Genomic DNA, 50,337 nt, shown 5'->3' on the forward strand with positions numbered 1-50,337 from the left:
CCGAAGGGAAAGCTCTATCTCTAGAGTGGTCAAAGGATGTCAAGACCTGGTAAGGTTCTTCGCGTTGCTTCGAATTAAACCACATGCTCCACCGCTTGTGCGGGCCCCCGTCAATTCCTTTGAGTTTCAACCTTGCGGTCGTACTCCCCAGGCGGAGTGCTTAATGCGTTTGCTGCAGCACTGAAGGGCGGAAACCCTCCAACACTTAGCACTCATCGTTTACGGCGTGGACTACCAGGGTATCTAATCCTGTTTGCTCCCCACGCTTTCGAGCCTCAGCGTCAGTTACAGACCAGAGAGCCGCCTTCGCCACTGGTGTTCCTCCATATATCTACGCATTTCACCGCTACACATGGAATTCCACTCTCCTCTTCTGCACTCAAGTCTCCCAGTTTCCAATGACCCTCCCCGGTTGAGCCGGGGGCTTTCACATCAGACTTAAGAAACCGCCTGCGCTCGCTTTACGCCCAATAAATCCGGACAACGCTTGCCACCTACGTATTACCGCGGCTGCTGGCACGTAGTTAGCCGTGGCTTTCTGGTTAGATACCGTCAGGGGACGTTCAGTTACTAACGTCCTTGTTCTTCTCTAACAACAGAGTTTTACGATCCGAAAACCTTCTTCACTCACGCGGCGTTGCTCGGTCAGACTTTCGTCCATTGCCGAAGATTCCCTACTGCTGCCTCCCGTAGGAGTCTGGGCCGTGTCTCAGTCCCAGTGTGGCCGATCACCCTCTCAGGTCGGCTATGCATCGTGGCCTTGGTGAGCCGTTACCTCACCAACTAGCTAATGCACCGCGGGTCCATCCATCAGCGACACCCGAAAGCGCCTTTCACTCTTATGCCATGCGGCATAAACTGTTATGCGGTATTAGCACCTGTTTCCAAGTGTTATCCCCCTCTGATGGGTAGGTTACCCACGTGTTACTCACCCGTCCGCCACTCCTCTTTCCAATTGAGTGCAAGCACTCGGGAGGAAAGAAGCGTTCGACTTGCATGTATTAGGCACGCCGCCAGCGTTCGTCCTGAGCCAGGATCAAACTCTCATAATAAAAGTTAGAACAATCTTGCGATTGTTAAGCTCAATTTGTTTGCTAGCATATTGCTTGCTTGTTAAAAATGTTTGTTGTCTTGAATTGAATCAAGACGCCCTACACATTTGGTTCGTCTATTCTTTGTTCAGTTTTCAAAGGTCTACGTTACCTCGCAGCAACTTTTATATCATAACAAACTTTCGTTTGAATGTCAAGAACTTTTTTAAAAAAGTTTTTTAAGTTGTTTTGCTCGGTCGTTGTTGTCTGTTGTGACAACTTCTATATCTTATCATCTCGTTTGTTATTTGTCAACAACTTTTTTGTTGTTTTTTCAAACTTTTTTCGAGAGATTTGAAATCAAGAATTGTTATTTAATTATTGATTTCTGAATCGCTCAGCTGTGTGACTCGCCTTGCGACATGTAATAATATACCAAGATTTCAAGCATTGGTCAATCATTATTTTCACTTTTTTTAAACTTTTTTTCAATACCGATTATTATGATTGGTCTAGGTATTTTCGTTCGTTTTTTACCCCCTTTCATCCTTTTTTGGCTATAGTTTATTAACTTTTAGCAAAATCTTCTAAATTTATCGTAATATATCAAGGATTTTGTCCTTTTTAGCAATTATTTGTTAAAATATGGAAAAGAGATTTTTTTATATATGGAGGAAATGAACGCTTATGAAAATTTTAGTTGCAGATGATGATAAAGAAATTGTAGAACTATTGAGTATTTATATTCATAATGAAGGATACGAAGTCGTGAAAGCTTATGATGGAAAAGAAGCATTATCCAAATTGCACACAACACCAGATATCGATTTATTAATCTTGGACATTATGATGCCAATCATGGATGGAATGGAAGTAGTGAAAGAACTTCGAAAAGAATCGCAAATTCCAATTATTATGTTAACAGCAAAAACAACCGATATGGATAAAATCAAAGGCTTAGTTGCTGGTGCAGACGATTATGTCACCAAGCCTTTTAATCCTTTAGAAGTAATGGCTCGGGTGAAGTCTATTTTACGTAGAAGCCAAATGCAATTAACCAAAGAGGAACCCGATGAATTAGAAGTCGGCCCATTAATGATTAATAAGGACTCTCACGAAGTCAAAACAATAGAAGGAAAAGAAATTCAATTAACCGCTCTTGAGTTTGGTATCCTCTATCTATTAGCTAGTCATCCAAATCGTGTGTTTAGTGCGGATGAAATTTTTGAGCGTGTGTGGCAACAAGAAAGTATTGTTTCTGCTAAAACCGTGATGGTTCACGTCAGTCATTTAAGAGATAAGATTGAAGAAGCAACTGGTGGAGAAAAAGTCATTCAAACAGTGTGGGGAGTTGGATATAAGATCGATGCTCGTTAAACCTAAAAAGATTGAAAAACAAAAACGAATTACCTTAACTTCTAAAGAAATCAGCGAGTTATTAGCAGAAGCAATTGTGACAATTGTTTTATTACTACTATTAAATGTCTCAATTATGTTCCTTTTAGGACAACTACTTAGTGAAAACTCGCCCTTAGCTGGTGTCATCTGGGCCACTAAGGATGCGGTCGCTAAAGAATTAAATACTGATTTGTTTTGGAGCTGGAATAAATTTGTCTTACCCATTTTCTTTTTAGTAGATGCAGCTGTTCTCTATTGGCGCTTAATTCGTCGCTACCATCAAATGCAATTGCGTCATATTATCAGTGAGTTACATTACATCGCTGATGGTAATTACAATCACCGCATTCCGTTTGAATTAAGTGGTGATTTAGCAAAAGTCGTGACGAGTATTAACGGTCTGGTGGATAGTACTGTCGCAGCCATTGAAGATGAACGGCGAATTGAAAAATCAAAAGATGAATTAATTACGAATGTCAGTCATGATATTCGGACACCGTTAACTTCTATTATTGGTTATCTGGGATTGATTGAAGATCGTCAATTTCATAGCCAAGAAGATTTACTGAAATATACGCATACCGCTTACGTCAAAGCGAAACAAATGAAATTATTAGTTGATGATCTTTTTGAATATACAAAAGTCCGTCAACCAAGTGTACCGATTCATACGACGACTTTTGATATGGCACAATTAATTGAACAGCTTGCTGCCGATTTTGAATTGGAAGCGAAAAAGATTAATATGCAAATCCAAGTAAAAGCCAATCCAGCTTCTTTAATGATGGAAGGCGATACGGAAAAACTAGTCCGAGTCTTTAACAACCTTCTTTCAAACGCTTTGAAATATGGCAAAGGTGGCCATCATATTGTGATGGAAGTAGACAAAGTCGGCACCGAAGCAATTATCGCTGTTCGCAATGATGGACCAGCTATTCCTAAACATTCTTTAGATCAGTTATTTGATCGCTTCTATCGTGTCGAAGAATCCCGATCACAAGAAACGGGTGGAACTGGTTTAGGTCTGGCTATTGCACAAAGTATTGTCGCTTTACATGGTGGATATATTTATGCGAAGTCTGATCAAAAGTGGACCTCCTTTATTATTCATCTACCCTTACAGCGTACCAACAAGAAATCAGAGAGTTAATTGACATCCCTGAACTTTTTCGGTATTCTATAGAAAAGAGAAAACTAAGAGAAAAAGTATTTATGGCACTGAATTCCAGAGAGTTTGCGGGGGTGCGAGCAAACATTCATCTATAAAGAAGTCCGTCTCTTCCAGGTGTCCAGCGAAATAAGTTGGAACGGTCTGCAGCCGTTATCTGCAAATCAAGGGCAGTAACATTACTGAACTTGGGTGGTACCGCGAGATTTCCAGTCATTTCGTCCCAAGAATATTTATTTTTGGGGTGAGATGGCTTTTTTGTTGTTTTCTACAACAGTTATTATTGATTATGTACTAATTTTAAGGAGGAAAAAATATGTTAGATGTAAAAATGATGCGTCAAAATTTTGACGAAGTAAAAGCAAAGCTACAAACCCGTGGCGTGAAAGAAGAAATCTTAGTGGAATTTCTGCGTTTAGATGAAAGTCGCCGTGATTTATTAGTCAAAGTCGAAGAAATGAAAAAATACCGGAATGATGTGTCTGCTGAAATTGCTCAATTAAAACGGAACAAAGAAGATGCAACGGCCAAAATCGCGGAAATGAAAGAAGTCGGCGGCAATATTAAAGCGTTAGATGCAGAAATTAACGCTATTGACGAAGAGCTACGTGGGATCACAACTACTTTACCGAACTTACCAGATGATTCTGTGCCTGTCGGTGCTGGTGAAGAAGAAAATGTAGAAGTACGTCGTTGGAGTGAACCAAGAACTTTTGCTTTTGAACCAAAACCACACTGGGAAGTCGCTGAAAACTTAGGCATTCTAGATTTTGAACGTGGTGCCAAAGTAGCTGGTAGCCGTTTTGTTTATTACAAAGGCTTAGGTGCTCGCTTAGAACGTGCGTTATACAACTTCATGTTAGATTTACATGTTTATGAACATGGCTATACAGAAATGATTACGCCTTATATCGTTAATGACACCGCCATGTTCGGAACTGGCCAATTTCCTAAGTTTAAAGAAGATGTCTTCCAATTACAAGATACGGATTTAACGTTAATCCCAACGGCAGAAGTCCCGTTAACTAATTACTACAACAATGAAATTTTAGATGGCAAGGATTTACCGATTTACTTTACGGCCTTGAGCCCTTCTTTCCGTTCTGAAGCTGGTAGCGCTGGTCGTGACACACGTGGGTTAATTCGTTTACACCAATTTAATAAAGTCGAAATGGTTAAATTTAGTGATGCAGAGCATTCTTATGAGGAATTAGAAAAAATGACGAATAATGCCGAAGAAATTCTGCAAAAACTGGGATTACCTTACCGTGTCATGGCTCTTTCAACAGGTGACATGGGCTTCTCAGCTGCGAAAACTTATGACTTGGAAGTTTGGATTCCTGCTCAAGAGACGTACCGTGAAATCAGTTCATGCTCAAACTGTGAAGATTTCCAAGCGCGCCGTGCGATGATTCGTTACCGTGATGAAAACAATAAAGTCCAATATGCGCATACCCTCAATGGTTCTGGTTTAGCCGTGGGACGGACAGTCGCTGCTATTTTAGAAAACTACCAAAACGAAGATGGCTCTGTGACTGTACCAGAAGTCCTAGTTCCTTACATGGGTAACCTAACAGTTATTAAATAAAGGGAGAATAAAAGTCGTTGTCTGATATCAGATAACGGCTTTTATTCTACAGAAAAAGGAGCCTGATAAACGGTGGAAACAGAAGCAACTCCTTCATTCTACAGAAAAAGAGGCAGACGTCGAAATGACGTCTGCCTCTTTTAAATTTTAAAAAAATCAGCTTTTATTTTATTGAACAGAATAGTTTGGTGCTTCTTTTGTGATTTGAACGTCATGTGGATGTGATTCTTTCAATCCGTTACCACTCATTTGAACAAATTGTGCTTCTTCACGCAACGCTTTCAGGTCTGCTGCACCGACGTAACCCATCCCTGATTTCAAGCCACCGATTAATTGGAAGACAATATCAGAAACACTTCCTTTGTAGGCAACACGTCCTTCAATTCCTTCTGGTACTAATTTGTTTGCTTCATTGACACTTCCTTGGAAGTAGCGATCACTTGATCCTTTTTCCATTGCGCCCAATGAGCCCATGCCACGGTAAGTTTTGAAACGACGGCCTTGATAAATTTCAAATTCGCCTGGAGATTCATCAGTACCAGCTAACATACTTCCTAGCATTACAGCGTGTCCACCAGCAGCTAAGGCTTTCACGATATCACCAGAATATTTAATACCGCCATCAGCGATAATTGCTTTACCATATTCTCTAGCCACAGAAGCAGCATCATAAATCGCTGTTAATTGAGGAACACCAACACCTGCAACGACACGTGTTGTACAAATTGAACCAGGTCCAATACCAACTTTAACAACATCAACGCCGACATCATACAATGCTTTGGTTGCTTCAGCAGTGGCAACATTACCAGCAATTAATGTTGCTTCAGGGAACGTTTCACGAATTTCTTTAATTTTGCGAATAACGCCGGCACTATGGCCATGTGCAGTATCGATAACAATCGCATCCGCACCTGCTTCTAATAATGCTTCCGCACGTTCGAACGTATCACTAGTGACACCGACTGCTGCCGCCACAAGTAAACGACCATGTTCGTCTTTGGCAGCATTTGGGAATTCAATCACTTTTTCAATGTCTTTAATTGTAATTAAGCCACTTAAGCGACCTGCTTCATCAACGATTGGTAATTTTTCGATTTTATGTTTTTGTAAGATTTTTTCTGCATCTTTTAAAGATGTGCCAACTGGCGCAGTGACTAAATGATCTTTTGTCATGACTTCTTCGATTTTGATTTGGTAGTCCGTTACAAAACGCATATCACGGTTTGTAATAATTCCGACTAATTTACGGTTTTCCATTGTTTCTACAATTGGCACACCGCTAATACGGTAACGACTCATTAATTCTTCTGCATCCGCTACTAAGTTTGTTGGTGTTAGAAAGAATGGATCAATGATAACGCCGCTTTCAGAACGTTTGACTTTACGTACTTCGTCTGCTTGTTGGGCGACAGTCATATTTTTATGTACGACACCTAGTCCACCTTGACGAGCCATCGCAATTGCCATATTACTATCTGTAACAGTATCCATACTGGCACTCATCAATGGAATATTTAACTTGATATTTTTAGCTAATTGTACACTCATGTCTACATCATTTGGTAAGACATGGCTTTCTGCAGGGATTAATAGCACATCATCAAATGTAAGACCTTTTTTCGCAAATTTTGTTTCCCAATTTGACATTTTTTTGTCCACTCCTCGACTTAATTTTATATATGAAAATAACAGATAATACTAAGGAAGTCAACTAGATTTGTTTAAATAATCAATGAGGAATAAAGGACAAAACGCCAAAATCGGTTTGTCCTTTATTCAACTCTTCCTAATTAAGGTCCTACTTTCATCGTTGTTCTTTTATCTTGTGTTTCTTTTTTTGTTGTAAAAATCGGCTAAATCCAAAACCGCCGACAGAAAGCAAGGTAATCATTGTCCCTATTTTTTGCACTTTTGTTCTTTGGTAACGGATGTCGACATGTCCTGTACCAGATAAAGAAAGAGCGGCTAAGCCTCCTTGATTGGTTAGGCTCATTTTTTTAGCGCCCGTTTGGTTTTTCATTTGAATCGTGGCTTGATAGCCTAAGTAATAAATAAAAGGAACGGTCACCTTCGCTGATTGCTTCACCACTTGGTAGTCAAATGAAATTTTCCCATAAGGCATTCTAACGTTTGTAATGGTTACTTGTTCTGCCGAATAATCAAGTGGTCGTTTTTTCTGTTTCAATAATTCCTGATAATTGATTTCATCTGGTAAATATTCATGGCCCGCACCGATATAAAAAGGGGCTGGCTGCTCATACTCAGCTTTTGTTAACAGGCGGCCTTGTTGTGACTGAATACTTTGATATTGATAAATGCCTAAATTGCTGATGGCAAGGAAAACCAACAAAGCCACGGTCCAAGATTTACGGAAAACGCCCCATTCGTCTTGTGCAATGAAAAAAGCGAGCATTACAGAAAGAATCCCTAAAAACCGCCAAGGAAACTGAATTGTATTTAAAGGCGTGTGGTTCAGCAAGTGCCAAGGAAAAAGCGTGGTAACCATCAATAAGAGTACCAGCGTCAAACCAATAAACCGTTTGTTCTGAATTTTTTTGCTGGCAAGCGAAACCACTGCTACAACAAGCCCCACAAACAAAAGGGTTCCTAGATTCGCTGTTTTCGCGTGAAAAACACTGCTCTTTAAACTATTAATGAAAAGAGAAACAATAGGATAACTTCTTTCGGAAATATAAGTGAGTGGATTGGACGTAACTTTAAACACTTGATTTTTCATTTGTTCAGCAACTGGTAAAAGATAAAAGGCCAGCCAAAGCAGTGTCAGACCTGCAGCCTTCGCTAATGCCCACAGGACCTCCTTTTTAAAAAACTGCTGCCAATAAAACAGAATGTATAACCCAATCCAAATAGAAACCATTTCAATAGAAATAAAGTGAGCCAACCCAATCCCAGTCATCGCCAGCGTTAACAACGGCCAACATTTCGTGGTTCCCTTTCGTAATAAAAACAGGCTCGCTAAGACCAACGGAAAAAAACTTAGCGCCAAAAATTCTCCTAACGCTTGGCGATTAAACAAGTCTTGCATGCGGTAAATAGATAAGCCATACAAAATGGCAAAGAGATAGCTTCTTTTTTTAGAGAGCGCCATTAATCGGCCTGCATAATAAGTAAGACTAAATGTTGCCAAGTTTACCGCAAACACAAAAATCGCCATACTAGCGACAAAGGAAAGCCCCAGAACACGCAAAAGCGCAGGCAAATAAAGATACGCATCTGGATAAAACAAACTAGAGGCATAGCCATAGCCTCCCAAGAAAAAATAATTGATTTTAGGAAACCAGTCGTTGTTTTTAATTGCTAATGCGAGACCTTCCACCCGATTTTGATGAAAGCGGAAATCACTTGCTCGTAAAAAATTCTCTTGAAAATAGACAAAATAAAGAGAAAGTCCACTTAATAAGAGAAAACTAATAAAAATGAGTAGCCGCTCGTGTTGACGGCACCAAGACTTCACTTGTTGTCCCATAAGAGGCTCCTTTCTTTAGCAAACTTCTGAAAACAGAAGCCTGGGACACTAGTTTTTTCGACTAATCCCCCAGGCTTTAACTGTTAAAACGCTCTATTGAGAGAGCGACTTTGCTTGTTGCAGTTTCTGCGTCAGCCGAGCGCCTTCACAATTGAGCGCGCGCCGTTTATTGACGTGTCATGAAACTACCTTGAATATTGTATTTTTTCTTGAAGAAATAGCGTGCTACAAAGGCTAACGCACCGATTACTAAAGCAATCATCGGATCTAAGATGGGATTGATCACTGGTGGCAGCATCGCTGAACCGGCGAAAACTGCAATCCACAAGAACATCCCACCAAATAGAATGGCGGTCGTTTTTAACCAACCAGGACGTTTGCTTTTGTCGCCACCTTGACGATCAAAACGGTAAACATATTTGTGCATTAGATAGAAAACATAACCCCCAGCCATCGCACCTAAGATATATGTGGTTAATCCGAGAGGCTGTGCGGTTCCTTTTGAAAATAGAGACATCGCCGCTAACATGATTGTTAATAAACCAAGCAATAGTAAGGTATTGTCGAGCCAAATCATCCAGCCCGCTGGTTCTTTGACTTCTGCTGGTTTATTTAAAATTGCTTCCGTCCGTTCTGAAACAGTGCCAAATAACTGACGGGCTGTTTTGCCTGTTTTTTGACCGGCTACTAATTCTGGCAAAATACCGTGTAGAGCCAATGCTAGCTCTTCTTCAGATAAATTAGCCGCTTTTAATGATTTTTTTAAGTCAAAAATGTATTGTTCATTTCTTTTAGTCAAATTCTGTTCTAATTGACGATTCTCAGCCACGATTGCTCGTAATGCTTCTGCTTCCATAGTTGTATCCTCCTCACCCTCATGTAGAGGGAACCTCTTTCTAAACGGCTGAATGGCCTTAAATATGTGGGCTTAGCCCAAAACAAATTGCTTGTTGGGCATGGGTCTTTTCTTAAACGTTAAAACGGAACAACATAACATCGCCATCTTGAACGACGTAGTCTTTTCCTTCTAAACGAACACGGCCCGCTTCTTTGGCAGCTTGCATATTGCCATATTTATCTAGGTCTTCATAAGAAACAGTTTCCGCACGAATGAAGCCTCGTTCAAAATCACTGTGGATAATCCCAGCTGCTTGAGGTGCCTTGATTCCCTTACGGAACGTCCACGCACGAACTTCTTGTTCACCAGCTGTAAAGTAGGTAGCTAAGCCTAACAAATCGTAAGCCGCACGAATCAATTGATCTAAGCCAGATTGTTCAATACCCATTGCTTCTAAAAATTCAGCCTTGTCTTCTTCAGAATCCAATTCAGCAATTTCTTCTTCTGCTCGCGCACTAACCACGATTACTTCCGCATTTTCACTGGTTGCAAAATTACGAACTTGTTGTACATACTCATTGTTGTCTGGATCCGCCACTTCATCTTCTGAAACATTTGCTACATAAAGGACCGGCTTTGTGGTTAATAAGAAAAGAGATTTAACAATTTTCTCTTCTTCTGGCGTAAATTCAATCGTACGAGCAGATAAACCTTCTTCTAAAACTGGTTTAATTTTGTCTAAAACAGCTAATTCTTCCACCGCTTCTTTATCTTTTGCTTTCGCCATTTTAGCCACGCGAGTATAGCGCTTATTGATTGAATCTAAATCTGCTAAAATTAGCTCTAAATTAATTGTATCAATGTCTGCTAAAGGATCAACGAAATCCGCATCCCGATTTTGTTCACGCATGATATTTTCGTCATCAAAACAACGAACCACGTGACAGATTGCATCTACTTGACGAATGTGACTTAAAAACTGATTTCCCAGCCCTTCTCCTTTGCTGGCACCTTTAACAATTCCGGCGATGTCTGTAAATTCAAACGTTGTGGGAACTGTTTTTTTCGGTTTTACTAGTTCTGTCAAGCGTTGTAAACGGGCATCTGGTACTTCAACCATGCCGACGTTCGGATCAATCGTTGCAAAGGGATAATTTGCAGCTTCTGCTCCTGCTTTTGTAATTGCGTTAAATAGGGTCGATTTACCAACGTTTGGTAAGCCGACAATTCCAGCTGTTAGTGCCATTTGTTTTCCACTCTTTCTCTCAGTCTATTCTCTTTTCTATTAGAGGCATCAAAGCATTAGTCTGCTTTTTTCTCGATTACTTTTTTTAATTTTTTAGTAAAATCACGACGCGGCATCATGACAATATGCCCGCAATTCGTGCACTTGATTTTGATATCAGCGCCCATGCGAATGATTTGCCAACGATTTGCTTGGCAAGCATGCGGCTTTTTCATTTCGACAATATCGCCTAAATCATACATGTTCCAAGCCTTCTTTCTTCTCTTACTTATATAAAAATACCATGATTACAATACCATTTTTTAACGAAACTAGCAAAAGGATTTGTGACTTTCTATCTTACTTTCTCACCTTGCTTCTTATTCCTCGTCAAAATGAATATCTAAAATATCTAAAATTCTAGCCAAATCCGAAGAGGACAAGTACTCAATTTCAATTTTTCCTTTGCCTTCTTTTTCTTGAATTGCTACGGTTGTCCCAAATTTATCCATTAAACGGTCTTCACTTTCACGAATATAAATGGGTTTTTCTTTGATGGCTTTTTTCGCTTTTTTGCCCTTTTTGCCTTGTGTTTCGTTTAATTCAGCGACAAGTTGTTCTAATTGTCGAACCGTTAAATTGTCTTTAATACAACGATTAGCTAATGGTAATAGCTGTTCTTTGTTCTTCAAGCCTAATAACGTCCGTGCTTGACCCATTGACATGCTTTGTTTTTGAACCATTGCTTTGACCGCATCAGGTAAGGTTAGCAACCGTAAATAATTGGCAATATACGGACGACTTTTGCCCAAACGTTCTGCGACTTCCGCTTGTGTTAATTTCAAATTTTTCATTAGCATTTCATAGGCTTCTGCTTCTTCTAGCGGATTTAAATCTTCCCTTTGTAAGTTTTCCAAAACAGCAACTTGCATCATGGATTCTTCATCAAATTCGCGAATAATTGCAGGAATTTTTTCTTTGCCGGCTAATTTAGAAGCCCTGAACCGACGCTCACCTGCAATAATTTCATAGCCTTTAACTGCCGATTTACGGACAATAATCGGTTGAAACACACCGGAATGTAGAATCGAGTTTGCAAGTTCTTGTAAAGAGGTTTCATCAAATGTTTTCCGCGGTTGGTAAGGATTGGGACGAAGTTCGTTTAATAGAATTTCTGTCACTTGTTCGTTCTTAACGTCGACATCTTCTAGCTTTGCGATATCTTGAAACAAGGCATCGATGCCTCTGCCTAAACCTTTGCCTTTATTCATTCTCCAACACTTCCTTTGCTAGTGCTTGATACACTTCGGCACCTTTTGAGCGAATATCATAGTCAATGATTGGTAAACCATGACTTGGTGCTTCGGATAAACGGACATTTCTTGGAATAATCGTGTCATAGACTTTTTCACGGAAATATTTACGGACTTCTTCCACGACTTCGGCACCTAAATTGGTCCGAGCATCGTACATGGTTAACAAGACCCCTTCAATTTTCAATTCAGGGTTAAAATGTTTTTGAACCAAGCGAATCGTATTTAGCAATTGACTCAAGCCTTCTAATGCGTAATATTCACATTGAACAGGAATTAGAATCGAATCACTTGCTGTAAAAGCATTGATTGTTAAATGCCCTAGAGAAGGCGGGCAATCAATTAAAACGAAATCATACATGTCTCTTACTTCATCAATTGCTAATTTCAAGCGCGATTCTCGAGCCATCATTGAAGTTAACTCAATTTCGGCGCCTGCTAATTGAATAGTAGCAGGGACAATATCTAAATTTTCACGGCTGGTATGTTGAACCACGCTAGTGATTGGTTCTTCATTTACAAGGACATCATACACATCGTGTGCGACATCTGGTTTAGGGACACCCATGCCACTGGTAGCATTTCCTTGTGCATCAATGTCGATCAGTAAGACTTTTTTGCCTAAGTTTGCTAAACATGCGCCTAAATTTACAGTGGTCGTTGTTTTACCAACGCCGCCTTTTTGGTTCGCTACAGAAATAATTCGTGTCATGTGTGTGCCTCCATCTTATTTAATCGGTTGTTTATTTGGTAATCCAGGTTTTCTGGGATATTTTTTAGGGGTTTCTTTTTTCTTTTGAATCACGACAATGTGGCGTTCGTCTGCCGTAATCGGCAAAGTAAAATCAACTTCTTTTTGAAATTGACCGCCTAATGTAGCGATTGCAGGTTTTGCTTCATTAATTTCTTCTTCACTTTTCGATGCTTTTAAGGCTAAAAAATAGCCTTCTTTTTTAACTAAGGGTAAACACAGTTCACTTAAAACATTCAACCGTGCAACTGCTCGCGCTGTAACGTAATCAAACGCGCCACGAAATTCTGCTTTTTGACCAAATGTTTCTGCACGATCATGATACAAAGAAACATTAGCCAAACCTAGTTGATTCACCAACTCTGTTAGGAAAGTAATTCGTTTATTTAAAGAGTCAACAATTGTGACATTTAATGAAGGAAAAACAATTTTCAAAGGAATACTTGGAAATCCTGCGCCTGCGCCAACATCACAAATGGCTTTGTCACTGGCAAAATCTTCAAAGAATGCCAACGAAACAGAATCATAGAAATGTTTCAAATAAACTTCTTTTTCTTCTGTAATGGCTGTTAAATTCATTTTTTCATTCCATTCTACTAATAAATGGAAATATTGGTCAAATTGTGTCATCTGTTGGTCTGTCAATTCAATGCCTTTTGCGGCTAATAGTTGTCTAAATTCTTCGGGTAGCATAAAGACTCCTTCCTTTTTTGTGAAACAGAAAAATGTTTCACAATCATCTTTTCCTACTTTAACGCAAATAGCAATTTCTTGCAATGCTTTTCGGAAGATTTTTGCCTGAATGATAAAAGAAAAAACCGCCTTTTTATGTGGTAAAAAGTCTCTAGCCATGGGCCAAAATGTTCAATTGGCGGCAACGAAAACCGCCTTTCTCTAAGATTAAAACAAGCCAATGTTTCATGTGAAACATTGGCTTGTTTTACTTACTATAATCATCGCACTTTATTTGTCGTTCTCTGCGGTAGTCGTATTCTTGGATACGGGGACTTAACCAACCTTTTTTGGCTATTTTTCGTAATTGATGATCAAATCTCCCTGGTGGTGAACTATCTAGTAATTCATGGGTACGATTATTCCGATTTGCATAATTAAACGATTCACCATTCAAGACTTTTTCCTGGTATTCACTGTTTTTGGCCGCTTGATAATAGGCTGGATTACTAATTAATCTGCCTCGCCAGTCCTCAACTAACACATCCCACTGGGTTACAAAGGTCCCTTCTTCATTCAAAATAAACTCACTGTGAAAATTAGGCGTCAATCGTTTCTTATTAATTAAAGAACAAGATGCCCCCTCAGGGTATTTGTTATGCAAACGAGCAGAGCTTTTTTTCAGTTTCCGCCCGCCCATTCCTTGCGGCTTGGCCGCAAAAACATAACGTTTTAATGCCTGTTCATCGGTGTCCCCTTCTTGTTTAAAAAAATCGCGGATATACGTGATATTTTGACGATCAATATACATTCTCAATTGATGTATCTTTTTCGCTTTCTCTTGATTAAAGCTCCCAAGAAGACCTAACGGATAGGCTTTTTGAACTGTTTTTGCCAGTAAGTGCCAAAACGTCGCATGCGGTGCAATCGTCTTCGAGAAACGATAAGGTCCTACTAATTGCAACATGCCATGTTGATCCAACACTGCACCTAATTGCCATAAAAGTAACGAGAGCTTTTCTTGCGGACGATAAGCCGAAAAGCGAAATAATCGCTCATACGCTGAAGAGCCCACTTCTTCCACTTCAGAAAACAGTTCCGCGACTGCTGTTTTCGCTTGCTTAAGTGGCAAGAAACGCGTGTCTTTTATGGCGCTTTCCACTAATCCATAAACAGCTTGGCGGTCCCAGCCAGCGTCCCATCTTCTCGCCGCCTTTTTCTATATACTTCTTCTATAATGATAATCCTTTCCCCGCAAAATGCCAACTGCTTTAACGCAAAAAAAACAACCCGCCCTTTGGGGAAGGGCGGGCGGAGGAGTTAAAAAATGAAAAAGTGTTTTGTTAGGGTTTTGTTTATCGGGTATGTTTAAATAATAGCCGTTAAATGTGAAGAAACTATGGTAAAAATGCGCCTTCTTTTCAACAAAATTTTGAAAAAGTCTCTTCAGAAATTAAGATTTTTTTGCGAAGTTGTATACTTTCTACCTCCATTCGATATATTATATATTTAATATCCATAAAATCATAAAATAAATATACATAATAATGAATATTTATTCAACAATTGATAATCTAACAAAAAAAGCGAGTGATTTACACTCGCTTTTTCAACTAAATTAAATGATTTTCTCTTAAAATATCACCGATATACGTATCCTCAAATTTCTTCACAAAGTGTTCAACCATTTTGCGTTCCACGAACGGCATATCCATTTCTGTTAATTTTTTCTTGTCAGATAAATAATAAACAGAGTTTGCTAAGACGCGCAAGTCGTATGCAGAAGCAAACACTTCTGGTACTCCGCGTTCAACCTCTAGCAATTGATAAACAGCTTCCATCGCTGTCCGTACAGAATACTCTGTTGTAAACACCGTATCTCGTTCAGTATCTGCGAAGTTCCCAATGAAAGCAAGATTTTTAGAGCCGTTTGGTACAACTAATGGTCGATCGCCTGGTTCTCTTAACATAAAGTAAGAAGTGATAAACGGCATATACACCGGAATAGTGGTAGCCGATTCTTCTGAAATACGTTCAATTTCCCCTTCTGGGACCCCTAAATGATAAAGTAACTCTTGCGTAATTTCTTGGCCTGTACATTGTTCGATTGGTTTTTTGATATAATTTCCTGGTTTATTAGAAAGCAATCCATATACCCAAGTTATAGATTGTTGATCATTTTGTTCTTTGAAATGCGGTTGTCTATGCATAGCAAAACTCATCATCCAATTAGAGTCTTTGATAGTAATAATACCACCTGTGACAATTTTTCCTGTGCGTAATTTACGATGTGTTAACCGAGAAAGATACGGTTCAATATCGAAATTTTCCCACGTAATCGTTGCTGAGACAAACCAACTTTCATCTGGTAAATTTTCACAGAAAACTTCTGGGTGCCCAAATTCTGGGGATTGTTTTGCTAAGTTTTTCCAGAGATTCCAACTTCCCCCTAGTTCATGAGTAATTGGTGCTGGTGTATGATGATCTCCTTGCGTCGAACTTTCAGTAATTGAGCCATTCGTTACGAAGACTAAATCATTTTCAGTTAAAGGAATTTCTTTGGTTTTGCCCGCTTGTGTCAGCAATAATCGCCGAGCAACTTTAGTAGCTCCTTTGATGTCGACTTGGATATCATTGATCGTTGTTTCATATTGAAAGTCTACCCCTTGATTGGTTAAAAAGCTTAATAATGGTTTCACTAACGATTCGTATTGATTGTATTTGGTAAACTTCAAGGCTGTAAAGTCAGGCAAACCTTTGATGTGGTGGATAAAGCGCATGATGTAGCGGCGCATTTCAATGGCAGAGTGCCATTTTTCAAAAGCAAACATTGAACACCAATAGATCCAAAAGTTGGATTCAAAAAATTCTTCGCCGAAAACATCTTCAATTTTTTTGCCAATTAATTGATCTTCAGAAGTCATAAATAAATCAACGATTTCTTTTTGTGCTTTTTTGGATAAAGTAAATTGTCCATCATCTGGGACACGTTCGCCACGGTTATGAATAATGCGGCAATTTGAAGAATTCGGATCATCTAAATCTAACCGGTAAAACTCATCTAGGACAGAGGCATCTTCTACTTCTAATGATGGTACCGAACGAAATAGATCCCACAAACACTCGAAATGGTTTTCCATTTCGCGTCCGCCGCGAGTGACAAAGCCATCATGGGGAATAAATTTACCATCTAAAGAACCGCCAGACAGCGTGAGTTCTTCAAAAATGTGAATATTTTCGCCCTTCATTTGACCGTCACGAATTAAGAAAACAGCCGTTGCTAAACCTGCTAGGCCACCACCAACGATGTAGGCACTCTTGTCATCTACACCTTTTGGTTTTCTTGGTCGAGCAAATGCTTCATAATTTCCATTTGTGTATCTCATTCTCGTTTCCTCCTATCATTTGATACCCTCATCATACTGCTACCAAAAAAAATACCCAAAAGATAACCCTTTTTTTTAAGAAATTCTTTGACAAATAAAGGAAATTGTCTAATTTTTAAGCAAGTGAATAATCGTAGATGTTTCATGTGAAACAAAAAAAGAACGAGAAGAAAAATGACAGCTTTTTCTTCTCGTTCTTTTTATGCTAATTCGTTTACCGTTTCTACTCCAAAAACAGCAACCCAATCTTCCTGAAAATCAGTTACTGCTTTTTGAATGGCGGGCATTGCCAGGCCTTGTGTCACGAGTTCTGGTGCGATAGTGACCGCTTGCGCCCCCATTTGACAGGCTTGATTAACTTGTGCCACGTTTTTAAAACTAGCAGCTAAGATCTTACTCTTTGCGTTCGTCCGTTTAATTTCTGCAGCTAAATGCTCAATAACCTTTTGAGAATCAATTGTTAAATTCTCCATCCTATTATAATAAGGCGCTAAATAATCTGCACCTGCCGCAATCGCTAGATAACCTTGAAATTCTGTATAAATAGCGGTTGCTGTTATCCGATAATTTGCCTGCTTTAGTTGTTTGATGGCTGCCAAGCCTGCTTCATTGACTGGGATTTTAATGAATGTTTCTTGGCCTAATTGTTGTACAATGGTTTGGGCATCTTCTAGCATCTCTTCTGTCGTTTGACCGACCACTTGGACGTGCAAACTCGCTTGTCCAATCGTTTTTTTTATTTCTTTCATCTGCGCAAAGAAGTCAATTTTTCCTGCTTGCTTAACAATACTAGGATTAGACGTTACGCCTGCCAGTGGTAAAATTTTCTGATACTTTCGAATAGCCTCAAGATTAATTGTATCTAGCATAAATTCCATCTTTTACGTTCCTCCCTTAAACGATAATTATAGAATAGTGATTGTTGTACCAACAGTTATTTCAGGAATAGCTTTTTCTTCAACATATAATGTACCTGGTAATTCAGGTGTTGTTGCGCCATCAAATTTAATAGTAATGTGACCCAATGTGTCTAAATTAGTTAATACTACCTCGCCTACAGCGGTAATCTGGTAAGTTTGTTCATCAATCACTAACGTTTGCTTGTCCGTAATCGCTTCTGTGACTGGCTGAACCTCAATGTTATAACAATAATCTGCTAAAGCATCTGGTGCATCTTTTCCAAATAAGATGACCATTTTTTCTTCTTTAAATAATTCGGCTTCTGGTCCAATAGACTGAACCTTTGTTGTAAATACTGACATTTCCCATCCTCCAAAAAAATTTTTTAACTATACAATCCAAAACTTGCTAACCAAGCAACTAGTACTCGAGGGGCACCATTTAAGAAACGAGAATATAAAACAGAAGGGACCCCGACTTCAACGGTTTCGGCTTCAGCTTCTTCCAAGCCTAAGCCCACGGGAATAAAGTCGCACGCGTTTTGTGTATTAATAGCAAACAATGCTGGTAGAGCTAGTTGTGGCGGAATGTTGCCTTTTCCAATTTCCACACCAATTAACGTACCAATTACTTGGCTGATTACTGCTCCAGGACCTAATAAAGGAGAAAGAAACGGCAGAGAACAAATAAAACCAATAATTGTTAACCCCACAATGTTTCCTGCCAATGGCGCCATGATATTGGCAAAAAATTCACCAATTCCTGAACCTTGAATCACACCAATTAATAAAGAAACAAATGCCATAAACGGAATCACTGTGTTGATCATCGTTTGTACGCCTTCACGGGCTGATTGGTTGAATGTCGCTACAACTTTTCCTGCACCCATACCAATTTTCGCAACAAAACTTTGTTGTTCCGCTTTTTGTTCAGTAATTTTTTTACTTGTATCATATTTAAATTCTGTTTTTTTCGAGGTGGGCTTTTCTGTATCAGCAGCAGCTTCTTCTGATGTCAATGCAATCTGTTTCGGGCCTACAGCGGAAACATAAATTGTCTCATTAATGTATTGTGCTAAGGGACCACTTTTGCCAGTTGGAACAACGTTAATAGTAGGAATTCCTTTTTTAGGATAAATTCCGCAACGAAGAGTGCCTCCACAATCAATAATGGCTAATGCGATTTCATCATCTGGAATCGATGTCTTAAAACCATTGACCGCTTCCATTCCTGTCAATTCTACGATTTTATCAACGATTGCGGGTTTCTCGCCGCCACCTGTAATATAAATAAATTTATGTTTTTCTTCTGTCGGTGTAATCACTAAGGGCCCACCATAACCGCCATTTCCTTTAACTACCTTAATACTATTGTACGTCATCTCACCTTGCTCCTTTCTAATCTACAGCAATCTCTACTGTTTTACTAAGGGTAATTCCTTGTTGTTTGCAAACATAGGCGGTAGTGAAATCGGTAACCCAACCGCCAATAAAATTCATTAATATCCCTACAAACATATAGCGAATCGCTAGGTCCATCGAATTTAGTCCTAACGTATCAATCCCTTGCGCAATCCCTAACCAAACGAACAATTCACCAGGATTAATATGAGGGAAAACTCCATTACTGGTATGACAAAATTGCGCTTGTGCAGCATAATAGCTAGGTTTATAGTATTCTGGTAAAAATCGTGCCATCGTAAAGGACATTGGATTGCCTAACATAAAAGCGGATAAAAAAGGCAACACTAAATATCGCGTAACAGGATTTTTGGCAGAAAGTTTGGCTACTTTGGTTACTCTTTCTTCTCCTAGAAAAGCAATTAAAGTATTCATAGCTACCATTAACATCAAAACAACAGGTACGATGCCTGTCATCCAAGAAATAAATGTTTCTGCTCCTGTTTGGAAAAGGTGCATAAATCCTTCCGCAAATTTTGTAATATAAGACATTACTCGACACTTCCTTTCAATTTTGTTTGTACTTTATTTTTCCATAATTGCCATTGAATTTTGGCTCCATTAAGCGGCGTTAATGGTTGTGTTTCTTGATAATTGCCAAGCTCAACACGTAAGTAAATTTCTCGTGCATTTTCCATCGCTTGTTGGGTTAATTTATTTTCCTTTTGTACGAGTGGATGGTAATGATCCATATAATGAATATCCTCGTTCACGTACTGAGGTAAGGGATGAAATTTAGCTAGAACGGTGACACCTTGCATCTTTCTAGCGGCTAAGATTTTCCCTTGCGAATCCACAGCAAACAAGATAATCGTGCCAGCTTTTAACTTCCCTGCACGTCGACCAATCGCGACTTTTCCTAATTGTCGCAATTCTTGGTAGTTTTGATTAAAGTGTTTAATCTGTTTCATTCCCATAGCTATCTGAACGAAGTAAGCTGTTAAAAAAAGCGCCCCGAATACGTAGATAAAACTCATATGATAATCCCCTTCCTTTGCATCCACTCTTTAACCGCTAAAACATCTCGTTGCTTCCGTAATTCATTACGTAAACGTTCGTCTCCTGCGATTGTAAACAAGCGGTCATATAGTTGTAGTAACTCTGCTTCAACAGTGGCCGTCAGCTCTTCTGGAATACCCAACAGTAAAATAACATCAACTTTACCTTCTGGTGTAACCAGTGATTCTTCAAAAACCCCAATCGATAAAATAATCGTTGATAAGGCTTGGTTAATTGTATGGGGAAAGGCAATCCCCGATTCAAAAATAGTTGTTTGTTGATCTTCTCTAGTAAAAATTCGTTCGATAAATTGGGGATCTACTAATTTTTCTGCTTCTAAATCAGCAATCATTTTCTGGATATTCGCTCGGTAACCTTGAGTATTCTCTAATAATTGATAGGTCATATGAATATTTTGAGATTCCACGGAACGAATTTCTTTTGCTCTCTGCCACTCATTTCTGAGCCAAGTATCGTTAAATAAATTAGTTAAATGGATCATCGGTGTTTGTGGTCGAATATTTTTTAAGGGAATGGTTGTAAAAATAGCAAAATATTGATTCAATTCTCTTCTCTCTGCCTCTTCTTCAGAGAAATGGGCAATCTGGACGTCTGGACCCAAAACTTTTTCCAATTGCCGCTGAATGATCAAGGCCGTTCCATGACCTGTACTGCAGATTACAGCGATTTCTTTTTTTGCTCCCGCTTCATAGTTCCCTCTCAATGCTAGTTCAAAATACAAAGCGAGATACCCAAATTCAACCGTCGGCACACAACGATTCAACAAACGGCCCAATTCTTGCAAGCCAATCTTGGCTAATTCATAGGCCAAAGGATATTGTCGTTCAATTTCTCCATAAAATAAATCGTGACATTCCACATGAAAAACGAGTCGATTCATCACGTTTCTTAAATGATCTTTCATTTCTGAAAACAAGAAGTCCTCATCAAATTCAACAACAACTGAATGATGAATTTTTTTCATCATTTTTTGAAAATAGTCAGCTAAGAGTCCTTCATCAGTCAATAAAGAGTTACGAATATGGTTTGTGTTGATGTTAAAAGGAAAGCTGATAAAGGAACGTTCCCATTGGCTTAACGTTACATTATAGGTTATTTCCAAGTGATACATCAGTTCTTCAATCTGCTCGTTATGACGAACATAATCAACATATTCTGGTGGTAGTTCCGTAATGAGTTTTCCAGCTAAAACACGCTGCAAAACAATTGAAACCACTCTTCGTAAAAGAAAACTATCTTGTTTCGCTAGTCTTGTTTCTTTGATTATTTTTTGTATCATTTGTTTGGTAGTTTCATGAAGAAACTGTTCTTCAAAATATTCTTGGACGTAATTCACATGAAGTAAGCGTAAATCAAACTCTTTTCCTTCTAAATGAATGCCACGGTTTGGCGTGCCTACAACCGCAACCTGCCAAGGAGCAATCAGCTCTTTCATGCGCTTAATGTCTTTATTAACTGTGCCGCGACTAACGGCGAGTTCTTCGGATAAATCATAAGTTGAAATAAATTGATCTTCTTCTATTAATCGTTTGATAATGTAGGAAACACGCTTGCTTGAAGAATTAAAATCAGATTCCCTTTTTAGCCGTCCAGACAAAACCTCTTCAAAACCTTCAAAGTTATTGATTTCTAACTGAAAGAGATTTTCCTTCTGAATAATTTGGGCGATACCGATTAATTCATCATTCAATGTATCAATGTTTTTACGAACTGTTTGAGGACTTGCGGCTAATTTCTCTTGCAATTCCTGTAAGCTCATTCCTTTGTGATCAACTAGTAATTTTATTACTTGGTACCATCTATTTACTAGCGTCATTTAGTTTTCCCACCTCTATCCTCTTGTTTTACCTCCAGCTACGTTTGTGGTGATGCCTGTAATATAGCTTGAACGGTCTGATAAATAATAGCATACTAAGTCAGCGACTTCATGGAGTTTTCCGCTACGACCTAATGGAATCGTACTTGTTTTTGAATAACCTGCTCGCAATTGCTCCACAGAAATGTTTCGTGTATAAGCCAATGCTTCTTCGTATGCTAAAGTGCGCAAGCCAGTTTCTTCCATAATGCCTGGCGCAATCCCCACGACACGGACGTTTGATTTTCCTAACTCTTTAGCCCATGAACGTGTATAACTGCTGACCGCTGCTTTCGTTGCAGCGTAAGCACTTTGCCCTTCGGAGCCTTCTAATCCAGCTTCTGAAGACATATTAATAATGACACCTGCTTGTTTTTGTACAAGAATCCGGCCCACTGCTTGGCTCATTAGGTAGAGCCCTTTTTGATTGATGGCTACAATTTTGTCGAATACCTCATCCGATAATTCATAAGGCCCATGAGGATGATTTTTATCCACCAATAGACGAGGAATATTGATGCCGGCATTGTTTACTAGGCCATCTACGGTTCCAAATTTTTCAACCACTTGAGCGACACCTGCTTCTACTTCTGCTCGAGAAGTTACATCGACTTTCACAAAGAGTAAATGCTCATGTTGCGTTTCTGATGCTGAAATATCAAAATTAGCGACATAGACCTCTTGTGCTAACAAGCTTTCAACAATGCTGCGACCAATACCAGATGAGCCTCCTGTAACAATCACTACTTTTCCTTTAATTCCTAACCAATCTGTCATTTGTTCCACTCCTATCATTTGTTTGCGCTTTCAGTATAGGTCAGTTTGTGAAATTATTTAAGACAGTCTTTTTTTGTAGTTTAGAAAAAAGAGTAGACTAATTCAAAACAAAAAAGCAGTTGCTTCTTCACAATCAATCATCCGTGAAGAAGCAACTGCTTCAAATTTTTATTATCCTTGCACTTTCGCGATTTTTCCTTGTTCGATGTAGACCATCAAAATGCTAATGTCAGCGGGGTTCACACCGCTGATACGGCTTGCTTGGGCAATCGTTTCTGGTTGGATTTTTTGTAGTTTTTGTTTTGCTTCTGTAGCCAAGCCGTTAATCGCTTGGTAATCAATGTTTTCTGGAATGCGTTTTGCTTCCATGCGTTTTAGTTTCTCAACTTTTTCCATGGCTTTTTTAATGTAGCCTTCGTACTTGATTTGAATTTCTACTTGTTCAATCACTTTTGGATCAAGCGCCTCTTCAGGTGCGGGAATAAATTGAGCGACTTCTTGATAACTGATTTCTGGGCGTTTCAGAAAATCTCTAGCTAAAATACCGTCTTTTAAGCCAGCAGCGCCTTTGGTTTCCAAAAATGCTTGCACTTCTTTGGTTGGTTTAATCCGATGTTTGCCTAAGCGGGCAATTTCCGCTTCAACAGCCGCTTTTTTGACTAGATAGGCGGCATATTGTTCTTCTTTGACTAAGCCAATTTCATGACCCATTTCTGTTAAACGTAAGTCCGCATTGTCATGTCGTAAAATCAAACGATACTCCGCACGTGACGTTAATAAGCGATAAGGTTCGTTGGTACCTTTTGTAACTAAATCGTCAATCATGACGCCAATATAGCCATCACTACGTTTTAAAACAAGAGGCTCTTTGCCTTGAATTTTCAATGCAGCATTAATTCCTGCCATCAAGCCTTGACCAGCAGCTTCTTCGTAGCCACTAGTTCCGTTCGTTTGACCTGCTGTATAAAGATTTTCAATGACCTTTGTTTCTAATGTTGGGCGTAATTGGTGAGGGACTACCACATCGTATTCAATGGCGTAACCTGTACGCATCATTTCTACTTTTTCTAATCCTTCAATAGAATGAAGCATTTCTGTTTGGACATCTTCTGGTAAAGAAGTAGATAAGCCTTGGACGTAAACTTCTTCGGTATTCAACCCTTCTGGTTCCAAGAACAATTGGTGTCTTGGTTTGTCTGCAAAACGAACAATTTTGTCCTCGATGGATGGGCAATACCGAGCGCCCACACCTTCCACAATCCCAGTAAACATTGGGGCGCGGTGTAGATTTTTTTGAATAATTTCATGGGTTGTTTCATTCGTATAAGTTAACCAACAAGGTTCTTGGTTTTGATTGTAGGCACTATCTGGCGTGCTGTAACTAAAATGGTTGGGTTCTTTATCGCCTGGTTGTTCCTCTGTCACAGAATAATCAATCGTACTTGATTTTACTCGCGGCGGCGTTCCTGTTTTAAAGCGATCGATTTCTAAACCTAATTCTTTTAAATGATTGGCTAAACCAACGGAAGGTTGTGAATTGTTTGGTCCTGATGAATATTTTAATTCACCAATAATAATTTCGCCACGCAAGGCAGTACCGGCAGTAATCACCACTGCTTGACTACGGTATGCGGCACCTGTTGAAGTTACAACACCACGACAAACGCCATCTTCCACGATTAATTCTTCAACAATCCCTTGACGAAGGGTTAAATTTTCTTCTTTTTCAATGGTATGTTTCATTTCTGTCGCATAGGCATGTTTGTCGGCTTGCGCGCGCAACGCACGCACTGCTGGACCTTTACCAGTATTTAGCATCCGCATTTGGATGTAGGTTTTATCAATGTTTTTACCCATTTCGCCGCCTAATGCATCGATTTCTCGGACAACGACTCCTTTGGCAGGTCCACCAACAGAAGGGTTACATGGCATAAAAGCAACCATATCTAAATTAATCGTTAAAAGTAACGTTTTAACGCCCATTCGTGCGGCTGCTAAGGCTGCTTCAGAGCCAGCATGTCCAGCACCGACGACAATAACATCATATGATTCTGCTTGATATTGATTCATAAAAAATTCCTCTCTTGTCTTATTTTCCTAAACAAAATTGACTAAATAACTGTGTAATTAATTCATCTTGGACACTATCGCCGACGATTTCCCCTAAATAATCCCAACAACGGGTCATATCAATTTGAACTAAATCGACTGGCATACCTGCTTCGATGCCGTTAATCACTTCTTGTAACGAAAGCGCTGCTTGATCCAGCAAAGCAATATGACGTGTATTAGAAATATAGGTAGCATCTTTTTCGCCTGTTTGGCCGCCAAAGAAAAGATCAGCAATTTTCGCTTCTAACTGGTCTAAGCCTGTGTTTGACAACACCGAAACGGATAAAATTTCTTCTGCAGGGACTAATTCTTGTAATTCGTTAGGATCCAGTTTTGTCGGTAAGTCCATTTTATTTAAAAGAATAACGCGTTTTAAGCCTTTCGTTGCTTCCAACAGTTGACGATCTTCCTCTGTCAATTTTTCGCTTTGATTTAAGACTAACAAAATTAAATCCGAATCTGCTAACGCTTTGCGGCTACGTTCGACACCAATTCGTTCCACAATGTCTTCTGTTTCGCGAATCCCCGCTGTATCAATTAATTTTAAAGGAACGCCGCGAACGTTAACGTATTCTTCAATGACATCACGTGTCGTTCCAGCAATATCTGTAACGATAGCTTTTTCTTCTCGTAACAGATGGTTTAACAAACTGGATTTCCCGACATTTGGTCGGCCAATAATTGCTGTACTTAGACCTTCTCGCAAAATTTTTCCTTGTTTAGCGGTCGTTAATAATTGTTGAATCTGTGCTTTCACAAATTCGGCTTTTTCTAAAAGTAATTTCGTGGTTAATTCTTCGACATCATCATACTCTGGATAATCGATATTAACTTCTACTTGTGCTAAAGTATTTAAAATTTCTTGTCTTAATGAACGAATTAACGCCGACAAGTTACCATCCAATTGGTTCAATGCAACATTCATCGCTTTATCCGTTTTAGCACGGATTAAGTCCATCACTGCTTCTGCTTGTGAAAGATCCATTCGGCCATTTAGAAAAGCACGTTTTGTAAATTCCCCAGGTTCAGCCATTCGTGCGCCTTCACGTAACAGTAATTGCAGTAATTGGTTCACCACGACAATGCCGCCATGACAGTTAATTTCTACCACGTCTTCTCGTGTAAATGTTTTCGGTGCCCGCATCACAGAAAGCATGACTTCATCAATCAATTGATCGTTTTGTGGATCAACAATATGACCATAATGAATCGTGTGCGTAGGGACTTTAGCTAAATCTTTAGTGCCTGACCGATAAACTTTGTTTGCAATAGCAACTGCTTGCTCGCCACTTAAACGAACAATACTAATCGCACCTTCACCTGGCGGCGTAGAAATCGCCGCAATTGTATCAAATTCCATTGTAGCTGATTGCATAATTAGCTTCCTTTCTTCATAACAACAAAAAAAGCGCCCACTCCTCCTGCATTAAAAAATTCAGGTTGGATTTAGCACTTTCACTGCTTGTTCCTTCGATTTTCTGAAAATAGAATAGCACATTTTATTCTATTTGGCAATTTTTCTTCATTAAATGGAACGAGAAAACGTATCATTGAGTGGGGAATTCTCAACAATACGTTTTCTCATCTATAGGAATTAAAGGAGAGAGCTAGTTTTTACGTTTGCGTTTGATGATTCCCATGCTCGCAAGGAGTGCGACAAAGGCGCCAAACAAACTTGTTGTCACGGCTGAGGACTCTTTTTCACCTGTACTAGGTAAGTAGCCTGTTTTCCCGTGATTTCCAGTGCCATAACTGATGGTACTTAGTTTCGGATTGTAGCCACTACCATTTGTACCGAGGCCATTGCCTAGTGAACCTAAGCCAGAACCTGTTGTGCCTAAACCAGAACCTCCATTTGGATTTGAACCTGTGTTTGAACCATTCCCATTATTCCCACCAGTTGCGCCATTGTTTCCTGTGTTGCCGCCTGTATTGCCGTTATTTCCGCCAGTGTTACCATTGCCTCCTCCAGGATTCGTTGGGTCGGCTGGTGTCATGAAGGTTATAGCCGTACTGTAATGTCCTGCGCCATCTGTAGCTGTCGCAAGTAAACTTTGTTGAGCAGTCGCTTGTCCCGCTGTTAATTGGATAGCGAAGTTGCCCTCAGCATCGGTGGCACCTACAGCAATCACACTTCTTAATAGTCGGTTACTAATTTGAATGATTCGGTTTGGTTCAGCTGTTCCTTTGATGAGGTAGCCGGCTTTAGACGTTCCTAAAACTGAAGAAACAGTTGGTGCCGCAATTTTAATTTCTGGTTCTCCCGTAATATCGGTTGGCGTCATAAATGTGGTTTTAGGACTCACATTTCCTTGTGTATCTGTGGTTAGTGCGGTTAACGTTTCTTTTTCTGTTGCTAACCCTGCTGCAATATGAACGGAGAAGGTGCCTCCAGTAGTTGTATTGCCACTTGCCAATAATTTTTCACTGCTATTGTAAAATTGAACCGTGACATTTGGATCAGCAGTTCCAGTGACTGTATAGCCATTGGCTTTGTTTCCTTCAACCTTCGTAATAGTTGGCGCCGCTAAAACAACATCCGCTGGAATAACGGCTGTAGCTGGTTGACTTTCATTACCAGCGCTATCTTTGCTAATAATCGTAATCGTTTCTCCTGGTGTCACTATGCCAGCTGGTAGAGTCACCGTATATTGGCCGGTTTCGTTAGCAGTTGTAGCAGCAATGATGGTTCCGTCTGCGTCACGGACATCAATAGTAGTTTTGGGCTCCGCCGTTCCAGTGATTTCGTAACCTTTACTAGAATTTCCGGTAATAGAATCAATGGTTGGTGTGGCTAAGTCGGCTGGTGTAGTTGCTGTAGCTGGCTGACTTTCTTTTCCTGTTGCATTTTTCGCTACGACAGTTATTGTTTCGTTAGCTGAGGCCTTCCCTGGCTCTAAAGTCACTGTGTATTTGCCATCAGTTCCAGTAGTTGCCATGCCAAGGACTGTGCCATCGGCGTCACGCACCTCAACTGTTGTACCAACTTCTGCTGCTCCTACTACTTGATAGCCTTTTGTCGTGCTACCAGTGATTTTGTCAACAGTAGGTGTCGCGACTGGTGCATCTGGATCAGCAGGTGTTTTGAAAGCAGTCGGATTACTTTCTTTCCCAGCAGCATCTTTCGCAATGGCAGTTAAGGCTTCGTTAGCTGTTGCTGTGCCCGTCGGAAGAGTGATTGTAAAGGCGCCAGCACCATCAGTTGTTCCCGTAGCAATAACTAAACCTGCTTCATTGTGAATCTCAATGGTGACATTTGGCTCTGCCGTGCCGGTTACTTGATACCCAGTGGCGGTTGTTCCTGTAACAGTCGTCACAGTTGGTGCTGCTACGGTTGCATCTTCAGGGACCGTCACTTCCGTTGGTTGACTTTCATTGCCGTCACCGTCTTTTCCAACAACTGTTAATGTATCACCAGGATTAGCGGCTCCCGCTGGAAGGTCCACAGTAAAGTTTCCTTGATCATCCGTTGTCGTTGTACCAATAATTGTTCCATCTGGGTTCCGTACTTCAATGGTGGTATTAGGGTCCGCCGTCCCAGTGATTTCATAACCAGTTGTTGAATCTCCAGTAATGTCACCAATTGTTGGTGTGGTAACATCAGCGGGTGTCATAGCTGTAGTTGGTTGACTCTCAAGTCCAGTATCATTTTTAGCAACTACATTCACTGTTTGTTTCGCTGTTGCTTTTCCTGAAGCTAACGTCACAGTATATTGGCCAGTCGGTCCAGTTGTTGCGGTACCTAAAACTGTTCCGTCTGTTGCACGAACTTCAATGGTGGTGCCAAGTTCAGCAGTACCTGTCACTTGATATCCTTGTGTTGTATTCCCAGTAATTTTGTCGACACTTGGCGGTGCCACTACTTCATCTGCTGGTGTTTGGAAGGTTGTCGGTGTACTTGGATTGCCAGCAGGATCTTTGGCTAACGCTGTCAATGTTTCATTCGCATTTGCCGTCCCAGCTGGAAGGTTCACGGCAAAGGAACCAGTCCCATCGGCAGTCCCTGTTGCAATCACATTCCCATCTACATCACGAATTTCGATGGTAGCATTCGGATCAGCGGTACCTGTCACCTGATAGCCAGCAACTGAATTACCTGTGACTCCTGTTACAGTTGGTGCTGTAACCGTAGCATCAGCAGGAACAAGGACTTCAGTCGGTTGACTTTCATTTCCCGCGTTATCCTTTCCAATCACTGTTAACGTATCCCCAGGATTGGTCGTTCCCGTTGGTAGCGTTACAGTAAAATCACCATTCGCATCAGAGGTACCTGTACCAATGACTGCCCCAGCTGGATCACGAACTTCGATTGTTGTGTTAGGGTCTGCTGTTCCTGTAATTTCATAACCCGAACCAGAGTTACCTGTGATGTTATCAACTGTTGGTGCAGTGACATCAGCTGGTGTTGTCGCCGTTGCTGGTTGACTTTCCGTGCCACTAGCGTTTTTCGCTACAACGCTCAGCGTTTGATTTGCTGTTGCTTTTCCTGGAGCTAAAGTCACTGTATATTTTCCATCAGTTCCAGTTGTTGCAGTACCAAGGACCGTGCCAGCTGCATCGCGAACCTCAATGGTGGTGCCAACTTCAGCAGTCCCTTTGACTTCATAGCCTTTTGTTGTACTACCTGTTACAGTCTCAACAATTGGCGTTGCCACGGGCGTATTAGGATCCGCTGGCGTTTGGAACGTTGTTGGTGTACTTTCTGTGCCGCTGGCGTTTTTCGCTACGGCGGTTAATGTTTCATTGGCGCCTGCTTCACCTGCGGGAATGGTAACTGTAAACGCTCCTGTCCCATCAGCGGTACCTGTGCCTATCACGGCACCTCCTGCATTTCGGATCTCAACCGTGGCATTGGCATCAGCAGTTCCTTTAACCTCGTAACCTGCCGTTGAATTACCTGTCACTCCTGTAATTGTTGGTGCGGTTACGGTTGTCTCATCCGCTGGCGTTTGGAACGTTGTTGGCGTACTTTCTGTCCCGCTGGCGTTTTTCGCTACGGCGGTTAATGTTTCATTGGCGCCTGCTTCACCTGCGGGAATGGTAACTGTAAACGCTCCTGTCCCATCGGCGCTCCCTGTGCCTATCACGGCACCTCCTGCATTTCGGATTTCAACCGTGGCATTGGCATCGGCAGTTCCTTTAACTTCGTAACCTGCCGTTGAATTACCTGTCACTCCTGTGATTGTTGGTGCGGTTACGGTTGTCTCATCCGCTGGCGTTTGGAACGTTGTTGGCGTACTTTCTGTCCCGCTGGCGTTTTTCGCTACGGCGGTTAATGTTTCATTGGCGCCTGCTTCACCTGCGGGAATGGTAACTGTAAACGCTCCTGTCCCATCAGCGGTACCTGTGCCTATTACGGTGCCTCCTGCATTTCGGATTTCAACCGTGGCATTGGCATCGGCAGTTCCTTTAACTTCGTAACCTGCTGTTGAATTACCTGTTACTCCTGTGATTGTTGGTGCGGTTACTTCACTAGTAGTGCCTGCAGCAAAATAAATGTTGGATACACCGTCTGCTGTTGCTAATAAATTAACGTCTAAAAGATCTGTTTGAACGACTGTTCCTACAAAACGAGCATCTAAATTATTGGATAAATTTTGAGGTGTTGAAACGGTAGTTGGTAAAGTAACCGTGGTTGTGCCTAGTAAAGAAGCATCCACTAACTCATTTACGCCTGAACCACCAACCGCTAATAAAGGCAAAGCACCTGAAACAGCCACGTTTACCGTGCCTTTGACAGGAAGCAAGGCTGCATTTATAGCTGCGGCGACAAGATTACTTGGGATACTGGTTCCTTTTGCCTCCAAAGCTTGAACTGCCGCATTCAAATCTTGTAAGATGTTTGAAACATTTTGGGCTAAAACTAACCCTAAACCATCACTAATCGGTGCACTAATGTATGATCCGTCAGCTGCTAACGTTTCCGGAGCTGTAAATGAAGCAGCACCTAAGTTTTCAATGTTATTAACTAATTCCAATTGACGATTCACTTCCGTCAAATCAATATCAACACCAGTTAAATTCCCTAACGCCCCACTGGTAATTTGAGTAATGACATTGGTTAAATCATTGGCTGCATTCAAAACGGCAGTCAAAAAAGTAACTTTTGAAAGATCAATCGTGACATTGGTATTGATTGCTGCGCTGCCTGCTGCAGCTACATTTCCTCTTAACTCAGGAGGAACCACTAACACCGCTTGTTTTTGTCCACTAAACACAGCGGAAGCATCTGCTAAAGCGCCACCAGAAACCGTGAAATTAACTGGTTGATTTTGGTTTGCGGCTGTCCAACGATTACTCGTTGAAGTACCACTGTCATTATTTGACGTAACATTTGATAATAGTTCGATATCCAAGACCGCTGCTGATGCACTGATTGTGCCAGAGGTAACAGCTATACTTACAGGAATTGCTAATGACGTAAATAATAAACCACTTGATATTGCTAAATTAAGCATCTTGCGTTTTGTCCATTTTTTATGCTGACTTTTCCGATTAAAATCCTCAACAATTTTCTTTTTCATCTGATCGTCCCTCTTTTCTTTAAAATAAACGATAAATACCAAGATCATTAGCTTCCCCTAGTTGTTCATCTCCCCCTTTAGCGATTTAAATGGATTTAACACCTGCAGTTTAGTACATTTCTTCAGCTTTTCAAAATATAATGCTGTGAATTTTTATATAAAAATTCATTTGATAACAAGCGTCCTAGATATGTTAAAAAACTCACTAATTCATTAGTGAGTTATTATACAATGAGAGGAAAATGAGGAAGTTTATACGTTTCTCCCCAATCATTAAAGATAAATAAATTATTTTATTATAACTTATCGTTTGATAAATCGATAATTAAATAACGGAAAATTTTTTTATTTTTTTGAGAAATTCCACTATTATTTTTTCTGCTTCTTTGACTGTTTTTATCAATTTTATGGCTGTAGGTCATAAAAACTTTACATCAAAAAAATGACTCTAATCTATAACAATTTTTTCTGTTTTTAAGATTTTTTTTATGAATTTTTTTATATTAAAAAAATTTCATAAAAAAAGGCGACAGCCGTTTTTGAACGGATGCCGCCTTTTAGACAAACAAAAACCTGATTCTAAAAGAATCAGGTTTAGGAAAAGCAAATCAAGATTCGCTTCAACTGTTTATCATCGTATTTGTATACTCTGATAAGAATGATTTCGTAATAAAATATACTGTGTTTCGTGGTATTTGTCAATCGCTTTCTTGAATTCTCTTGAGACCTTTCCATAAGCATATAAGGTCAAAATAACTGACCAAATCAGCGTTGTAACTATCTTTTTAATTAAGGCGTCAGCCAATTTAATTTCATTAGTTTATCTAAAAACACCACCAAAATTAAAGCATCTGCACTGCCACCAATACTCCAATTTTTTTCTTTGAATAAGTGATTCAATCTTTCTAAGCAAAGGGTTCCCCGTAACGTTTGTGTCCCCCCTAAAGCAAAATATTCCTGGATTAACGGTTGATATACTTCAAAAATTCGGACATTCTGACTTCGTTTAATCAAATTCGTATCCTCAACATAGAGCGATAAATAAAGGAGCGTATCAATGAGTTTTTGTTGTTGTGTGCCTTGATGTTTTTGATAATAAGGCACTCCCTGTTTAAAGACAGCGGGATACCCTTGTTGCGCCTCTCCACGGATTCCAGTCAAGCCATACTGAACAAATAATCGTTCACCCCAAGTTAGTTTTTCTAGCTCATTCGTAGCGAGGTTTTCAAAGTCGGCCAGTAAGTCTTGCGTCATTGTTTGAAGCGTTTGTTGAAACAATTGTAAGGTGCAAGGGGTCTCCCAAATCATTAGACGACCACAGATAGCTAAAAAAATACCTAGAGAAAAAATCGCTCCTTTATGTGTGTTGATCCCTTCTGTTGCCTCAAACATCGCTCGTTCTGCTTCTAAACCAACTTGTCGAATCGCGCGAAATGTTGCCTCAATCGGCAAATGACGTAGCTCTGTCCCAGCTTGAACGAAGGTTTCAAAATAAGGAGTCAAAACCACACTACTTTCTAAAAAAGTGAAAACATCCATATCTTGATGGGCGCCTGCATCGACTGGATCCACCAAGCCTGGTTTATTTAAACAGGTCACTTCATAGAGTAGTGCCAATTGTGCTTGCTGCGCTAATTTACTCCTTGCTTGCTTTGTCATTGCCTTTTACGTCCCTTCTTCTGCCATGGTCTTTTCTTGTTTTATATAGTCTAGTACAGCATTAAAAACCGTGTCAACTACGCCGCCATCAAATACATTAGGTATGAATTTTTCTGCTGTGGGTTCTGAAATCATAGCGGCCAAGCTTCGTGCTACTGTCATTTGCAAACCGACATCAACTTTTCTGCCTTTCGCTGCCAATAACCCTTTAAAAAGACCTGGAAAAGCTAAAATGTTGTTCACCTGATTCGGATATTTGGAAGAACCAGTTGCTAATAAACGGACGCCATTAGCTTGGGCGAGGGCTGGTTCAATTTCTGGTTTAGGATTTGCTAAAGCAAAGATAATTGGGTCTTGGTTCATTGATTTAATCAGAGCTGGCGTTAGCACATCCGCTTCTGATAAGCCTAAAAAAACATCCTGATTGACGACAGCGGTGGCTAAATCTTTGTTTTCTACTGATGGTTTTATTACCTGTCGAAGCAAAGCACGTTGGTAAGGATTCAATGTCGGGTCTTCTTCTCTTAAAACACCTTGGCGATCTACTAAGGTGAGATGCGTAATCCCCGCTTGAATACATAACTTAGCGGTCGCTACACCAGAAGCACCAACTCCGTTAATCACCACACGTAATTCATTTAAAGGTTTTCCTTTAATTTTAGCTGCGTTGATTAGTCCAGCTAAAACGACAATGGCTGTGCCTTCTTGGTCATCATGATACACAGGAATGTTCAAACGTTGTTGAAGTTTTTCTTCAATTTCAAAACATTTTGGTGCAGAAATATCTTCTAGATGGATTCCTGCAAAACTATTTTGTAAATTTTCAATTGTTTGAACCATCTCGTCCACTGATTTTTGTTCCAGTGCTAAAGGAATAGCATCGACCCCCGCCAAATTTTTATAAAGTAAAGCTTTGCCTTCAACAATTGGCAAGCCCGCTTGCGTGCCCATATTGCCGAGACCCAGAACAGCTGACCCATCTGTAATAACTGCAATTAACTTACCACTAATGGTCCACTCGCGCGCTAATTCATGATTTTGGGCAATCATTAAACTCAATTCTGCGACACCAGGTGTATACATTTTGGCTAAATCATGATGGTTTAATACCGCTTCTGTTGCTTCAAGACTTAGCACACCAATATTTTTTTGATGAATTGCTAGAACTTCTTCTAACACATTGTCACTTCCTTTCACGGGCTGCCTTTTTTCTATTTGATGAAGCAAGGGTTTGAACAACCGTTATCGTCGCTCAAACCCTTGCTTCTTTATACATTTGCGGAGCACTTGCTCGTTCTATTCTGGCAAGTCAAGTTTGACTGTCACTTTCTGTAACGGTACATCGTAAAAAGGATCTTCACGACGGCCTAAAAAGTCTTTTCCTTGTTGTGGGAACATCGCATATAATAGGACATCCTCTTCAGATTTTGCGTATTGTTGGATTTCCTTTTCTAAACTATGCAACTCTGGTTTCAATAAATCCGCCGGTCGACAAGTGATTACCTCTTCATCCCCGATGATTTTTTGTTTAATCTCTTCTGCGATAGGTGCTGGTGATTTGCCGTATTCTCCGCGCACATAATCTTTGATTTCATTCGGTATTAAGGAATATCTTTCCCCAGAAATCACATTCATTAAGGCTTGTGTTCCAACCATTTGTGAAAGCGGCGTAACTAGTGGTGGATACCCTAAATCTGCTCTTACTTTAGGTACTTCAGCTAAAACTTCTTCATATTTGTCTTGTAAGCCTTGCTCCGTTAATTGACTTAATAAGTTTGATAACATACCACCAGGTACTTGATAAATCAAGGTTTTCGGTTCCGTATCTTTAACTTTAGGGTTTAAAATGCCTTCACTTCTAAAGCGATCACGAATCGGATTGAAATAGTCAGCAATCTCTGTTACTTTTTCCATATTTAAACCTGTTTCAAAGCCTAAATCTTCTAACGCAATGGCTACAGATTCTGTGGCTGGTTGACTCGTACCGCCAGCGAAAGAAGAAATAGCTGTATCGATGATATCCGCACCTGCTTCAGCAACTTTTAAATAGGTCATCTCAGAAATACCACTAGTCGCATGCGTATGCACCTCTAAAGGTAAATCAATGGCATCTTTCATTTTGCTCACTAATTCAAAACCAGTTTGTGGCGTCAAAACGCCTGCCATGTCCTTAATACAAATGGAATCCGCTCCTGTTTGACTTAATTCTTTGGCTAATTTTACAAAGTAATCGATGGTATGAATTTCACTCGTGGTATAAGAGATCGCTGCTTGACAGTGTCCGCCAGCTTCTTTTGTTGTTTGAATTGCTGTTTGTAAATTACGGACATCATTCAAGGCATCGAAAATACGAATAATATCAATCCCATTTTCAACTGATTTTTCGACAAAGGCCCGCACCACATCATCAGCGTAATGACGATATCCTAGTAAATTTTGTCCTCGTAATAACATTTGAAGTTTGGTATTTTTAACTTCTTTGCGAATTTGGCGAAGACGTTCCCAAGGATCCTCGTTTAAATAGCGGACACAGGAATCAAACGTTGCCCCGCCCCACATTTCTAATGCATGAAATCCTGCCTCGTCCATTGTTTTAATAATCGGCAGCATATCTGAGGTTGGCATCCGTGTTGCAATTAAACTTTGTTGTCCATCCCGTAGCACCGTTTCTGTAAAACGAATTTTTTTACTCACTTGGCTGCTCCTTTCGTGTCAAAATTATTTCTGTTATTTTTTCTTGCATTGCTTCAAGACTGTGACGTCGATTTCGTCCACAGACTTTCGCCTCTTCTTGGCAAACAAAACAGCGCCGTGGTGGCAAGCCTAAATCTCCTCGATGAAGGCTTTTTAGTTCTTTATTTCCCCATAAAACATCTAGGTCCACTAAACGACCATAAGGATGTGTTTCTTCAATTTTGACCATTCTTTGTTTTAACTCTTGCGGGGCTAACGAAACCGCCAAATAATATTCAGGCCCTGTTTTTTCATTCCGGTAAAAATTAACAATCGGTACTTGATCCAGCAATTGTTGCTCGACTTCGTCAATTACTTCTAAAAAAACAGCCGTTAAGGTGGGCGAATTTTTTACTTCTCCAGGAATATTCATTGTGGCAGATAAGAGACTAGCTTCTGGTGCTGTTTCTAACAACTCCTTCTGTGTAGCAGCTCTTTGTTCGCGAGCATCCAACATCTCTAAAAGTGTTACTTTTTCCCCATTAAACATTGCGTACCACATCAATTAGACTACCATCTCGGTATTCAATTAACGCAACAACTTTGTCTCCATATTTAATTGGTTCCGGGGTGCCAACAATGTTGTAGGCTTTGTCTTTCAACTCTTCTAACGTAAACTGAGGAACATCTAAAGTTTTAAAACAATCAATTAAGTCTGTTCTTTTTGGATTGATTGCAATGCCGACTTCTGTTACTACGACATCGACACTCGTACCTGGTGTAACGACTGTATTTACTTGCTCAACAATTGTTGGAATCCGTCCACGAACAAGTGGTGCAATCACTAGACTCATTTTACAAGCCATACTTGTATCGGAATGTCCGCCAGAAGCACCACGGATGACACCATCTGAACCAGTAATGACATTTACATTAAAATCTGTGTCCACTTCTAAAGCAGATAAAATAGCTGTGTCTAATTGATTAATAACCGCCCCTTTGCTAAGCGGTGAAGCATACATATTGGCATCAATTTCATAATGATTGGCGTTTTCCCCTAAAGAAATAGCTGATGGATGATCAAAGTCTTGGACGTCAATAATTTTTTCTACTAAACCTTCTTCCAAAAGTTCCACCATTGCATTCGTAATTCCACCTAAAGCGAAACTTGCTTTAATGCCATCTTTAAGCATTTGTTCTCTCATGAACCGCGTAACTGCTAGTGAAGAGCCACCTGTTCCTGTTTGGAATGAGAAGCCTTCTTTGTAGTAAGGAGAATGTGTAATTATTTTTGCGGCATATTCAGCAATCAATAATTCTTTAGGATTCTTTGTAAAACGTGTCGCGCCTTTGGCAATTCCATCTGGATCACCAATTGCATCAATTTCTACTACATAATCAACATCTGTTTGTGGAATACTAATAGGGGTATTAGGATATGGTACTAATGTGTCAGTAATGATGACAACTTGATCCGCATATTTTGCATCGACCATCGCATATCCAAGAGAACCACAGGTAGCTTTTCCTTTGGTTCCATTCGCATTTCCATAAGCGTCTGAACTTGGTGCACCTAAGAAAGCTACATCAATATGGATATCGCCTGCTGCTACTGCCCGTGCCCGGCCACCATGTGAACGAATCACCACAGGATTTTCCATGATACCTGCTGAAATAGCGGCGCCTACTTTATCTCTCAAACCAGAAGAAGTAATGTTGGTGACTACTCCATTTTTAATGTGTTCAATCAGAGGTTCATGAACATTTGCAATTGAACTAGGTGCAATCGAAATGTTTTTCAGCCCCATGGCGGCAATCTCGGCTAAAACTAAATTCATCACATAGTCTCCTTCACGGAAATGGTGATGGAAAGAGATGGTCATGCCATCTTTCAACCCTGTTTTTTCAATTGCTTCACGAATACTTCCTAAAAGTTTTGTCTCCCGAGGTTTCACTGGTTTAATTGCTCGGCTCGCTTCTTGATAAGCATCAATGTGTGCTAATTCTCCTTCATAAATGCCGTATTGCTCTGCATAAGATTGAGGAATGTCTTTGCCTACTTTATTTACTACCATGTCTATATTTCCTCCTCGGTAATTAATTTAGCCGCCAATGCTAACGCAATGACCCGTTCAGCTCGTTCAACAATTGGTTTATCAACCATTTTTCCATTTACGGAGATAACACCGGAACCTTTAGCTTCGGCTTCCCGAATGCCCCAGATTACTTCCTTAGCATTCTGGATTTCTTTTTCTGTCGGCGCATAAATAGTATTAACCAATGGGATTTGACGAGGGTTAATCACCGATTTCCCATCGAAACCTAGCTGTTTAATCAAACGAACTTCGGCTTCAAAGCCTTCCGTGTTGTCTACATCTGAATAGACCGTATCAATAGCTGCAATCCCAGCTGCTCGAGCGGCATGTAAAATCATGCTACGAGCAAAGAATAGTTCTTGGCCATCTGGATGGCGGCGTGTTTTCATATTGGTAACATAGTCTTCGGCGCCTAACGCGATGCCAATCAATCGAGTTGAACTTTTGGCAATCGCGGGCGCATTTAGAACACCTTCAGCCGATTCGATAGCAGCCATCATTTTCGTTGTTCCTACGGGAATGTCATTTTGCTGTTCTACTTCTGTAATGACTGCCTCGACATCAATGATATCTTGGGCTGTTTCTGTTTTTGGTAAACGAATCACATCGACACCAGCTAAGACCATTGCTTCAATATCTTCTGCGCCACCGGCATCTAAAGCATTGATCCGTACAACAATTTCAATATTGCCATAATCGAAAGTTTTCAAAGCAGAATGGACTAAAACACGGGCAGAGTCTTTTTCTTTTAATGAAACTGCATCTTCTAAATCAAACATGATTGAATCTGCCCCATACAAAGGTGCATCTCTTAGCATTGCTGCGTTCGCTCCAGGGACAAACATCATTGTTCTTCTTAAACGTTCCATGAGTCCAACTCCTTCCAATCATACGTTTCTTTTTCAGCGCCTCGATGTAAAACTGTAATCATCCGAGCTTTGATTGTACAATCTAATGCCCCTTTATCAATCGCCTTGACCGCAACGCCTTGGACATCTAAATGTTCCAAAGTTGTCGTAATCACCTGACGAATTTGATTGCCAAATTGTTTTTCGACACTACTTTCTAATTCAATGGTATTTTCTGTTGATTCAATGGGTTGGACGGTAATCATAATATCACTTGATTCTACTGTTCCTGCAGTAGCATTTTTGATAATCTTCACTTTCTTCACCTCATTAGTTTCTTGTGTTCTACTAAGTATTGATAACTTGTTGCTGGTAAAAACTTCTTGAGTGTCTCTTTGTCGCCTTCAGCCATCGCTTTGCGAACTTTCGTCGCACTAATCAGCTCTCCATCACTCGCTAATCGCGGGACAATGGTTAGCGTTATCGTTTGTCCGAAAACTTGTTGCATTGCTTGATTGTAGACATCGGTCACTTCTGAATAAGGCTCTTCTCCCACATAACGTTGTTGAATTTCAAGTATTGGCGCAATTCTTTCTTTAAATAACGTTGCATCAAGCGTTGCTTGAATTGCAGCTACCTCTAATGGCGCTTTTTCTTTCAAAAAATAGGTAGGAAAAGTCGCAGACGAAACTAAGTAATCTTCTGTAGATAGGACTGTCACATTGGGTAAATGGGCTACCCCTTTTTGCACCATTGCGAAACGTGCTTCTTTTGAAAACAGCGATTTATCTTCAGATAAAACAAACACATAAACGTGCGGACTTTCTTTGGCTGCTTTTTCGACTAAGTACTGATGGCCTTTCGTAAAAGGATTTGCATTCATGACAATGCTACTGGCTGGCCCTGCTTTTTTATGCTGTGTCAGGTAACCAAGATAATCGGCAAAATCTGGTTTGCCTTGCTCCATAAATAGCACCTCTTGATTCGCAACCACTTTTTGAAAGCCTAGCGACTGAAAAATTTGTTCATTTTTTGGTTTTGTATACAAAAAACTGTGTAATTGGTTTTCTTCTCTCAGTTTTTCAAGTAGATGAACCACCAATTGGGTTAACAAATTTTCAGATTGATATTTTTTACAAACGGCCACGCACTTAATCGTTTTGCCTGAAAGCGAGCCAGAGGCGATTAATGCTGTGTCATCATATATGCCAACGGTGTAATCAAGTGCTTCTGTCGTTTGCAATTCGGCTTTTTCCATTAATTCGCGCCAAGCTTGATAAGCTTTTTTATCTTTTTGCAACCAGATTCTTTTCATTGTATATACGCTGCTCACAGCAATAACCTCCTTTATTTTTTAATTGGAAATAATTTTGTTAGTAATTTAGACGCTAGATAAATGATAAATAAAACAACGAAAACGCCGCCCCAACCAAAACCTAACAGTTCAAAAGCAATTTTTAAATCTTCCATGTTAACAGACATGTATTCGTTCTCCTTTCCGTCCTATGTTAAAAAGGCTAATAGTAAGCCACCAGCAATTACAGAAGCGATTTGTCCTGAAACGTTGGCACCAGCAGCATGCATTAAAATAAAGTTTTGTGGGTCTTCATCTGTAGCCATTTTTTGAATGACCCGACTAGACATTGGGAAAGCGGAAATACCCGCAGCACCAATCATTGGATTGATTTTTTCTTTTCTAAATAAATTCAAGAATTTAGCAAAAAGCACGCCGCCGACTGAGTCCATAATAAAAGCGACTAACCCTAAGCCAATAACCATCAACGTATCGACTTTTAAGAACTCTGCATAGTTCATGCTAACGGAAATAGATAGTCCTAGCAAGATACTAATAATATTCACCAATTCATTTTGAGCTGTAATGGATAAACGATCCAAAACGCCACATTCTCTTAATAAGTTCCCAAACATTAAGAAACCAACTAATGGTAATGACACCGGCGCAATTAACCCTGCGACAATCGTAATAACAACCGGGAAAAGAATTTTCGCTGTTTGAGAAACTTCACCGGCCCGATAATTCATACGGATCCGACGTTCGGCTTTCGTCGTCACTGCTTTAATCGCTACTGGTTGAATAATCGGAACTAACGCCATGTAGGAGTAAGCGGCAACCATTATGGCCCCCATGTATTTTGAATGTAAGGTATTTGCTACGAAAATAGACGTTGGGCCATCAGCGGCACCAATAATCCCGATCGAAGCAGCATCGTTTAAATCAAAACCTAATAAAACAGCCATAATAACTGTAAAGAAAATCCCAAACTGTGCAGCGGCACCAAACATCAACATAAACGGATTTTGTAACAATGGACCGAAATCAATCATTGCCCCAATCCCAATAAATAATAATAACGGGAATAACTCTGTTTTTATTCCAAAATCAAAAAGAACATTAAACGGACCTGGCTCGCCGCCAGCGCTCAATACGCCGGAATTAGGAAAGTTCACTAAAATCGTTCCTAAACCCATCGGCACTAAAAGTGTTGGTTCATACTCTTTTTTTATTCCTAAATACATTAATAGTCCACCAATCAGCATCATCACAATGCGTCCTGGTTCTTGGCCCATTCCTATAACACCTTGAATCAGTGTCTCCACACAAATCACTTCCTCTTCTTAAATTAATTCTAGTTAATTGTTATTAATGGTTCCCCTGGGTTCACAATTTGGCCTTGGGTAACATGAATTCCTGTTACCGTACCTGCTTTTCCTGCAACGATTTCATTTTCCATCTTCATTGCTTCTAAAATTAACAATGGTTGGTTCTCGGACACCGTATCACCAACATTGACTAATACTTTTAACACAGTTCCTGGCATTGGCGCAGGCATTGCATCTGCTCCTGCTGGGGCGGCTGGCTGTGCTGCTGGCGCTGGGGCTTCTTCAACAGCAGGGGCTGGTGTTTCTGTCGTAGCAACTGGCGCTGTTGGTTGTGGCGCAACAGGTGCTGGTTGTGGGACGCCACCGATTTCTTCCATCTCGACTAAATATTCTTTCCCATCAATTGAAATTTTAAATTTGCGTAACATAATGATCCTCCTCAAGGTTTTGTTTTGAAATTCTTTTGACAACTAGCTGAGACTCTTCTGAAAGCTCTGCAGCTATACTGGCTGCAATAATGGCAACTTCTTTTGCTTCTGGATTTCGTTTTGCGATTTTTTTGATAACAAAACGACTTTCTGGAAACTCTCCTGCTGCGATGGCAGTGGCCACAATACTTACCAATTGATATTCTTTTGGCTCAGCAGGAATATATGCTGGTATATCTATCCATCGCTTTTCCAAGTTATCCGCTTCACGTTGGATAACGCTTTCATTAATCTCGGTATCCTGCGTGTGTTGCTCTTTCTTGAATAAGGACTTAAATAGGCCCATATTGTCTCTCCTTTCACTAATTCTTGGTATACGTTCATTATAGAAAAAACCATTAAAAAACCTAGTGAAAACACTAGCTCAGATTGTTCTTTTATTGTTTATTTTGTGAAAAAAACTCTGTAAACATTGGTATATAAGCATTTATCAACCGTTAAGATTCTATTAATATTATATTAAGTTATTAATAAGAATTTGATTGTTGAATTGTTTTTTTGATGTTCTTTTTGTTTTAGGCTATTTATTCTCTGCGAAAGTTTGTATATTCTCACACTATAGACAAACACAAAAAATATTTTTTGTTGTAAACCAGAATACTGTGAAACATTTCTCATGGCTATTCTTTTTTATTAACACCGGTTGTTAACGCTTACAAAAAAGTTCTAAAAAAGAAAGGAAGAAAAACATGTTACTCACTATTTTAGCTTATGGTATGATTATCATCTTTATGTATGTAATCATGAAAAAGAAATTGTCACCGTTTACATCTTTAGTAATTATTCCTCTTATTTTTACTTTGATTGCAATTGCAACTGGAGTAGCGAGTCCGCCACCTGGTGCTGACGGTGTTGTCCCTGAAGTCAACATTGGGAATTTCGTCTTAGATGGGATTTCAACTACTTCAAAAACTGGTATTATGTTATTATTTGCCATTCTTTACTTCTCTATTATGTTGGATGCTGGTTTGTTTGACCCAATCACTAAAAAAATGATTTACTTTGCTAAAGGCGATCCAATGAAAGTCTTGATGGCTACTGCGGTAGTTGCTGCTGCTGTTTCCTTAAACGGAGATGGAACAACTACGACCTTGATTTGCTGTTCTGCGTTTATTCCCATCTACAAAAAACTTAATATGAAATTGATGAATTTAGGTGTGCTTGTTATCTTACAAAACACCATTATGAACTTATTACCTTGGGGCGGTCCAACAGCTCGTGCCATGGCCGTACTAGAAGTTGATGCCGACATTCTTTCTTATTTAGCACCTGGTATGATTTTATCTGTATTGTATGTTATCTTCTTTGTTGCTTATCGCATGGGGAAAAAAGAACGTGCTCGCTTAGGCGTGACAACGCTTACTGATAAAGAATTGGAAGAAATGACTATTGTTAACGATCCTGAGTTATTAGAAATTCGTCGTCCAAAGAATTTTGCATTCAATGGTATTTTAACGATTGTCTTAATCGGTTGGTTAGTCCTAAGTTCATTCGTTGGTCAATTAGGTTTGCCTTCGTGGATTGAAATGCCACCGTTATTATTATTCCTAGTTGGTACTTGTATCGCTTTAATGATCAACTATCCAAAATTAAAAGATCAAAGCAGCCGTATCAGTGCAAATGCTGGTGATGCTGTGCAAGTAGTTATCTTAGTTTTTGCTGCTGGCGTCTTCATGGGCTTATTCCAAGGTTCTGGTATGGCCAATGCCTTAGCAAATAGCTTTGTTAATATTATTCCAAAACAATTAGCCGGCGCTTGGGGCTTAGTGATTGCGTTCATTTCAGCACCAGGAACATTCTTTATTTCAAACGATGGTTTCTATTTCGGTGTCTTACCAGTCCTAGCAGAAGCTGGACGTTCTTATGGATTTGACAATATGTCTATGGCTTTAGCTTCCTTAATGGGGCAAGCGTTCCACTTATTAAGTCCATTAGTGGCATTTATTTACTTGCTATTACGTTTAACTGGTTTAGATATGGGCCAATGGCAAAAAGAATCGGCAAAATATGCCTTAGGAATTTTCGTTATTTTCGTTGTTACAATTGTTGCTTTAGGTCACATGCCTTTATTTATTCCACAAAATTAAACGTCGTCGCTGAAACCGTAGGAGTACCTTTTCTCCTCGGTTTTCTTTTCATTTTGTCTTTTCTTGCGTTATATTTTCATTTTTAATATTATATTTATTATCTATAAAAATAACCTATAGGGAGGTGCCTCATATGAATCCAACGGTTGAAGCAGTAAAACGGAACTTAGATTTAACTAGCAGTAAACCTCTAAAAATTTGTACCTATGAAGCCTTTAAGAAAACCATTATTTTAGGGGATATTCCTGCAGGTGAACGGATTAATGAAAAAGAATTTTCCGAGCAATTAAACATTAGTCGGACGCCCATTCGCTTTGCTTTACAAGAATTGGTCAAAGAACAATTGGTGGAACATATACCTATGGTGGGTATCGTGGTTAAAGGGATTAGTATGAAAGATGCTTATGAAATTTATGATATTCGTAAATCTTTGGACACTTTAGCAACTATTAAAGCCATGGAACTCATGACACCAGAAGATTTTGATGAATTGGAAGCCTTACTTCTCGAAGGAGAACAATACAATAAAAATAACCAAGTAGATGACTTACTACAGAACTTTTCAGATTTTAATTCCTTTATTTATACTAAGAGTCAGATGCTACGTTTAAAAAAAATTGTGACTGATCTCCATGCTTACTTAATCTATTTCAGAGATATTGCAATTCGTGCCTCAGAACGTCGTAGTATTGCCCTAGAAGAACATTGGTTAATTTTCCGCGGAATGAAAACAAAGAATATTGACCAGATCACACTTTTAACCCATGAACATCTAAATCGTTCGCTTCAATTTATTTTGAAAGAAATGGAACGTCGGCAAATTGAATAAGCAAAAAAGACCCGCAGTCTGAGCCGACCCCCAAAAGTTAGACCTAGAAATCTAACTTTTGGGGGTTTTTTTGTATGGCAAAATACAGTTTTGAATTTAAACTTAAACTTGTTCATGACTACTTATCTGGTCAAGGAGGTCTAAGGTTTCTCGCAAAGAAGTATGGGTTTAAAGATAGTTCTCAAATAAGCAAATGGATAAATGCCTATAAAGAACTTGGTGAAGAAGGCCTACTTCGCAGTCAAAAAAATAAGAATTACTCTGTTCAATTTAAGCTAGATGCGATAGAGTTATATTTAACAACAGAGTTGTCCTATCAAGAAGTAGCTAATCTTCTAAAAATGAACAATCCATCATTGATTGCGAATTGGCTTAGAACGTATCAGAAGTTTGGTATAGAGGGACTCTCTAAACAGAAAGGACGTCCACCTACCATGCCTAAGAAGAAACAAAAGGAAAGCCAACCATTACCAAGTGAACGATCTCAAGTAGAGAAACTAGAAAAAGAAAATAGAATGTTAAAAATTGAGAATGCCTATTTAAAAGAATTGAGGAGACTGCGTTTAGAGGACGAACAAAAAATGAACGAATCGCACGAATCATTCACAGTCTCCGAAGACACTTTCGATTAAAAGATATTTTGGAAACCCTAAGGTTTCCAAAATCTACTTACATGTACTGGCAAAAACGCCTCGACAGAACAGCTTCAACACAAATCATTGAAGAAGAAATTCAAGCGATTCGTAAAAAACATCAACATTATGGCTATAGAAGGATGACCCAAGAATTGAAACGACGTGGATTTCAAGTGAATAAAAAGAAAGTCCAGCGATTAATACAAAAGTTAAAGTTACAAGTCAAAGCTTTTACTAAGAAATCCAGAAAATATAATTCCTATAAAGGAACCGTTGGTAAAATCGCTAAAAATTTGATTCGTCGCCGATTTAAAACCTCTGTTCCTCATCAAAAAATTACAACTGATACAACTGAATTTAAGTACTTTGAAGCAGATAACGCAGGCATCTTTCGTCAGAAAAAACTATACTTAGATCCATTTATGGATATGTATAATAGTGAAATTCTAAGCTATAGCCTTTCTACTCAACCAAATGGTAAAACAGTTATGGAAGGTCTGAAAGAAGCAATTTCTCAAACAAATGATTGTCCCTATCGGCGCACCTTTCACTCTGATCAAGGCTGGGCTTATCAAATGAATGTCTATATACAAACATTAAAGGACAATAATATCTTTCAAAGTATGTCTCGAAAAGGAACCTGTTTAGATAATTCTCCTATGGAGAATTTCTTCAGTATCCTAAAACAAGAAGTGTACTATGGAAAAATCTATCAAAGTCAAAATGAATTGAGAGAAGCAATTGAGAACTACATTTATTATTACAATCATCACCGAATCAAAGAAAAACTTAACTGGAAAAGCCCAGTAGAATTTCGACAATTCAATCAAAAAACTGCATAAAAAATAGAGTGGAAAAATCCACTCTATAAAAAGTCTAACTTTTTGGGGTCGCTACAGTCGCTCGTGCAACTGCGGGCCTTTTTTCATTTTTTTTGTACGCAACCATCTGGCGTAAAGGTATAACCAATGCCCCAAACGGTCCGCAGGTAACAAGGTTCTTTCGGGTTTTCTTCTAATTTACTTCGTAAACGATTAATAAAAACCATAATCGTATTCGCATCGACATCCCCAGTACCCCAAACACTGCTGTAAATTTGTTCTTTAGAGAATACTTGCTCGGGATTCTCCAGAAAAAATTGAATTAATTGAACTTCTTTCGAAGACAATGAAATAGGTAAATCCTTTTTAAATAGTTGATAACGACCATAATCAAAACGGAAATCGCCTACCTGTAGCTCTTCTTTTTTATAAACATTCAATTGTTTTCGAATCATTCGAGCTCGATTCAACGAAGCAATCACCTGAGCCTTAAAAACATTCAAGGAAAAAGGTTTCGTTATATAACTATCCACGCCCATTTCCAAGGCTGCAATGATATCCTCTTCTTCTTTTTTGCTACTAAAAAAGATAATTGGCACCAGTGGATATTTCTCTCTAATCATTTGGACTAAGTAGTAACCATCGCTGTCATGTTCCAAGTTATCATCTAAAATGAACAAATCAAAGGTAACTCTGGACACGATATCTTTTGTTTTTTCAATTGATTCACTTTGGTAAATAAGAATACCTGTTGATTGTAATGCTTTCCAAATCAAGCGACGAACTGCTGCATCATCATCTACAACCAGTACTTTCTCCGTACGCATACCTGTTGTTCCCCCTACGTCTCTTTACAAAACTTTTTCATTTGAATTTACTACTGGAGTAATTACTGATTATCATAACATAAAAAAAGAAACGGAGACGGCTAAAAAATCATTTAACTGGGAAAGAGCCTGGGACAAAAATCCAAAGTGATTTTTGTCCCAGGCTCAAAACCTGATAAACGGCGGGAACAGAACCAATACTACGCGTTGCTCCGATCTCAACAACTTCTAAGAGCTAAAGTTCTAAGAGTTGAAGGTCCTTCGGAAATAAGCCGAAATTGTTGAGAATCACGAAGAACGTAGTGATTCGATGATGAACAATACCTACTTGGTCTCCAAAAATTAAAAAGCAATTTTCGGAAATTCCTTCTTATTTCTCGGAGCTAAACGGTTCCGTCCCGACCTCTGTTTAAAAATACTTCTTAACTGGTTCAACCACTAAATACCGATAAGGTTCATCCCCTTCAGAATGGGTTTTGATTTGCTCATCTTTACTTAGCGTGTGATGAATTTGTTTTCTTTCAAAAGCCGGCATTGGTTCCAAGAAGACTGGCCGCCCAGTGCGTTTGGCTTTTTCCGCGGTGCGTTTCGCTAAACGTTCCAAAATTTCATGACGTTTTTCGCGATAATTTCCGACATTCACAACAATCGATAGCTTATTGCTTGCAATGCGGTGAATAAAGACTTGCGCTAAATACTGTAACGCATTTAACACTTTTCCGTGTTTTCCAATTAAGATACCTTGTTTTTCTGTTTCTAAATGGAAGATAATATTGCCATTCTCGCGCGCTATGCGAACCATGGCAGGGGCGTTCAGTTCATTTGAAATATTCGTTAAATACATCGCTAATTCAGTAATAGCAGCTTCGTCTTCCAGATTTTCTAAAGAATGTGTTGATTCCTCTGAGAGACTAGGAATTGCTTCGGTTAATTCCTCAACTGCTTCTTCCACTGCTGTTGCTTCATCGGCAACAACAATATCTTCCACTGTTTCTTCGACCGCTTCTGTGACTTGCTCACTAATCGTTGGTTCCATTGAAATTTGGGCAAGTTTTTTTCCTAGACCTAAAAATCCTTTTTTTCCTTCGTCTAACACATCAATTGTAACATCCTCTTTGGTTAAACCAAGTGCTTGTAAGCCTTTCTGCGTTGCTTCTTCGATTGTATTTCCTTCATAAATCGGCATCTGAACGACCTCCTTTATTTTTTCTTCCCTTTTTTCTTAGGACTTTTTGCTCGTTCAAGCGCTCGCTCCCGTGCTTTGGCTTGACGTGCTGCTTCCTCCCGCTCTTTACGGATTTTGAATGGATTGTTTAATAACAATGTTTGCCCTGTTTGGAAGGCATTTGAGACCACCCAGTAAAGAGATAAACTGCTGGCTAATGAAATCCCCATAAAGAAGATCATCGCTGGCATAACGTAATTCATAATTTTCAGTGAGGCATTTGTTTCTAGTTGGCTCATACTTGAAAGATACGTACTAGCAAACGTAAAGACAGCCGCTAAAATCGGTAAAATTAAATACGGATCCGGCTTATCGAGGCTTAACCACAAGAACGTTCCTTCTTTTAACTCAGGCACGCGTGAAATGGCTTGATACAAAGCCATCATGATTGGTAGTTGAACCAACAATGGTAAACAGCCAATGTAAGGATTCACATTATTCTCTGCATACAAACGTTGCTGTTCTTCTCGGAATAAGCGTTGTGTTTCAGGATCTTTTGAAGAATATTTTTGTTGCAAGGCCTTTAATTGCGGTTGCAACTCTTGTGTTTTACGCATACTCTTCGTTTGGAAATGCATCAACGGCAATAAAATAATCCGGATGACTAACGTAAATAGGATAATCCCAATTCCGACACTGCCGCCTAATGATAGGAACTTAATCGCTTGGGCAAAATAATAAACAATGTATCGATCCCAAATTCCTGTACTACTTTCACTTACGGGCGCGGTTCCGCAGGCGGATAAAACAAAGACTAAGGTCACTAACCCAGCCATTAATAATAAGCGCTTATACTTCTTCACTACTCAATTCCCTCTCTTACATCTAATATTTTAGCTAAATTTAACACATGTGTTAAATTAGCTTTCACTTCTTCAGACGATAACTTTTCCAATCCTGGACGTGCAATCACGATAAAATCAATTTCTGGAGAGATACGGTCTTTTAATTGAAATAAACTCGCGCGGATTTTCCGCTTCACAGCATTTCTTGTGACCGCGTTTCCAATTTTCTTCCCAACAGAAATCCCCACTCGAAAATGGGCTTGTTGTGGTTTCTCTAAAACGTACACCACGAAACGACGATTTGCACAAGATTGTTTTTTATTAAACACCTGTTGAAATTCTTTTTCTTTCTTGACACGGTAGGACTTTTTCATCGGCATCCCTTTGTTTCTATATTTTTTTACTTCTTAATAATAATAGCATATTTCCGCTCTTTTTTAGTAGCCTTTTCTATAGAATCCTGCTTTCTTTTATTGAAAACAGAAAAAGAACCCTTAGTTATCTTCACATCTTCCAAAAAATTATGGAGATAACTAAGGGTTCTTAGAAATTGACTGTTTAAAAGACCAGACCATCATTAAGCAGAAATAACTTTTCTACCTTTACGACGACGGCTTGCTAATACGCGACGGCCATTTTTAGTGCTCATACGTTTACGGAATCCGTGAACTTTTTGGCGTTTACGTTTGTTTGGTTGATACGTTCTTTTCATGCAATTACACCTCCTGAAATTGTAACTATCCATCAATATATAGACATACTTTGATAGTATAACGAGTAATAGGGTCTTTTGTCAATAAAATTTAAGAAATATTTCCTGAGAAAGATTCGTTTCAATTATCCACAAATTAAATTTTCCTGTGAGTAGCTTGTGGATAGTTTTCCACATTTTTTTCTGTTCACAGCCATTTTTCCACTAGTTTTACACAAAAAAACAGCCTGTTAAAAAGTTTTGCACAGGTGTTTTTTTATCTGTTGATAAGTTCTTGAAACATGATTGTGCCAAGCTTAATTATTCTCAACTTTTTGTGGATAACTCATTCAACAACCACTTCCTTCCGCAAGTGTCGACACCCTGTGGAAAACTTTTTTCACCCTTGTGTACTTTTTTTCCACATTGAACAATTGCTTGTGGAAAAAGTTTTAAAAAAATGCTAAAATCGACTATGCTCATTCTTTTAAGTTATCCACATTTTTTAGATAACCAAAATTTAAACATATAGGAGGTCACTGT

At 39.5% G+C, this 50,337-nt stretch carries 41 protein-coding genes, 1 rRNA gene, 2 pseudogenes and 1 other annotated feature (1 of these 45 cut by a window edge); of the genes and pseudogenes, 6 read left to right on the plus strand and 38 right to left on the minus strand.

From position 1 onward, the window contains the following. Nucleotides 1-1,052: ribosomal RNA gene (locus IGM13_RS13320) — 16S ribosomal RNA — on the minus strand (it extends 509 nt beyond the left edge of the window). A gap of 666 nt (nucleotides 1,053-1,718) precedes the next feature. On the opposite strand from IGM13_RS13320, the gene IGM13_RS13325 reads away from it, so the two are divergent. From IGM13_RS13325 to serS, 3 genes are all read left to right on the plus strand, one after another. Beyond that, nucleotides 1,719-2,408, plus strand: coding sequence for a response regulator transcription factor (locus IGM13_RS13325; RefSeq protein ID WP_002355963.1), 690 nt, complete (start codon nucleotides 1,719-1,721; stop codon nucleotides 2,406-2,408). Further along, nucleotides 2,398-3,579, plus strand: a complete 1,182-nt coding sequence (locus IGM13_RS13330) for a sensor histidine kinase (RefSeq protein ID WP_002363566.1) — start codon at nucleotides 2,398-2,400, stop codon at nucleotides 3,577-3,579. The genes IGM13_RS13325 and IGM13_RS13330 overlap by 11 nt, the downstream gene beginning before the upstream one ends. 40 nt (nucleotides 3,580-3,619) lie before the next feature. Continuing rightward, nucleotides 3,620-3,826, plus strand: a binding site (T-box leader). A gap of 87 nt (nucleotides 3,827-3,913) precedes the next feature. After that, on the plus strand, nucleotides 3,914-5,185 hold the full coding sequence (gene serS / locus IGM13_RS13335; RefSeq protein WP_002419192.1) for a serine--tRNA ligase: 1,272 nt from the start codon (nucleotides 3,914-3,916) through the stop codon (nucleotides 5,183-5,185). A gap of 168 nt (nucleotides 5,186-5,353) precedes the next feature. On the opposite strand, the gene guaB is transcribed toward serS, so the two are convergent. From guaB to IGM13_RS13495, 32 genes and pseudogenes are all read right to left on the minus strand, one after another. Further along, a complete protein-coding gene (gene guaB, locus IGM13_RS13340; protein WP_002355966.1) occupies nucleotides 5,354-6,835 on the minus strand; it encodes an IMP dehydrogenase in 1,482 nt (493 codons plus the stop codon). A gap of 157 nt (nucleotides 6,836-6,992) precedes the next feature. Next, nucleotides 6,993-8,675, minus strand: coding sequence for a 6-pyruvoyl-tetrahydropterin synthase-related protein (locus IGM13_RS13345; protein WP_002419194.1), 1,683 nt, complete (start codon nucleotides 8,673-8,675; stop codon nucleotides 6,993-6,995). Between the two features lie 166 nt (nucleotides 8,676-8,841). After that, complete coding sequence (locus IGM13_RS13350) at nucleotides 8,842-9,531, minus strand: DUF1129 domain-containing protein (RefSeq protein WP_002363563.1); 690 nt, start codon at nucleotides 9,529-9,531, stop codon at nucleotides 8,842-8,844. Nucleotides 9,532-9,643: 112 nt separating this feature from the next. Then, a complete protein-coding gene (gene ychF, locus IGM13_RS13355; RefSeq protein ID WP_002355971.1) occupies nucleotides 9,644-10,759 on the minus strand; it encodes a redox-regulated ATPase YchF in 1,116 nt (371 codons plus the stop codon). 56 nt (nucleotides 10,760-10,815) lie between these two features. Further along, nucleotides 10,816-11,001 carry a DUF951 domain-containing protein gene (locus IGM13_RS13360; protein ID WP_002355974.1) on the minus strand — a complete coding sequence of 62 codons (186 nt, stop codon included), beginning with the start codon at nucleotides 10,999-11,001 and terminating at the stop codon, nucleotides 10,816-10,818. A 117-nt stretch (nucleotides 11,002-11,118) separates the two neighbouring features. Next, the gene (locus IGM13_RS13365; protein WP_002355975.1) at nucleotides 11,119-12,009 is read right to left on the minus strand and encodes a ParB/RepB/Spo0J family partition protein; all 891 of its coding nucleotides are present in this window, start codon (nucleotides 12,007-12,009) and stop codon (nucleotides 11,119-11,121) included. Then, nucleotides 12,002-12,763 (minus strand): ParA family protein, encoded by a 762-nt coding sequence (locus IGM13_RS13370; RefSeq protein ID WP_002355976.1) that lies wholly within the window; start codon nucleotides 12,761-12,763, stop codon nucleotides 12,002-12,004. The genes IGM13_RS13365 and IGM13_RS13370 overlap by 8 nt, the downstream gene beginning before the upstream one ends. Before the next feature lie 15 nt (nucleotides 12,764-12,778). Then, on the minus strand, nucleotides 12,779-13,495 hold the full coding sequence (gene rsmG / locus IGM13_RS13375) for a 16S rRNA (guanine(527)-N(7))-methyltransferase RsmG (protein ID WP_010777313.1): 717 nt from the start codon (nucleotides 13,493-13,495) through the stop codon (nucleotides 12,779-12,781). A 247-nt stretch (nucleotides 13,496-13,742) separates the two neighbouring features. Next, nucleotides 13,743-14,672 (minus strand): annotated as a pseudogene (locus tag IGM13_RS13380) (DUF3114 domain-containing protein); the annotation flags it as partial. A gap of 415 nt (nucleotides 14,673-15,087) precedes the next feature. Next, complete coding sequence (locus tag IGM13_RS13385; RefSeq protein ID WP_002361446.1) at nucleotides 15,088-16,860, minus strand: oleate hydratase; 1,773 nt, start codon at nucleotides 16,858-16,860, stop codon at nucleotides 15,088-15,090. A 200-nt stretch (nucleotides 16,861-17,060) separates the two neighbouring features. Then, nucleotides 17,061-17,738, minus strand: coding sequence for a fructose-6-phosphate aldolase (locus IGM13_RS13390; RefSeq protein ID WP_002408131.1), 678 nt, complete (start codon nucleotides 17,736-17,738; stop codon nucleotides 17,061-17,063). A gap of 27 nt (nucleotides 17,739-17,765) precedes the next feature. After that, the gene (locus IGM13_RS13395; protein WP_002355981.1) at nucleotides 17,766-18,122 is read right to left on the minus strand and encodes a PTS glucitol/sorbitol transporter subunit IIA; all 357 of its coding nucleotides are present in this window, start codon (nucleotides 18,120-18,122) and stop codon (nucleotides 17,766-17,768) included. A gap of 23 nt (nucleotides 18,123-18,145) precedes the next feature. Continuing rightward, nucleotides 18,146-19,141 carry a PTS glucitol/sorbitol transporter subunit IIB gene (srlE, locus tag IGM13_RS13400; protein ID WP_002419197.1) on the minus strand — a complete coding sequence of 332 codons (996 nt, stop codon included), beginning with the start codon at nucleotides 19,139-19,141 and terminating at the stop codon, nucleotides 18,146-18,148. Nucleotides 19,142-19,157: 16 nt separating this feature from the next. Then, the gene (gene srlA / locus IGM13_RS13405; protein ID WP_002355983.1) at nucleotides 19,158-19,712 is read right to left on the minus strand and encodes a PTS glucitol/sorbitol transporter subunit IIC; all 555 of its coding nucleotides are present in this window, start codon (nucleotides 19,710-19,712) and stop codon (nucleotides 19,158-19,160) included. Further along, nucleotides 19,712-20,197, minus strand: coding sequence for a transcriptional regulator GutM (locus IGM13_RS13410; RefSeq protein WP_002355985.1), 486 nt, complete (start codon nucleotides 20,195-20,197; stop codon nucleotides 19,712-19,714). The genes srlA and IGM13_RS13410 overlap by 1 nt, the downstream gene beginning before the upstream one ends. Next, nucleotides 20,194-22,056 (minus strand): BglG family transcription antiterminator, encoded by a 1,863-nt coding sequence (locus IGM13_RS13415; protein ID WP_002383537.1) that lies wholly within the window; start codon nucleotides 22,054-22,056, stop codon nucleotides 20,194-20,196. The genes IGM13_RS13410 and IGM13_RS13415 overlap by 4 nt, the downstream gene beginning before the upstream one ends. A gap of 15 nt (nucleotides 22,057-22,071) precedes the next feature. Beyond that, the gene (locus IGM13_RS13420; RefSeq protein WP_002355987.1) at nucleotides 22,072-22,872 is read right to left on the minus strand and encodes an SDR family oxidoreductase; all 801 of its coding nucleotides are present in this window, start codon (nucleotides 22,870-22,872) and stop codon (nucleotides 22,072-22,074) included. 171 nt (nucleotides 22,873-23,043) lie between these two features. Then, complete coding sequence (gene mnmG, locus IGM13_RS13425; protein WP_002355988.1) at nucleotides 23,044-24,942, minus strand: tRNA uridine-5-carboxymethylaminomethyl(34) synthesis enzyme MnmG; 1,899 nt, start codon at nucleotides 24,940-24,942, stop codon at nucleotides 23,044-23,046. 19 nt (nucleotides 24,943-24,961) lie between these two features. Continuing rightward, nucleotides 24,962-26,359 carry a tRNA uridine-5-carboxymethylaminomethyl(34) synthesis GTPase MnmE gene (mnmE, locus tag IGM13_RS13430; protein WP_002367535.1) on the minus strand — a complete coding sequence of 466 codons (1,398 nt, stop codon included), beginning with the start codon at nucleotides 26,357-26,359 and terminating at the stop codon, nucleotides 24,962-24,964. A gap of 232 nt (nucleotides 26,360-26,591) precedes the next feature. After that, the gene (locus IGM13_RS13435; protein WP_430598720.1) at nucleotides 26,592-31,556 is read right to left on the minus strand and encodes an Ig-like domain-containing protein; all 4,965 of its coding nucleotides are present in this window, start codon (nucleotides 31,554-31,556) and stop codon (nucleotides 26,592-26,594) included. A gap of 741 nt (nucleotides 31,557-32,297) precedes the next feature. Beyond that, nucleotides 32,298-33,167: a triphosphoribosyl-dephospho-CoA synthase CitG gene (citG, locus tag IGM13_RS13440; RefSeq protein WP_002419347.1), complete on the minus strand. Its 870-nt coding sequence runs from the start codon at nucleotides 33,165-33,167 to the stop codon at nucleotides 32,298-32,300. 6 nt (nucleotides 33,168-33,173) lie between these two features. Further along, on the minus strand, nucleotides 33,174-34,346 hold the full coding sequence (locus IGM13_RS13445) for an NAD(P)-dependent malic enzyme (RefSeq protein WP_010714967.1): 1,173 nt from the start codon (nucleotides 34,344-34,346) through the stop codon (nucleotides 33,174-33,176). Between the two features lie 117 nt (nucleotides 34,347-34,463). Beyond that, nucleotides 34,464-35,861, minus strand: coding sequence for an oxaloacetate decarboxylase subunit alpha (locus IGM13_RS13450; protein ID WP_002355994.1), 1,398 nt, complete (start codon nucleotides 35,859-35,861; stop codon nucleotides 34,464-34,466). Further along, entirely contained in the window at nucleotides 35,854-36,390 is a 537-nt protein-coding gene (gene citX / locus IGM13_RS13455; protein WP_002419346.1) for a citrate lyase holo-[acyl-carrier protein] synthase, read from the minus strand. Before citX ends, IGM13_RS13450 begins: the two co-directional genes overlap by 8 nt. Continuing rightward, on the minus strand, nucleotides 36,383-37,915 hold the full coding sequence (gene citF, locus IGM13_RS13460) for a citrate lyase subunit alpha (RefSeq protein WP_002355996.1): 1,533 nt from the start codon (nucleotides 37,913-37,915) through the stop codon (nucleotides 36,383-36,385). Before citF ends, citX begins: the two co-directional genes overlap by 8 nt. A 2-nt stretch (nucleotides 37,916-37,917) precedes the next feature. Continuing rightward, nucleotides 37,918-38,805, minus strand: coding sequence for a citrate (pro-3S)-lyase subunit beta (gene citE, locus IGM13_RS13465; protein ID WP_002355998.1), 888 nt, complete (start codon nucleotides 38,803-38,805; stop codon nucleotides 37,918-37,920). Further along, nucleotides 38,793-39,101, minus strand: a complete 309-nt coding sequence (gene citD, locus IGM13_RS13470; RefSeq protein WP_002355999.1) for a citrate lyase acyl carrier protein — start codon at nucleotides 39,099-39,101, stop codon at nucleotides 38,793-38,795. Before citD ends, citE begins: the two co-directional genes overlap by 13 nt. Nucleotides 39,102-39,106: 5 nt before the next feature. Then, nucleotides 39,107-40,099, minus strand: coding sequence for a [citrate (pro-3S)-lyase] ligase (gene citC / locus IGM13_RS13475; protein WP_002419345.1), 993 nt, complete (start codon nucleotides 40,097-40,099; stop codon nucleotides 39,107-39,109). Between the two features lie 32 nt (nucleotides 40,100-40,131). Further along, complete coding sequence (locus IGM13_RS13480; RefSeq protein WP_002356001.1) at nucleotides 40,132-40,266, minus strand: OadG-related small transporter subunit; 135 nt, start codon at nucleotides 40,264-40,266, stop codon at nucleotides 40,132-40,134. Between the two features lie 21 nt (nucleotides 40,267-40,287). Next, nucleotides 40,288-41,403 (minus strand): sodium ion-translocating decarboxylase subunit beta, encoded by a 1,116-nt coding sequence (locus IGM13_RS13485; protein ID WP_002419344.1) that lies wholly within the window; start codon nucleotides 41,401-41,403, stop codon nucleotides 40,288-40,290. 29 nt (nucleotides 41,404-41,432) lie between these two features. Then, the gene (locus tag IGM13_RS13490) at nucleotides 41,433-41,834 is read right to left on the minus strand and encodes an acetyl-CoA carboxylase biotin carboxyl carrier protein subunit (protein ID WP_002363547.1); all 402 of its coding nucleotides are present in this window, start codon (nucleotides 41,832-41,834) and stop codon (nucleotides 41,433-41,435) included. Then, nucleotides 41,818-42,180 carry a hypothetical protein gene (locus tag IGM13_RS13495; protein WP_002356004.1) on the minus strand — a complete coding sequence of 121 codons (363 nt, stop codon included), beginning with the start codon at nucleotides 42,178-42,180 and terminating at the stop codon, nucleotides 41,818-41,820. The genes IGM13_RS13490 and IGM13_RS13495 overlap by 17 nt, the downstream gene beginning before the upstream one ends. Nucleotides 42,181-42,583: 403 nt before the next feature. Here IGM13_RS13495 and IGM13_RS13500 point away from each other — a divergent pair, with 403 nt between their 5' ends. From IGM13_RS13500 to IGM13_RS13510, 3 genes and pseudogenes are all read left to right on the plus strand, one after another. After that, on the plus strand, nucleotides 42,584-43,981 hold the full coding sequence (locus IGM13_RS13500; protein WP_002356005.1) for a CitMHS family transporter: 1,398 nt from the start codon (nucleotides 42,584-42,586) through the stop codon (nucleotides 43,979-43,981). A 133-nt stretch (nucleotides 43,982-44,114) separates the two neighbouring features. Next, on the plus strand, nucleotides 44,115-44,810 hold the full coding sequence (locus tag IGM13_RS13505) for a GntR family transcriptional regulator (protein WP_002356006.1): 696 nt from the start codon (nucleotides 44,115-44,117) through the stop codon (nucleotides 44,808-44,810). A gap of 74 nt (nucleotides 44,811-44,884) precedes the next feature. Then, nucleotides 44,885-46,287: pseudogene (locus IGM13_RS13510) on the plus strand (IS3 family transposase). Nucleotides 46,288-46,370: 83 nt separating this feature from the next. Here the strand turns inward: IGM13_RS13510 and IGM13_RS13515 are convergent. From IGM13_RS13515 to rpmH, 5 genes are all read right to left on the minus strand, one after another. Further along, nucleotides 46,371-47,093 carry a response regulator transcription factor gene (locus IGM13_RS13515; protein WP_002420061.1) on the minus strand — a complete coding sequence of 241 codons (723 nt, stop codon included), beginning with the start codon at nucleotides 47,091-47,093 and terminating at the stop codon, nucleotides 46,371-46,373. A 409-nt stretch (nucleotides 47,094-47,502) separates the two neighbouring features. Beyond that, the gene (jag, locus tag IGM13_RS13520) at nucleotides 47,503-48,279 is read right to left on the minus strand and encodes an RNA-binding cell elongation regulator Jag/EloR (RefSeq protein WP_002361456.1); all 777 of its coding nucleotides are present in this window, start codon (nucleotides 48,277-48,279) and stop codon (nucleotides 47,503-47,505) included. Between the two features lie 14 nt (nucleotides 48,280-48,293). Further along, the gene (locus IGM13_RS13525; RefSeq protein ID WP_002356010.1) at nucleotides 48,294-49,121 is read right to left on the minus strand and encodes a YidC/Oxa1 family membrane protein insertase; all 828 of its coding nucleotides are present in this window, start codon (nucleotides 49,119-49,121) and stop codon (nucleotides 48,294-48,296) included. Further along, a complete protein-coding gene (gene rnpA / locus IGM13_RS13530; RefSeq protein ID WP_002356011.1) occupies nucleotides 49,121-49,477 on the minus strand; it encodes a ribonuclease P protein component in 357 nt (118 codons plus the stop codon). Before rnpA ends, IGM13_RS13525 begins: the two co-directional genes overlap by 1 nt. 203 nt (nucleotides 49,478-49,680) lie before the next feature. After that, nucleotides 49,681-49,815, minus strand: a complete 135-nt coding sequence (gene rpmH / locus IGM13_RS13535) for a 50S ribosomal protein L34 (RefSeq protein WP_002356012.1) — start codon at nucleotides 49,813-49,815, stop codon at nucleotides 49,681-49,683. Between the last annotated feature and the right edge of the window lie 522 nt (nucleotides 49,816-50,337).

The sequence above is a fragment of the Enterococcus sp. DIV0561 genome (assembly GCF_050539875.1).
In the GTDB taxonomy this organism is placed as follows: domain Bacteria; phylum Bacillota; class Bacilli; order Lactobacillales; family Enterococcaceae; genus Enterococcus; species Enterococcus faecalis.

Coding starts and splice junctions, on each gene's coding strand:
- IGM13_RS13325 (WP_002355963.1), top strand. CDS start 1,719: ATGAAAATTTTAGTTGCAGATGATGATAAAGAAATTGTAGAACTATTG.
- IGM13_RS13330 (WP_002363566.1), top strand. CDS start 2,398: ATGCTCGTTAAACCTAAAAAGATTGAAAAACAAAAACGAATTACCTTA.
- serS (WP_002419192.1), top strand. CDS start 3,914: ATGTTAGATGTAAAAATGATGCGTCAAAATTTTGACGAAGTAAAAGCA.
- guaB (WP_002355966.1), bottom strand. CDS start 6,835: ATGTCAAATTGGGAAACAAAATTTGCGAAAAAAGGTCTTACATTTGAT.
- IGM13_RS13345 (WP_002419194.1), bottom strand. CDS start 8,675: ATGGGACAACAAGTGAAGTCTTGGTGCCGTCAACACGAGCGGCTACTC.
- IGM13_RS13350 (WP_002363563.1), bottom strand. CDS start 9,531: ATGGAAGCAGAAGCATTACGAGCAATCGTGGCTGAGAATCGTCAATTA.
- ychF (WP_002355971.1), bottom strand. CDS start 10,759: ATGGCACTAACAGCTGGAATTGTCGGCTTACCAAACGTTGGTAAATCG.
- IGM13_RS13360 (WP_002355974.1), bottom strand. CDS start 11,001: ATGTATGATTTAGGCGATATTGTCGAAATGAAAAAGCCGCATGCTTGC.
- IGM13_RS13365 (WP_002355975.1), bottom strand. CDS start 12,009: ATGAATAAAGGCAAAGGTTTAGGCAGAGGCATCGATGCCTTGTTTCAA.
- IGM13_RS13370 (WP_002355976.1), bottom strand. CDS start 12,763: ATGACACGAATTATTTCTGTAGCGAACCAAAAAGGCGGCGTTGGTAAA.
- rsmG (WP_010777313.1), bottom strand. CDS start 13,495: ATGCTACCCGAAGAATTTAGACAACTATTAGCCGCAAAAGGCATTGAA.
- IGM13_RS13385 (WP_002361446.1), bottom strand. CDS start 16,860: ATGAGATACACAAATGGAAATTATGAAGCATTTGCTCGACCAAGAAAA.
- IGM13_RS13390 (WP_002408131.1), bottom strand. CDS start 17,738: ATGGAATTTATGCTAGATACAATTAATCTTGAGGCTATTCGAAAGTAT.
- IGM13_RS13395 (WP_002355981.1), bottom strand. CDS start 18,122: ATGTCAGTATTTACAACAAAGGTTCAGTCTATTGGACCAGAAGCCGAA.
- srlE (WP_002419197.1), bottom strand. CDS start 19,141: ATGACGTACAATAGTATTAAGGTAGTTAAAGGAAATGGCGGTTATGGT.
- srlA (WP_002355983.1), bottom strand. CDS start 19,712: ATGTCTTATATTACAAAATTTGCGGAAGGATTTATGCACCTTTTCCAA.
- IGM13_RS13410 (WP_002355985.1), bottom strand. CDS start 20,197: ATGAGTTTTATCTACGTATTCGGGGCGCTTTTTTTAACAGCTTACTTC.
- IGM13_RS13415 (WP_002383537.1), bottom strand. CDS start 22,056: ATGACGCTAGTAAATAGATGGTACCAAGTAATAAAATTACTAGTTGAT.
- IGM13_RS13420 (WP_002355987.1), bottom strand. CDS start 22,872: ATGACAGATTGGTTAGGAATTAAAGGAAAAGTAGTGATTGTTACAGGA.
- mnmG (WP_002355988.1), bottom strand. CDS start 24,942: ATGAATCAATATCAAGCAGAATCATATGATGTTATTGTCGTCGGTGCT.
- mnmE (WP_002367535.1), bottom strand. CDS start 26,359: ATGCAATCAGCTACAATGGAATTTGATACAATTGCGGCGATTTCTACG.
- IGM13_RS13435 (WP_430598720.1), bottom strand. CDS start 31,556: ATGATCTTGGTATTTATCGTTTATTTTAAAGAAAAGAGGGACGATCAG.
- citG (WP_002419347.1), bottom strand. CDS start 33,167: ATGACAAAGCAAGCAAGGAGTAAATTAGCGCAGCAAGCACAATTGGCA.
- citX (WP_002419346.1), bottom strand. CDS start 36,390: ATGTTTAATGGGGAAAAAGTAACACTTTTAGAGATGTTGGATGCTCGC.
- citF (WP_002355996.1), bottom strand. CDS start 37,915: ATGGTAGTAAATAAAGTAGGCAAAGACATTCCTCAATCTTATGCAGAG.
- citE (WP_002355998.1), bottom strand. CDS start 38,805: ATGGAACGTTTAAGAAGAACAATGATGTTTGTCCCTGGAGCGAACGCA.
- citC (WP_002419345.1), bottom strand. CDS start 40,099: ATGAAAAGAATCTGGTTGCAAAAAGATAAAAAAGCTTATCAAGCTTGG.
- IGM13_RS13480 (WP_002356001.1), bottom strand. CDS start 40,266: ATGTCTGTTAACATGGAAGATTTAAAAATTGCTTTTGAACTGTTAGGT.
- IGM13_RS13490 (WP_002363547.1), bottom strand. CDS start 41,834: ATGTTACGCAAATTTAAAATTTCAATTGATGGGAAAGAATATTTAGTC.
- IGM13_RS13495 (WP_002356004.1), bottom strand. CDS start 42,180: ATGGGCCTATTTAAGTCCTTATTCAAGAAAGAGCAACACACGCAGGAT.
- IGM13_RS13500 (WP_002356005.1), top strand. CDS start 42,584: ATGTTACTCACTATTTTAGCTTATGGTATGATTATCATCTTTATGTAT.
- IGM13_RS13505 (WP_002356006.1), top strand. CDS start 44,115: ATGAATCCAACGGTTGAAGCAGTAAAACGGAACTTAGATTTAACTAGC.
- IGM13_RS13515 (WP_002420061.1), bottom strand. CDS start 47,093: ATGCGTACGGAGAAAGTACTGGTTGTAGATGATGATGCAGCAGTTCGT.
- jag (WP_002361456.1), bottom strand. CDS start 48,279: ATGCCGATTTATGAAGGAAATACAATCGAAGAAGCAACGCAGAAAGGC.
- rnpA (WP_002356011.1), bottom strand. CDS start 49,477: ATGAAAAAGTCCTACCGTGTCAAGAAAGAAAAAGAATTTCAACAGGTG.
- rpmH (WP_002356012.1), bottom strand. CDS start 49,815: ATGAAAAGAACGTATCAACCAAACAAACGTAAACGCCAAAAAGTTCAC.